This is a genomic window from Bordetella tumbae, from assembly GCF_054780995.1.
The window spans coordinates 57,672-115,342 of record NZ_BAAGVG010000025.1 but is presented as its reverse complement, the minus strand read 5'-3'; the positions used below and the strand labels follow the sequence as shown (position 1 = coordinate 115,342).

The window sequence follows — 57,671 nt, the reverse complement described above, 5'->3', positions numbered from 1 at the left end:
GTCGTAATCGAGACCGAGACGATGCTTTACCGTCACCGGAATATCGACCGCATCCTGCATCGCCTTGATGCAATCGGCAACCAGGGCGGGCTCGGCCATCAGACACGCCCCGAACGCGCCGCGTTGCACGCGCTCCGATGGGCAGCCGCAATTCAGGTTGATCTCGTCGTATCCCCATTGGCGCCCCAGCCGTGCCGCCTGCGCCAGCGCGTCAGGCTCACTGCCGCCGAGCTGCAGCGCCACAGGATGTTCGGCCTCGTCGAAATCCAGATGACGCTCCACATTGCCGTGCATCAGCGCACCGGTAGTGATCATCTCGGTATAGAGACGAGCGCGCGGCGCCAGCAGCCGGTGAAAATAACGGCAATGCCGGTCTGTCACATCGATCATGGGGGCGACACAGAGCCGCCAGTCAGAGGGGTTCAACATTACGTAACGCACAAGAGGAATGCCGTATTTTACGGCGTTCGCGAGAATCAGCCGCGTTGCCCGGCGGCTGGTCTGGCGCGTAGACTAAAATTGTCGCGCCGCTCCAGGCAGAGCCCCGTCAGGGCCCTGCCCCATGTCCACCCTTACTCGCTGATCCATGGCCGTTTTTACCTCTGTTTCCGATAACGACGCCCGCGCCCTGCTGGCGCATTTTGATCTAGGTGACCTGGTGTCGCTGCGCGGCATTACCGCCGGCATCGAAAACACCAATTATTTTCTGGTCACGACGCGTGGCGAGTATGTGTTGACGATATTCGAGGTACTGACCCAGACCCAGCTGCCCTTTTATATCGAGCTGATGCACCATTTGGCGTCGCGCGGTGTGCCGGTGCCGCAGCCTCAGACCCTGCGTGACGGCAGCCGCCTGACCACGCTGCATGGCAAACCGTGTTCCATCGTCACGCGCCTGCCCGGCGGCTATGAGCCCGCGCCGAGTGCGGCCCATTGTGCCTTGACCGGCGCCACCCTGGCTCGCGCGCATCTGGCCGCCCAGGACTTTCCCCTGCAGCAGCCCAATTTGCGCGGCCTGGCCTGGTGGACTGAGACCGCCCCGAAAGTCCTGCCGTTTCTGGATCCGGCCCAAACTCAGTTGCTGACCCAGGAATTGTCGGCTCAGCAACAGGCGGCCCAGAGCCCCGCATGGCAGAGCTTGCCCGCCGGGCCAGCCCATTGCGACCTGTTTCGCGACAATGTCTTGTTTGCGGGCACGTTTGACAGCCCGCTCATGGGCGGTTTTATCGATTTTTACTTTGCAGGCTGCGACACTTGGCTGTTCGACGTCGCCGTCAGCGTCAATGACTGGTGTATCGAGCGCGAGACGGGCATTTTCATCCCTGAGCTTGTACAAGCATGGCTGCAGGCTTATGCCGACGTACGCCCCTTCACCGACGCCGAACGGCAGGCCTGGCCGACCATGCTGCGCGCCGCCGCACTGCGTTTCTGGCTATCGCGCCTGTATGACTACTATCTGCCGCGCCCGGCCCAGACACTGAAGCCGCACGATCCGCGCCATTTCGAACGAGTGTTGCAAGCGCGCCACCGCGAAGCGCTGCCCGCCTTGCCCTAAACGAGCAGGCCCGCATAATAGAATGTAACGTGCCATCTAACGCTAATCGAGACTTATGCAAGCAGCATCCTTACCCGCATCCTATGGCTGGCAATGGGTACGAGACGGCCTGAAGCTGTTCATGAAACAACCGCTCGCGGTCTTTACCTGGGCATTGGCTATCAGTCTGCTGGTGATGTTTGCCAGTTTTACCCCGCCAGTGGGCCCATTGCTCTTTGTCGCGCTGATGCCTGTCGTGACCTTGATGACCTTGTCTGCCTGCAAGCATATCGAGGCGGGCCGCGTCATGCTGCCCTCGATGTGGCCGCAGCCGCTGATGCGGCCAGGCGTGTTTAAAAAACTGCTGATCATGGGCGCGTTGTATGCGGGGCTCAGCATTACAGCGGGCCTAGCCACATTTCTGCCCTTTTCCGCCGAGTTGACCGAAGGGCTGCGCATCGCCTCGATCGAGCAGAATTTGACGCCCTTTCTCAGCGCCATGACGATCCCGTTGACGCTGTTCGGTATCTTGTACATCATCATTGCGGCGCTGTTCTGGCACGCACCTGCGCTGGTGGCGTGGCACGGCTTGCGCTTGGGTCAGGCGCTGTTCTTTTCCGGCGTGGCGTGCTGGCGCAATAAATGGCCGTTCGTGGTGTACGGCATTACCTGGATCCTGGCATTCCTGCTCATCGATCTGTGTGCGGGAATCCTGGTCAGTATCGGGCTGTCCCCGCAGGTAGCCAGCACACTGCAAATTCCCTTCAATATTGCGGCGGGCGGCGTGCTGTACTGCAGCTTTTATCCCGTCTATACGTCGGTATTCGGGATTGAAGACACCCATGCCCATCCCGACCATCAATCGAACGACAGGCCTCAGTCGGAACCGTGAGATAAAGAGCGGCGACGCAGGCACCTGCTGCCGCTCTCGTGGCACTCGGCTTAGTAGCTCTGCGCGCCAGTGAAGTTCAAGAAGCGCGTGCTCGATCCCTGGAAGGTCAAGCGGACAGTACCGATCGGGCCGTTACGCTGCTTGCCGATGATGATCTCGGCCGTGCCTTTATCGGGCGAGTCGGGGTTGTAAACCTCATCGCGATAAATGAACAAAATCAAGTCGGCATCCTGTTCGATGGCGCCCGATTCACGCAAGTCACTCATCACGGGACGCTTGTTGGGACGCTGTTCCAGACTGCGGTTCAACTGCGACAGCGCAATCAAGGGGCAACCCAGTTCTTTTGCCAGGCCTTTAAGCGAACGGCTGATCTCTGAAATTTCGGTCGCACGGTTTTCCCCGCCGCCATTGCCTGCCATCAGCTGCATATAGTCAATGATGATGAGGCCCAGTTGCCCGCACTGGCGCGCCAAGCGGCGCGCACGGGCTCGGACTTCCATGGCGCTGAGTGCGGGAGTCTCGTCGATATAGACCTGGGCGTCCTGCATCAACTGCACGGCGTGTGTCACGCGCGGCCAGTCGTCTGCGACCAATTTCCCGGTCCGCATGCGATGCTGATCGAGCATCCCGACCGACCCCAGCATACGCATCGCCAACTGCACCGCACCCATTTCCATCGAGAACACCGCGACCGGCAGCCCCTGCTCGATCGCCACGTGCTCGCCGATGTTCATCGAAAACGAGGTTTTACCCATCGACGGGCGCCCCGCAACAATCACCAAATCGCCAGGCTGCAGGCCCGAGGTCATCTTGTCCAGGTCGGCAAAGCCCGTCGGCACCCCCGTGACGTCAGAATCTGCGTCGCGGTGATAGAGCTCATCGATACGCTCCACGACCTGGGTCAGCAGCGGCTGGATTTCCTGGAACCCGGCGGAGCCTTTTTCGCCCTCCTGGGCGATCTTGAAGACCTTGGATTCGGCCTCGTCCAGCAATTGGCGGGCTTCTTTGCCTTGTGGGTTGAACGCCGCGGCGGAAATCTCGTCAGCGATGGACACCAGCTTGCGCAACATGGAGCGCTCGCGCACGATCTCCGCATAGCGGCGGATGTTGGCCGCCGACGGCGTGTTGTGGGCCAGAGCATTCAAATAGGCCAGGCCGCCGGTGTCCTCGGCCTTGCCCGCACTGACCAGGGACTCGTTGACCGTAATCACGTCGGCAGGCCGCGCCAAGCCGATCAGGCGCGCAACGTGATGCCAAATCAGACGATGATCATGCCGATAGAAATCCTGTTCATCCAGCACATCGGCGATGCGATCCCAGGTGGTGTTATCCAGCAACAATCCACCCAAGACCGACTGCTCGGCCTCGATCGAATGTGGCGGGACGCGTAGATAATCTAGTTGGGGATCGGCAGGAGTATTCATAAGCAAGACAAGAATGCGGGGCGGCGACACATCGCGGGCAGGCGACTGATCCTCGGTATCTCAACACTCAATAGGATCGACTGCCCTGAGGCGGCGGCGAAAGACAGTGTCAATAATAAGTCACTTACGACTGGATTTCTCGCGAGAAATCACGTAGTCGCCAGCGGTACGGCTAGAACAGGGTATGCAGCGTATCCGCCACCTGAAAAAAACCCCGGATATCGCGCCCGGGCAGGCGTCCCGCCACAGGGCGCAGCATGGCCGCGCTGCCACAAATCACGCGCGCCAAGCGTTTTAAACGGGCACGGACCTCTGGAGCAGGATAGGCCTCAAAGTACGCAGCAAGCATCATTTTGCCAAGCCCTACGGGGTCTGCATCGTCCAGTTTGCGCAACCCCAGCAGAGACGACAATAATTGGTACAGATCATAGGCCTGGGCGAGCGGCAACGACAATGCGTTGCCCGTGTTTTCCTCGAAGTCGATGCGCCACATCAGGCCATCGCGCAATGTGACGTTACGAATCTGGGCTCCACCATGGCAGTGCCCCTGGGCATGAAACTGAGCCAGATCGATGGCCAGATCGCGCACCCATTGCATGCGCTGTTCGGGGCCTGCATGCCGGATCAAATTGGCGAAATCCTCGCCGACATGCTCCAGCACCAGCAACCCGGGGGCCTCCATCCACACGTCGGGGACGCGGCACCCAGCCTGGGACAACTGACGAAGGCGTTCGGCCTCGTAAGCCAGGCCATTACGCAACAAAACATTGGGGCTGGGAAACTCGCCCAGAAACACTTTGCAGCCCACTGCCAGGCCCAACGCCCGCAAATAGCGCAGACCGTAGCTCAGGCCCTGCATCACACTCGCCCGGCGGCGCTTTACTACGCACGCCACACCATCGATCTCGATTTCACGCACAGAGGGCTCGCGTGCAGCGTCGACGCTGTCCAGCCAGGCCTGCAGGCCTGCGGGTGCTTGGTGATGAGGGGACGTCGCAGATTGGTTAGGCAAAGGTCGGCTCGGAGGAACTCAGATAAATGAACACCGGCCGCGACGGATATGCCAATGCGTATACGCCATCGCGGAACAGGTCGAAAGAGATGGGACGGACATGAGATCGAGTGATCGATCAGCTGAAACCATAGGCTACCATTCTCAAGCAAAACAATATCAAGAGCCCCTACGCCGCGCCGGCCTCCGGCCCGGCAACAAAAAAGCCGGCACGGCCGGCTTTTTTGCAGGTGTGAACTGAGTGGTGCTTAGGAGATGTCGCCTTCGACCAGCACGTTCACGTCCACCAACACATCCGCGTGCAGCGCGACTTGGATGGGGTATTCGCCGACGGCCTTCAACGGACCGTTGGGCAGGCGGACTTGAGCCTTTTCGACGGCGTCAAAGCCGGCTTTCTTCAGGCCTTCGGCCACGTCGCCGTTGGTCACGGAACCGAACAAGCGACCGTCAACGCCGGCCTTTTGTTGGATCTTGAGTTGGTAGCCGTTCAGGCGGGCACCCAGTGCCTCGGCAGCAGCCAGCTTTTCAGCCTGGATTTTTTCCAGTTCGGCGCGGCGGGCTTCGAATTCCTTCAGGGCGGCGTCGGTAGCACGACGAGCCTTTTTCTGAGGGATCAGGAAGTTACGGGCGTAACCATCGCGCACGCGGACGACTTCGCCCAGGTTGCCGAGGTTGACGACTTTTTCGAGCAGGATAACTTGCATTTCAGTGCCCCGGATTAGTTGTGGTTGTCGGTGTAAGGCAACAGGGCCAGGAAGCGCGCACGCTTGATGGCGCTGTCCAGTTGGCGCTGGTAGTGAGCCTTGGTGCCGGTCAAACGAGCCGGGATGATCTTGCCGTTTTCTTGCACGAAGTCGCGCAGGGTGTCCAGATCTTTGTAATCGATCTCGTCGACGCCAGCAGCGGTGAAGCGGCAGAACTTACGACGCTTGAACAGCGGGTTCTGCTGCGTGAATTTACGTTTTTCTTTGCGTTTTCCGAAGAAAGCCATGATGTGCCTCTTAGTCTAGCTGGGCCAGGTTTTGTTTAGCCTTGCCCAAAATCTGATGTCTGAATCCGATGTTTCTGTTATGCCACCAACGGGTCATGCCCTGCACTGCCACCGACTTTACGGACCTGCTGCATATGCAGCTTGACCTTTACCGAGTCTTTGCGAGCAGCGGCCAGAAAGCCCTGTATCAGCAACTCGGTCCCCAGAGGGGTGCCGGCCAGCAGTTGTGCCAGATCGCCCAAGGCCACAGCGGTGATCGTGAGCTCGACGCGGCGCGGATGGCCTGCTTCGATGACTTCCGATTCGTGGGCCAGCAGCATTTCCAGCGCTGGCACGCCGGCGGGAGTGTGGCGCAAAGGCTCGCATTCGAGAACGCGGGCGCTGAGTTCCAGGGTATTCATCCGCCAGATCGTGGTGAAAAAACAGTATCGTCGGGTTTATTGAGCCTGAGCGGGAGCCGCAGCTTCGGCGCTGGCCTTGCGGGCCTCTTCACGCTCGACCGATTTCATCATGATCGAGGGCGTGGTCTGGGCTTTCTTGGTCTTGATGACCAGGTGGCGCAGAACAGCGTCGTTGTAGCGGAACGAGTGCTCGAGCTCATCCAGCGTGGCTTGGCCGCACTCGATGTTGATGCAGACGTAATGGGCCTTGACGAGCTTTTGAATGGGGTAAGCCAGTTGGCGACGACCCCAGTCTTCCAGGCGATGCACGGTGCCGCCTTGGCCGGTAACCAGCGCTTGGTAGCGCTCGACCATGGCGGGCACTTGCTCGCTTTGGTCCGGATGGACAATGAACACTACTTCGTAGTGACGCATAGGTAAAACTCCTTGAGGATGTCTCGGCAGAATGCGGCTGCTTTAAGCACTCAATTAAGCACACCATTCCCTGCCAAGTGGCAGCCCGCCGCCCAAAAAACATGGGCAATCGAGCAAGAAAGCCTTTGATTATTGCCGATTTTTTGCTTTGAAGCAATATGTAGCCGCCAAACCCCTACGGCATCGGGCAACGCCAGACTCATACCGAAACGAGACAAATCCGGCCCTATTTTTCGGCAGGCATCATGCCATGGCGCATTTTTTCCGCTACGGCTGCCGGGGAATTGACGAAATCGAGGAACTGCTTGACCACCTGCGACTTGCCCGAGGCAGTCATTGTCCCGGCCGAAAATACGGTCGTGGTCTGAATCGCTGCTGGCAACGGCCCCAGAATGGTGATGCCCTTTACGTGGAGCAGTTCGCTCAGTTGCTGAAAGCCGAGTTCGGCCTCGCCTTTGGCCACCAAGGCGCCCACCGGCACACCGGGAGGAGCTGGTACGACCCGAGGCTGAATATCAGCCGCTATCCCCCAACGCTCGAACAGTTTGGCCAGGTACACGCCGCTCGGCCCCGTGGAATAGCCCAACGTTCTAGCCTCGAGCACAGCTCTTTTGACGTCGTCTTCGGTGCTGATGCTTATTGAGGGGGCGCCCTCGCGCACGGCAATCGCCACTCCGGATTGCATCAGATCCACACGACTGCCGGCGCGGATCTGGCCGGACTGAATCAACGCATCGATGGCAGTGGACGCCAAAATCACGACATCGAATTTCTCGCCCGCGGCGACCCGTCTGGCCGCATCAACGCCACCGACCGACTCCAGGTCGATGCTGATTCCAGTCTGCGTCTCGAACTGTGCCGCCAGATCGCTGAGCACCTGTCGCGTCGCCATGGAGGAGATAACGTGCACGTTGAGATTATCCTGTGCCGCCACCGCGGCTATAGCCCGCAGGCCGGTTCACCACACTGACCATGACGTAGCTGATTATCATCAGGAGAAACCAGGATCCCAGCTTCGCCGGCGACACCCAATCCCAGCCATGCTGTTGATTGGGATAGCTCCAGGCCCGCGCAAAGGTGCCGATATTTTCGGCAAACCAGATAAACAGCGCCACCAGCACGAAACCCAATAGCAAAGGCATGCGCCGATGCACTCGCCAGATGCGGTAATACACCCAGGTGCGCGCAAACAGCACACCCGTCAACACGAACAGGACGACACGCAGATCAACGATGTAATGGTGCGTGAAAAAATTGGCGTAGATCAGCACCGACAACAGCAGCGTAGCGGCCAGCGGCGGGTGAGAAGTGAACTGGAAATCAAACAGGCGCCAGACCCGCGCCAGATAACTGCCCACTGCCGCGTACATAAAGCCGGTAAAGAGCGGTACCCCGCCCACACGCAGGACGCTGTCCTCTGGATAGACCCAGGATCCGACCGAGGTCTTGAACAGCTCCATGATGGTGCCGACCACATGGAACATCAGAATCACTCGAGCCTCAGCCCAGGTTTCCATGCGCAGCATCAACAAGGCGGCCTGAATGCCCAGGGCCGCCAAGGTCAGAAAATCGTAGCGCGCCAGCGCGGCATCGGGCGGATACCACCAATGCGTCGCCAGAAGCAAAGCGCACATCAGCCCGCCAAATAGGCAGGCCCAGGCTTGCTTGATGCCAAAGCGGAAAAATTCGTAGGACGCCGTACGTACCCGGCTGTGGCCAGCCCAGCGCTCGGCCAATCCGGTTTCCCAGCCTTCCAGCCGCGCGATCAGCGGCCAGTCGCGAGCAGCAGGATCGGCCGCACCAGGCTCGGGGTGCGCGGCTGCGGCCGAGCCCGTGGGGGGCCGGCCAATAGCCGGCGACGGGCCCGAGCCAGAAGCGGACGAGCCGCTCATTCGCGCACTTAGCCCTCTACGACGGCGTAAGCGGAATGGTTGTGAATGGATTCGAAGTTCTCGGCCTCGACGCGGTAGCGTGCCACGCCGGGATAGGCTGCCACGCGTGCGGCCACGTCACGCACCAGGTCTTCGACAAATTTGGGATTGTCGTAGGCGCGCTCGGTGACGTATTTCTCGTCGGGCCGCTTGAGCAGACCCCACAACTCGCAGGAGCCTTCGTCTTCGACCAGACGGATGATGCGATCCATCGCGACGTCGCCGTTCAACACGGCCGATACCGTCACGTGCGAGCGCTGATTGTGCGCGCCGTATTCGGAAATCGCCTTGGAACACGGGCACAGGCTGGTGACGGGGACCTGCACAACCAATTCGAACTCGACTTGATCGCCAGCGGCGCGCGCAATCCACTGCACCTCGTAATCGAGCAGGCTTTGCACGCCCGATACAGGAGCGGATTTGTTGATGAAATACGGGAAAGCCGCCGTAATGTCGCCACGCTCGGCGTGCAACAAGGGCAACATGTCGCGCGCCATCTCGGAAAACAGCGCCGGCGTCATCGGCACGGTGCGGTATTTTTCCAACAATGCCACGAAACGCGACATATGCGTGCCCTTTTCCTCGGCGGGCAGAGCCACCGTCAGGGTCCAGTTGGCCACCGTAGGCTGCGGACCGTCAGCCGCCGCCACCAACATGGGATGACGCACGCCACGGATGCCTACGCGCTGAATCGGGATGTGCCGCGTATCAGCCGAGCTCTGGACATCGGGCATCACGAGGGCGGAATCGATCGGAGAATTCATAGGGTTACCTGTCAGGGCACAAAAAGAAAAATCCATTGCCCTGAAATATGTCAAGGGGGCCATTATTACCGAAAACATGGCGTTAGGGCCGGGAAAACCCTCTTGCCAGTAGGTTGGCCCGCCCGACTGGCAACCCCGGAGTTTACGCCGAAGCGCTGGATCAGCGCCACGGTATAGGTGGCCAAGCGGCCGTCCGGAGGCTATGACTGCGCGGGTTACGACGCAGCAGCAGCGGCGTCTTGCTGCACAAAACGGACACGGATGGCGTGCTCGATACCCGCTGCATCCAAGCCGACGCCCGCCAGCAAGGCCGCCTGATCGCCGTGATCAATGAACTGATCTGGCAAGCCCAACTGCAATACCGGCATCTGCACGCCCTCTTGATTGAGCAACTCAGTCACCGCACTGCCCGCCCCGCCCATGATGGCGGCTTCTTCGAGTGTCACCAAGGCATCGTGGCGCGCTGCCAGATCGAGGATCAATTCGCGATCGATGGGCTTGACGAAACGCATGTCTGCCACTGTCGCATCGAGCGACTCTGCTGCGGTCAGCGCGGCGTGTAACAGCGTGCCGAACGCCAGAATGGCGATGCCCTTGCCCTCGCGCCGGATCACGCCCTTGCCCACCGGCACCGTGTCCAGGCTGGAGGTAATCTCGGCACCGCACCCAGCCCCGCGGGGATAGCGCACCGATGCGGGACCAGGATATGCATAGCAGGTCGACAGCAACAGTCGCGCCTCGTTTTCGTCCGAAGGCGTCGCGACCACCATATTGGGAACGCAACGCAGATAGGCAATATCGTAATTGCCGGCATGCGTCGCCCCGTCAGCCCCGACCAGGCCCGCGCGATCCAGCGCAAAGGTCACATCCAGATTCTGCAGCGCCACGTCATGCACGAGCTGATCGTAGCCGCGTTGCAAAAAGGTCGAGTAAATCGCCACCACAGGCTTTTGGCCCTCACAGGCCAAGCCTGCGCCAAACGTCACAGCATGCTGCTCGGCAATGCCCACGTCGAAATAACGGCGCGGAAAACGTTTCTCGAACTCGACCAGGCCACTGCCCTCGCGCATCGCAGGCGTGATGCCCACCAGGCGTTCGTCTTTCTCGGCCATGTCGCAGAGCCACTGCCCGAACACCTGAGTGAAGGTCTTGCGCGACGAAGGCTTGCCCTGCTGGATACCGACCGTCGGATCGAATTTTCCGGGGCCGTGATACAGCACCGGATCGGCTTCGGCCAGCTTGTACCCCTGCCCCTTGCGCGTGACCACGTGCACGAACTGCAAGCCTTGCAACGCCTTGAGGTTTTGCAAAGTCGGAATCAGGGCGTCCAGATCGTGGCCGTCAATAGGGCCGACATAGTTGAAGCCGAATTCTTCGAACAACGTCGCCGGCGTGACCATGCCCTTGGCATGCCCCTCGAAGCGGCGCGCCAACTCGAGCACGGGCGGCACATGTTGCAGCACTGCACGTCCGACGTTCTTGGCCGTCGCATAAAAGCGCCCGGACATCAAACGCGCCAGATAGCGATTCAATGCGCCCACCGGCGGCGAGATCGACATATCGTTGTCGTTGAGCACCACCAGCAAATTGATATCGGGCGTAACACCGGCGTTGTTCATCGCCTCAAAGGCCATCCCCGCCGACATCGCCCCATCACCAATCACGGCGATATGCTGGCGCTGGATGCCGGCGTTGCGCGACGCGACGGCCATGCCCAACGCAGCCGAAATCGAGGTGGACGAGTGCGCCGTGCCAAACGCGTCGTATTCGGACTCGCTGCGTTTGGGAAACCCGGAAATGCCGCCTGCCTGGCGCAAATGCGCCATGCCGGCGCGCCGGCCCGTCAGGATTTTGTGCGGATAAGACTGATGGCCCACGTCCCACACGATGCGATCATGCGGCGTATCAAAAACGCGATGCAGCGCCAGTGTCAGCTCGATAGTACCCAGGTTCGACGACAAATGGCCGCCCGTCTTGGATACCGATTCCAGTACAAAGCCGCGCAGCTCTTGCGCCAGAATCTTGAGCTCACGGCGATCTAGTTGGCGCAGGTCCGCCGGGGTGTGGATACGGTCCAGTATTTCTGTCGTCATGCTCGGTTCAGCGATCTCTGAGTACGATGTAGTCGGCCAGACGGCCCAACATCGAGGCGGAATCCCCTAGCGGGACCAATGCCGCATGGGCCGCAACGCGCAGCTCTTCGGCCAGCGCACGCGCGTCATCCAGTCCCAATAAAGAAACATAAGTGGGCTTGTTGCCCGCGGCGTCTTTGCCCGCGGTCTTGCCCAGGCTGGCAGTATCGGCAGTCACATCGAGAATATCATCGACCACCTGAAACGCCAGCCCAATGGCGTGGGCGTAGTCATCGAGCGCCTCGCGCGCAGCGGAACTGGCGCCGGCCACAATGCCACCCAATGCCACGCTACACGCCAGCATAGCGCCGGTTTTCATCGTATGCATAGTTTGCAGCTCGTCACGTGACAGCGAGCGGCCCACACTATCCAGGTCGATAGCCTGCCCGCCTGCCATTCCCAGACTGCCGGAAGCCTGGGCCAGCGCGCGCGTAGCCTGCACGACCAGGGCAGGCGCGATAGGCATTTCGGCCAACAGCTCAAACGCCAGAGGCTGCAGGGCGTCACCAGCCAGCATGGCCGTGGCCTCGTCAAACTGCACATGCGTCGTAGGACGGCCGCGGCGCAACACGTCGTCGTCCATGCAGGGCAAATCGTCGTGGATCAAAGAATAAGCATGAATGAGCTCGACCGCCGCAGCAGCGCGATCCATCGAGGCCTGTACGGCGACGGTACTGCCATTGACCGGACATGCCTTGCCTGCCGCATAGACGAGCGCTGCGCGCACCCGCTTGCCACCGCCCAGTACGGCATAGCGCATGGCCGCATGCAAACGTGCCGGTTGCATGTCTGCCGCTGGCAGACAGTCGTCCAGTACGGTTTCAATATGCTGTGCGCGGCTCTGCAGCCAGTCCGCGAACGCAAGATGTTGTTGAGTCATTCGGTTTTATTCTTCGTCCAGCGCATGGGGATCCAGCGGCCGCAGCAGCCCGTCCTCGAGGACTTTGACCTGCTGCTCCGCCTGCGCCAGGCGCTCTTGGCAAATACGGGTAAGCTCGACGCCGCGGCGATAGGCCGCCAACGATTGCTCTAGCGGCAACGATCCTCCCTCCATCGTGGCGACCAGCGTTTCGAGTTCGGCCAACGCCGTCTCGAAATCCTGAGGCAAAGGACGGTCGTCTTGAGGAGTATCGGTGTGCGAGGAAGTGGCCAAACGGGGCTCCGAGCGCAAAAAGAGTCATTAATTTCTGAATTGTACGAGATCGCGAACCCCGGCCGTTTGTACAGAGACGTGTGAAATAAATAAAGTGTCTATGTCGCCCTTTCGGCTTGCCGTTCGTACCAGGCGCCCTTTTCCATCCTGAGACGCTTTGTAAAAAATCACGCCAGCAAACGCCATGCCCGGGCCCTTATTTGCATTTGCATGCCACGGTTAACGGCTGGAAACACTGCCCCCCGGCGGCGCTGCTATGGTGAGAGCATGCCGCAACGTTTGAACGCTTCCTCCCCTTCCGCCGGGCCGGCCCTTTCCCTCTCTCCTCTTAACGACCGCCTGGACCGGCTTGATGCCGCACGCTGGCTGGCCGCGTTGGCCGTCGTATTGCTACATTGTGCCGCGCAGGCGGTATCGGATGCGCAGGCCTATGGCAGCAAAGATTGGCTCGCGGCCAATCTCTACGACTCGGCGGTGCGTTGGTGCGTACCGGTCTTTGTCATGATCAGCGGCGCGCTGCTGCTCAATCGCGACAGGCCCCTGGATGCCCGGCAGTTTTATGCGCGGCGCGCCGCGCGCATTTGCGCCCCCCTGATTTTCTGGACTTTGTTTTATCTGGCGTGGCGCAGCGTGCTGGACTGGTGGGACGACGGCCGCATCGATTTTTCGTTCTGGCCGCGCAAGATCGCGGAAGGCGCCCCCTATTACCACCTCTGGTATCTCTACATGATCGTCGGGTTGTATCTTTTTACCCCGATGATCCGGGCGCTCTACCATCGCAGCCAGCCTGCCGCGCGACGCCTCTGGGTGGTCGGGATTCTGGGCGTAGCGATTCTGGATGCTCTATATCGTCAGGCATTGGATGCCGGCCAAGGCTTTTTCCTGACGTGGTTCCTGCCCTACCTGGGCTATTTTGTCGCCGGCCGCATGATCTACGACGCAGAATTGCGTATTCCCCGCCCCGGCTTGATGCTGATACTGAGTGTCCTGGCCACGGCGTGGGGAGTCTTTACGCTGTCGGAGTCAGGCAAACTGAATCTGTATTTCTACGACTATTTCAGCATTACCGTGCCGTTCATGTCCCTGGCGGCTTTCCAATGGATCATGGACACTCCCCGGTTGCCGCCGCTTTCGACCTTGGCTCCGCTGACGTTCGGGGTCTATCTGATCCACCCCTTATTTCTGGACCTGGTAGACCGCACCGGTCCGGCCATCATGCCAAACGCCGCCTGGAGTTTGCCCGTGCAAACCGTCACCGTATTCGGCCTGTCGGCTGCGAGCTGCTGGCTGTTGCGCCGTCACCCCGCCACGCGGAAACTGGTGTGACAAAGTGATTTATGACACATTTTTGACGTAACCCCCTCTAATTTTTGTCATTTTTTTCTGAGTTGATTCGCATTTCGGTGTCGTTTTTACCCCCCGGACTTCCTGAATAGGGTAAACTCCAACGTTTGATCGGCCGGACCGATTTTTCTTCGCGCCAGAACGGAAACCCTGCCGTCCTGGCTTTTTTATCCGAGCGGAGGGAATCATGACCGACATTGGTCGGATGGCGCATGTTGTGCCGGCTCGCACCCAGCTACCCGTCAACGCTTATTTTGACGAAGCCCGCTTCAAGCGCGAGCAAGAACTCATTTTTAACCAGTCCTCTTTATACGTCGGCAACCAGAAATTGGTACCCGAGGTCGGCGACTGGCGTACGTTGCCCCAAGAAAACGGAGGGCGCGTGCTGGTTCGCAACCAGCAAAGCGTTGAACTCATCTCAAATGTCTGCCGTCACCGTCAGGCATTGATGCTCGGCGGCGAGGCCGGAAATGTTGCAGGCAACTGCAACACGCAAGGCAACCTGAAATCCACAGGCGGCAATATTGTCTGCCCCCTGCACCGTTGGACGTACAACAACCAAGGCGAGTTGTTGGGCGCGCCTCAGTTCGAGCAAACGCCCTGCATGAATTTGCAGAAGTACCGTTTGCGCGATTGCCATGGCCTGCTCTTCGAGGGTCCGCGGGATCCGGCGTCGGATATGGCGCCGCTGTTTTCGCGCCCCGAATTCGACTTTGGCGATTATGTGCTGGACCATGTCGAGATCCACCAGTGCAATTACAACTGGAAGACCTTTATCGAGGTCTATCTCGAGGATTATCACGTCGGACCGTTCCATCCTGGTTTGGGCCGCTTTGTGACGTGCGACGATCTGACGTGGGAATTCAACGACTGGTACAGCCTGCAGAAAGTCGGCGTACACAATGCGTTGGCGCAGCCCGGCTCGGACGTCTACAAGCAATGGCACGATCGCTTGCTGTCATTCCGCGAGGGCGATGCGCCGGATTTCGGCGCGGTGTGGGTGACGTATTTCCCGACGCACATGATCGAGCTGTACCCGCACGTGTTGGTACTGTCGACGTTGTATCCCAAGAGCCCGCAGGAAACCGTGAACGTGGTGGAGTTCTACTACCCTGAGGAGATCGCGGCTTTCGAGCGCGAGTTCGTCGAGGCGCAACGGGCGGCTTATATGGAAACGGCGGTCGAGGATGACGAGATTGCCGAACGCATGGATGCAGGGCGCAAGGCGTTGATGCTGCGTGGGGTTAATGAGACTGGGCCTTATCAATCGCCGATGGAAGATGGCATGCAGCATTTCCATGAGTGGTATCGGCGGGTGATGCAGGAAGGGTGAGCTTTCTTGCGGTGGGTCGTTATCGCGTTCTTGTTTGCAGAGGGCATCTCGATTGAGGTGCCCTTTGTTTTTGGATCGTTGTTAGATGGTAATCACTGGAGGCGTCGGTTTTAGTGTTTTTAGATCGTTGACTAACAACGGTGATCGCTATTGAGACGTCCCTGCCGGGGGCCGGGAAGCTGCACCGGGCCTATCGCACGGACTCGGCCCATGACCAGGGGCCTCGGTCCGCTACGCGGACTAAATCCGCGCTCAACGGCCCGGTGCAGCTTCCCGGCCCCCGACAGGGACTCGCAGTAGTGGCATGCGTCGAGGTGATGGAACTCGCCGTGGCGGCATTCATTGAAGCAGCGGGACTCATCGCTGCATGCGGTGGCGTGTTTGATGGCAGCGACCGATGTGGAGTGTGCGGTGGGGCTGGCCTAAGAATGGTTAAGGGTGGGCGCGGTCAAAGCGTTGTTCGGTCACGGTTGTTCCCCATTGGCTGCCCTCGGACTCTTGTGTCAATTGGAATCCGAATGACTCGTACAAGTGGCGGGCGGCGTCCAAGCCTTTGAATGTCCAGAGATAGGTGTGTTGAAAGCGCTCGTCTACGAATTGCATGGCGCGGGCCAATAATTGCCGGCCAACGCCTGTACCACGCAGCGAGTCATCAACGATGAACCAACGCAAGTGGGCGGTACCCGTGTCCAGGTCGCCGTCGATAGCCAACGATGCCAATACCCGGCCATGTTCGCGATATAGCCATAAAGCTTTCCCGTCGGCGGGCAAGGCTGCCGCAAAGCTGGCCAGTTCTGTTGCCACCTTTTTTTCGAAGAACGCGCCAAAGCCCCAATGATCTGCGTAAAAGCGCGCGTGCAGACTGGCGATGTCGCCTATGCATCCGGGCTGGTAGCCCTCTTGAATGGAAAGCATAGCCGGCTCCGCTGTATCGGGAGCGTCTGTGTTGTTCGACAAGGCATCGGCGTACAACGCCATGGTGCGCAAGAGCGTCTCTTGGTCCTCAGGCACAATGCGGCGCAGAGCGGTAGATACCTGTTTGGTCCCAAACTGATCGATACGCTCTCGCAAACGCTGCCCGTCGTCCGTCAGATATAGCGCCGACGAACGGCCATCGTCATCCGCAGTCACGCGTCTGATAAAGCCCCCACCCTCCAGTTTGGCAAGCTGCCGGCTAGTGTTGGACTTGTCCAGCCGCAACAGCTTGCCCAGATCCTTGGCATTGATGCCGGGCGACGCTCCGATTTCAATCACCGCATGCACCGCCGATGGCGCCAGATCGGTACCGGCCAGTGTAGTCCGCATGAACCCTAGTTCACGAACCAGTTTCCGAGAAAAGTCCCGCAACGCCAAAATGGTCGCATCACGTGACCGAGTAGAAGTATGGCCAATATCCATGGAATCTCACCTAGTTGCGCAACACAACCAATATAGTTGCGCAACGCAATAATGGCAAGCCAAATAAATTTGGCGCCTCCCCTAACCATGACATCGTGAGACTTCGCGAGCCGGAGGCATCGGCCCGTTGAACGCGGGGCAGTCCTCGCAGGGGACCTCGGCCCCTGCTAATGGGCCGAGCCCGCGTGATAGGGCCGGCGCCGCCTTGCCGCCGATGCCTCCGGCGCTTCAAGAACCCGAATCCATGCAGGCAGCAGCCCCCTTTCCTACATCAGCAACCCACGGTCACTCACGCGAAATCAAGCTCGATTTCCACCTCATCACCCACGCTCAATCGCCCGCTCTCCGGCACACTCACAATCGCATTCTGGCCAAAGACAACGCCGATTTCTAATTGGCGATACGTCGCCAACGTATGTCCAGGCTCGTCATAGCGCTCGCCTGTCAGTTGATCAATATTGGGCATAGGGCAACGGGTGCACGGTTTGACCAGGGCCAGGCGCACATCACCGATCGACACCAGAGCGGTGAGATCCTCGTCAAAGGCCTCCCATTCGCCCTCAATGACGATATTGGGCCGGAATCGATCCATAGGCACAGGAGACTGACCTTTGGCAATCAACCGGGCATTCAGATCATCGAGCGAAGCCTGATTGGCGATCAAGAGAGGAAAGCCGTCCGCGAATCCGAACACGTGATCGCCAGCAAAGTCCTCGGCAAACTCGGGGTGAGCCTCTCGCCAGCGATCGACCCAGTCGACCTTGGCAGGCCGTTGCGCTTGCACATCGACCTTGACGAGTACGCAGCTCAGGCCGAGCGCCTGACTGAGCCACGCGGCCGCGGCGGGGCTCTCCTCGCGGGCAAGGACGGTGTCTTTCCAGACGACCACATTGCGCACAGTGTCACGCAATTGCGAACCGTCGAGCGGAATTTGCAGGATGGGCTGACCGGGCGCCTGCAGCTCGAGATGAGTGTCAGTGAGAGCCGGCCGGATGCGCGCCATCGCAGGCCACTGGCGCTGCGTCATGAACTGACCCTCGGCAGTCAGGATCATCCAACGGCGATCACCGAGCAGGCCTGCGCGATCGATGGACGACGTCGATAAATCAATAGCGGCACAAGATTTAATGGGATAGATATGCAGGCTGAGTATGCGAGCAGTCATGAGGGATGCCAATGAGCGAGGAGGAATGCGCCAAGCTTAGCATCGGCGCGCATCTCGCAGGATGACGAGCAGGCCTGCGCCCCGCCTATTTACCTTGGCGCAACTGACGCAGCATTTCCAACGCCGTTTGCAGCGCGGCCTCCGCAGCAGCCAGGGATGCGGCGCCCTCCGGGGCCGTATCAGCCGCAGACACCGGATGTTTGGCACTATCGGGCAAGGCCGCATGAATATGCTCGCCGGCGGGCGTCACATCGACGTCGAACACCAGCTTTTCGCCGCGATGCCACGTCGTGAACCATTCGAGCGCCTGGCCATGCTGGTCGTGCCCCTGGCCTTCGAGCATGAGCAATGGACTGCCTGTCTTGACCTCTAAAGCATCGGCCAAGGCCGCATCGGCACCCACCGCGCGGATGCGATTGCGGCCGCGACCAGGATGCAGACCAAAGCGTTGTACCAGGATGCGATGCAGCGAAGCATCCTGCAAGTGATCGGCCGTCAGCCCCGGCAAGCGCGCACGTGGCAACCACGTGCGGACAAAGGCCAAGGGCTCGTCATCGACACGACGCAAACGCTCTAATAGCAATGTGTCTTCAGTGCCAAAAAACGCCGCGACCTCGGGCGGTGGCACAACGGGCTCGAACCGTAACACCCGCGTGCGCAGCGTCGTCCCGGTGCTGGCAAATTGCTCGAACAAACCCGTGGAACGCTGCACCATACGATGGTGCTCCAACGCAGGCGCCACCATAGGCGCCCGGCCGGGCTCTCGCCGGATCAATCCCTCAGTCACCAGCGCCGCCAAGGCCTGGCGCACGACACTGCGCGCCACGCCAAACTGACGGCACAACCCTGCCTCGCTCGGCAGCGCCGTCCCCGGCGCCAATTGCCGCGCCTGAATATCGTGGCGCAAGGCCTGGGCCACTTGTACATGCAGCGGGGCGCCGCTGGATCGATCTAGCGGCGCCCCGAGGTCGGCGCTCAACGCCATGAAATCAGCCTCCGGTAGTGGAGCGCGCAGTTTCCCATACTTGCGACCAACCGGGGGCCAAATGTGCGGCACGCTCGGCAGCCAAGACCAGACTGTCTTCGCGGGCGATGCCCTTGCCGGCGATATCAAAGGCCGTCCCGTGATCCACGGACACGCGCACGACGGGCAGGCCGACGGTGATGTTGACGCCATCGTCACCGTAGACCGATTTGAACGGGGCATGCCCCTGATCGTGATAGCAGGCAATCACGAACTTCCATTTGCCGCGCACCGCCTGTGGAAACAAGGCGTCGGCGGGAATGGGGCCAGCGGCGAGAATACCGGCAGCGTTGGCTTCGGCCACGGCCGGCGCCAGAATATCCGCGTCTTCCGTGCCGAAAATGCCATTCTCGCCCGCGTGCGGATTCAGGCCCGCGACGGCGACTGGCTCATCGCTGCGGCCCAAGGCCTTGGCAAACGAACCGGCCAGACGCAATACGGCGCGCATGCGCTGCGGCGTCACATCGTCGATGGCTTGGCGCAGGGACACATGTGTGGTGGCATGAAAGATATACAGATCGCCGGCGGACAACACTAGAGAAAAGGTCTTTACCCCGAACTCATGGGCCAGCAACTCGGTGTGGCCAGGCCACTTGAGGCCGGCCAAATGCATGGCAGCCTTGTTCAGCGGCGGCGTCACAATGCCGTCGATGCGGCCTTGACGGGCCAACTCGCAGGCCGTGGTCACAAAGCGCACCGACCCCGCGCCCGCGTCGGCGCTCAATTGGCCAAACGGCACATGCTCCAGCGAGGGGCCAGCCTGAATCACTTCGATGATGCCGGGCGCGTTCTGTACTTGCTCCGGCCCCTCGACCACGCGCACGCGGGACGCATCGGCGCCCAGGGCCTGGGCGGCTTTGCGCAATGCCCCAGCGTCGCCCACCACGACCAGGCGCGCACGTTGACGCAGATCGTCATGGCCCAGCAGCATTTTGGCGGTGATCTCCGGCCCAATCCCTGCAACATCACCCAGCGTGACCGCCAGGGTGGGAATACGGTTGGGGGTTGCGTCTTGCGTCATATTCAGAATCTCCGTTCGCGGACCGCACGCGCGGCCCGGATCAATACATCGTCAGTGCCAAAGCCACCGGCCTTGGTCACAATGGGCAGCCCTGCGGCCGGCCCGCCGGTCAACGTACCCAGCGGCACGCCTCCGGTGACTTCGTCTACCAATGCGATACCGCCGGCCTGCAGCGCCGCCAGCACCGCGCTGGCGCCATCGCCGCCCGTGGCGACTACACCTGCGACTTTGCCGGCACTGTTATTCGCTGCGGCAGCGATGGTCGCGTCACGGCCCAGGCGGGCTGCACTGCCCTCGGCGTGCGTGAGGGCGCCATCGCCTGCCGGATGGGCATTGCCCTCGTCCACCTGACTGACTACCGCCTCGCCCGCGCGCTTGTCTACATCGGTGCTCAAACCGCGCCGAATCAGTTGACCGGCCAATTCTCCCAGGCGAGCCGCAACGGCATCCGAATCCAGTCCCGCCAAGCGGCCCTCGGGCGCCAGTAATAATAAAGTTGCTTGTGATGACGTCGAGGCGGCGGATTGGCAAACTTCGGCAGACCACTCTGCCCACGCCGCATCATCGGCCAACTGCGCTAACGTCGGGGACCATGTGTATGCACCATCGGCCTGCAGCGCCGCGGCCTGGCGGCGCGCGGCACTGTGCTGCGACGTCACCACGACAACGACCGAACCCCGGGTTTCGGCCCCGGCCCACAGACGCGCCAGCGGCGCGGCCAAGCCGCCCGAACCGACAGGCAACGCGCGTTCACCGATCAACGCAATCGCGCGGGCCAAACGGTCCATGTCCTGCGTTGTCGCCGCATCGACCACGACCACATCCCCGGCCGCCAGAATCCGATCGGCCAATGAACGGGGCGTTTCGTCCGCTACGATCTCGACCTGTGCCCCGCCCAACAGCGTGGGGATATGGCTTTCGGTCACTGGGGTCACCGGGTCCGTCGCCGCCGAAGTCTCCGTCACGGGCTTGTCGTTCACATAAAGCACACCGCCACGCACCGTACGGCCGGTATCCGGAAACGCCGGACAGACCACGGCGATCGCATCGTCACGCCATGCCTGGCGGGCAGCATCGATCTCGGCCTTGAAGGCGCCGCGCAAGGTCGAGTCGACCTTTTTGTACAAACGTTTTACACCAGCGGCCCGCAAAGCAGCCACATCCTCGCGCACGACAGCCGCGGCCTGCTCGGCCGGCAACGCCCGGCTATGCGTCGTCACGGCGACCACCTCGGCCTGGCTGGCGGCGGGATCGGCCAGCGCCTGCTCGGCTCGGCCGACCGACAATTGCGTAGGCCAGCCGGCCCGCACAAATTGCACAGCGGTGTCGCCGGAACCGGTCAGGTCATCGGCAACGATAGCGATGAACAACGTCACGATTACACCTTTGCGTCGGCAATCGCCGGCGTGCTTTCGCCCATCATGGCCGCGACATCATCAGCGGGTTTCAATTCACCGGCACGCTTCAGGAAATACGATGCCAACAACGGCGCCAAGATCGAACTGATCAGCACACATGCCGCCACCTGCGCAGTCGCCGTCCCGACATAATGCTGCAACGACGGATCGGCCGCAGCAACGACGGCGGGAGTCGCGATCGCATTACCTGCAGTCGTACCGGCCGCAAAACCAATACCGCTCTTGCCGCCACGGCGCAGAATATAGCGATACCCCAGGTACACCAGGAACCCCGTCACCGGGCTGATCAACAGGCCCAGGATCAAGCCGGTCATCCCGCCTGACACCACCGAGCCGAGGTTGATCCCCGTTCCCAATGCGAAAGCAAAAAACGGAATCACGATATTCGGCACCGGCTTGAGCACATTACGCCATTGCACGTCCAGGTTGCCAACCACCACGCCCAGCAGGAAAGGCACCAGGGCAGCGATCAAAGCGGTAACAGGGATATCGGCCAGCCCCGAGGCGCCGAGAAACAACAGGCTGAAGAACGGGCCATCATTCACGGCGCTGGCGACGTACGCACCGCGGTCACGGCTGTCGCCATATTGCCCGGTATAGGCCAACCACAGGCCGCCATTGCTGTTATCGAAAGCCGCCAGCATGGCCAGAATCGACACCCCCCATATCCCGTCCAGCCCGACAAAACTGCCCAGCAGGATGATCAGTGAGGCGGGCACGATCGTCTTCATCAACAAGATCGTGCCCGCCGTCGCCAGAATGGGGCCACCGGTACGCATATTGACCTGGGTGCCCGTCGCGAAAATCAGCAGCGCGATCAAAGGCATGGCACTGTTCTTGAACAAGGCCGTGGTAAAGCCTCCCACCGCCAGCGCGTCAGGCGCAAACGTACCGATCAGGGAGCCAAGAATCAGGGGTAGCAGCATCAACCCGCCCGGCACCTTCATCATCGCCGAGAACATGGGGAAACGGGAAATTTCGGGGTTCATAGAGAGGCGTCTCCAACGCTTTTGTCATAGGCCGGCCCGTCCACTGTAAACCGGATGCCGGATGCGGAAAACGCGTAGTGTACAACCTATACGTACAAGATGTACGTACAGAATTTGTAAATGGATGACTCGTGAATTTGCTGCAAAACCTTGAGCCGCCTCAGGTTGTTTATGCCGAATTGAGGCCAAAAATCGATCAAAAAAATCCATTACAGCTAAAAATGGAAAAATATTTCCAACAAATCCGGGTTTATCCCAGGTATTGACAGGCGCAGAATGCAGTCATCGGGAAACAAACACGAACCACGACGGAAGACCGCCGGATTCCATCCCAAATTTAGACAAATGGAGGTCTTATCATGAAAACCCTAACTTCTGCCCTGCTAGTTTCGATGAGCCTGTTGAGCGCCGGCGCCTACGCCGCCTCGCCCAATATCGAACCTAACAACGTGCCTTTCCAAGGCGTGTATGGCCAAGTCGATGCCAACGCCCCGACCCGTGCCCAAGTCGTCGCCGACCTGGCCCAAGCCAAGGCCGCTGGCCTGGTGACCTACGGCGAAGAAGAGTACCCCGTAGAAATCGCCAGCCACTCGAACAAGAGCCGCGACCAAGTCGTTGCCGAGCTGGCTCAAGCCAAAGCCAATGGCGAATACTCCTTTGGTGAACTGGACTATCCGATTGTTCGCTAATCACGAGCAATAACGCCCCCAAAAGGAGCGTTTAAGTAAGTGGTAGTAGCAAGAAAAACCCTGCCTGTGCTGCGCGCGGCAGGGTTTTTGTCATCGCGACGCGGCAAGACGTGCACGCGCCCCATCCGGACTCACTATGTGCGTATCAAGTCGACCAACCTGGCCATGACTGCCCTGTCTCGCATCCTCGTTGCGTGCCCGAGTGCGTCCGAGAGATCAGCCCCCCAAGAAAGCAACACCAGCGCAACGTCATCACGCTTTTGTGCAAGGGCCTGCGCTAATGCCGCGGCGATATTGGTTCCCAGGGACACCAGCCATTTCGCTGCGTCGATCTCGGCATTCGAAATCGCCAGCACTACAGTTTTCCCGATGTCGACACCGGCCCCGATCAGCGCCCCCATCAAATCCCTATCGTTCTCTACCGCCGCACGGATCAACTCACGCTGCCCGTCTGTAATCGCCGGAATAAACTGCTTCAGTCTCGAGACTTCGCCACGCGCTGCCAGATATTTGAGCGTTTTAAAGACGTCGAGTCTTTCCCTCTGGATGAGGGCCTGAGCCAAACCGTTTCCTGCCGGTCTCATCAGAAGGTTCGCCAGCACAGTACTTTCATTGCTACCCGCGCGAATCAAGAAGGACAGGCGCTCGAGATTATTGTTATCGGCCGCGTCGACAATGACATGGTAGGGCTCTGCGCCCGCATCCAACAACAAACGCGCCAGCGGCAGGCAATCCAGCCTGGCTAACAGCATGAGCACCTCGCTGGCGGCAGTCCCATCGGCATCCACTAACTTGTTGATTAGCACCCAATCGACTTTCTCTAGGGCGTACAGCAGCGCGGAAACATTGCGGCGATCGTCCCCGGTATGCATTGTCATCGCTTGGATGATCGTCTTGTACTCTTTCCCTATAGGGCCGGCGATGTAGTCCTGAGCCACGATGATCTTTGATGCCAGCGTTGCATCGACGTCGCCGACGCTCGCCATCTGCTCGCCCGTCCGAGCCACCTCTTTATACGCCTGCGCCAGCGTCCGCGCCAGATCAGCACGCTCAAGCACAGGAGCGTACAAGAGTGCGTCGTCAATCGTCGCCCTGGCGGCAATCAGTATTTTGACCGCAGTTTTCCTCTGTTCCTTGGCCATGTCATACAAGGCCGGGGCAGAATCGACGTCAAGCAAAATCAACGTTCCCAGTGATTCGATCTCGTTCGGGTGATCGACGGCGCCCATCGCCAGCGTTCGCAATAGCCCCGAGACGTTTACGCCAGCGCGAATCAATACTTTCGCTTCATCTTTGTTTCCGAGCCTGAGCTGCTGGAGCAGGAAATCGTATACATACACACCTTCATCAATCAACAATCTCACGGCACCCTGACAGCCGCCAGCAGTCAAGGCCATCAGCACCTGCGTTTTGTCCAGCTTGTCACTGATCGAGGCTTCGCCGAGCATCAACCGTACGGCCGTCACATCACCGTTTTTGGCCTGATTGATCAGCGTGCCTTCGGCCTTGACGCCTGATTTCACTAACAGGACCATCGCCTGCAGATCATGAGCCTCGGCAGCGCGGATCAGCGCTGGCTCTCCTGGTGCTCCCAGCAACAGCAATGTGCGCACCGCCTCGGCGCTGTTGGCTGCGACGGCATGGTTCAACGCCGAGGATAGGTCGACACCTGCTGCAATCAGGTAGCGCACGGCTCTGACACGCGCGGCGGACAATGGGGAATGCTGTTCCAGCAACCTCATCAACACAAACGAGGCGTCCACGCCCGCATCCATCAATGCCTTTACTTTGACTGTGTCTCCCTCTTCACAAGCACGACGCAGTGCGGCATGGTGCCCGGCAAACAGCTTTTCAAAACTAAGAAGGTCAACCTTGAGCGCCCACGTATGCGCTGCGGCGACATCTCCCTTCGCCGCGAGTAATGCCACTGCATTAGCGTGCGTATCGGGCGCGACCTCACCACCGACGGAGATCGTCCCGCCCATCGCAATCAGCGCTTTGATCAGCCGCAGATTTCGGCTGTCTGTCGCCAGCTTTTCTACCGCTAGCGCCAGCGGTGTATAGCCGCTTCGGTTCTCTGCATTGATCGCAGAGCGCATGTCATTGAGTGGATTTTCCAATAGCGCGATCGCGATACCGATTTTGCCTAGCGCAATGGCCAGATGAAGAGGGGTTTGCCCCTGACTATCGACTGCCAGCATATCGAACTGGAAACGCGCCACGGCATTACGAACTGAATTCGGGCTGCCCTGCTCGATCATCGAAAACAATGCGCCAGGAGGCGGGGGCTCGTCTATTGGAGCAAGAAACCCGTAGATCTGACCCGTTTCAGAAATTCTTGGAGGATTGTATTGTTCGGCTTGCACAGCCAGGCACCTTTTTTATTGGATTTGAGGGTAATGCGCCGTCTGTTTTTTGTTTTGAAAAACCAATTGCAGAATCAGCCACTATGCTAGGTGACGGGATATCGAAAGCAGTTCCGTCCAATAGCGATCAAAGGGGTGAGGCCGCAAATCCGCAAATAAAAAATAGGACCAACCTTCGGCTTGGATCGAGTATGAATTCGATCCAAGCCGAAGGTTGGTCCTATACGCCAAACGCGCGAGCCAATTGATTATTAACGTTGACTGACTCGCGCTGCCTTTAGTCTGGAGACGGCGGCAGCATGATCGCTGCCGCCCCCGCGCATCGCGCTACGACTCCACCAGCTTCAACGCATCCAACGGCGTCACCGCTTTGAATGCCTGGCGGGTCGCAATATGCTCCGGCCGAGGATCCAAGCCATACTTCGGCGGATTCAGCGTGTTTTCCATGCTGTTGTAGACCATGAACACATTCGCACGCGGCCACGGCGAAATGTTGCTGTTCGAGCCATGCATCGTATTGCAATCGAAGAACACCACCGAGCCAGCCTTGGCCGTCATGGTACGAATGCCGCCCTGCTCCACCAGCAGCTGCAGGCTGACGGCATCGGGCACGCCATATTCCTGTTTTTTCAGCGAGTGCTTGTAGTGCTCTTTCGGCGTTTCGCCCACGCAGGAAATGAAATGGCGATGCGATCCAGGCACCAGCATGAGCGGACCATTGCATTCATTGTTGTCGCTCAACAGCACCGAGCAACTCAGTGCACGCATCGACGGCATGCCGTCCTCGACGTGCCAGGTCTCGAAATCCGAATGCCAGTAGAACTCTTTGCCCTTGAAGCCGGGCTTCATATTGGCGCGAGACTGGTGGATATACACCTCAGAGCCCAACAATTGGCGTGCAACATTGGCCAGACGCGGATCGCGGGTCAAGCGTCCCAACATGGCATTGAGCACGTGGACACGAAAGATCGAACGCACGGCATTGCTGCCCGGCTCGGTAATGGATTCCTCGCGACGCACAATCGCCGGATCGCGCGTCATGCGATCGACCTCGGCAATCAGTGCCTGGACCTCTGCCTCGGAAAACACGTTTTCCAGCAAGAGGAAACCATCGCGGTCATAGCTTTCAACTTGTTCGCTCGACAACGCGTCCGCATAAGTGCCATCGCCATACACCACAGGGTCTTGGCGGGCGATGATGGCTGAACTGCGATCCGTACGTGAGGCGTACGGATCCTGTGCAGGTGAGATCATCATTAGCCTCCTTAATTCGTTAATCACTGGGTTGATCGCTGCGCCCTCGATCACCAGCCGTAGACATCAGAGTCCTGGACTACGAGCCGGTGATCGCCGGGCGATCGATCGATTACGCTGCTTCCGCAGTCGCGGGCAATGCATACACGCCTTCGGCGTCGTGCACTTCCTGGCCCGTCAGCGGCGGATTGAACACGCAGATGACGCGCAGCGGCTCTTTGCCACCGCACAGCCAGTGCTCATCGTTTTCGTTCAGAGCGTAAACGACACCGGGGCCCAAGTCGTACTTTTTGCCGTCGGCGATGGTTTCGATAGAGCCATCACCCTCGATGCACCACACCGCTTCAAGATGGTTCTTGTAGTGGATGTGGGTCCGTCCGCCCGGAAAAATGGTGGTCTCGTGAAACGAAAACCCCATTCCGTCCTTCTTCAGCAGCACACGGCGGCTGACCCAGGTGTCGGTCCGGACTTCGTCTTGGGTTCCGATCACATCTTTCACATTGCGTACGATCATCGGCGTTTTCCTCCAAATTTCAGAACACGGGCAGATTGCCCAGACTCACCCAGTGCTTCGGCCACAGAGGCCTCGATCGTTTCGAGACCGCGCGTCAGCAGCTCGTCTTCGATCGTCAGCGCCGGCAACAGCTTCAGGACTTCGTCCTGAGCACCCGAGGTCTCGATCACGACACCCCGTTTAAAGGCTTGCTGCGCAATACGGTTGGCCAGCGCCGGCTCGGCAGTAGCGACCACGCCTTGAATCAGGCCACGGCCACGTACGGCCAGCCCCGCGTTGGGATAGCTGTGGGCCAGGTTTTCCAGCCAATCACGCACCAGACGCTCTTTGCGTTGGACTTCGCTGGCAAACGCATCGCTGGCCCAGTAGGAGTCCAGTGCCTGCGTCGCCGTGACGAACGCCAGGTTGTTGCCACGGAACGTGCCGCTATGCGCGCCGGGTTTCCAGATGTCCAGCTCAGGACGCATCAGGACCAGCGACATGGGCAAGCCAAAGCCCGACAGCGACTTCGACAACGTGATGATGTCAGGACGAATCCCGGCCGATTCAAAGCTGAAGAAGCTGCCCGTACGGCCGCAACCGACTTGAATATCATCGACGATCAACAGCATGTCATGACGGCGGCAGAGCTTTTCCAGCTCTTTCAACCAGCGCAGGGTAGCGACGTTGACACCGCCCTCGCCCTGTACCGTTTCGACAATCACGCCAGCGGGCTTATCCAAGCCGCTGCTGGGGTCATCAAGCATACGTTCGAGGTAAGCGATGGTGTCGACGTCGGGACCGAAATACCCGTCATAAGGCATGAACGTCGTATTGCCCAAGGCGTAGCCGGCCGCATCGCGGAACTTCATATTGGCGGTCGCCGCCAATGAACCGCCGCTCACGCCATGGAACCCATGGGTGAACGAAATGATGTTGGATCGGCCTTTGACCTGGCGGGCGATTTTCAGTGCCGCCTCGACCGCGTTGGTACCGGTGGGGCCGGTGAACTGCAAGGTGTACTGCCAATTGCGCGGCTTGAGCAACACGCGATCGACGGTCTCCAGAAACTGTTTCTTGGCGCTGGTGGCCATGTCCAGGCCATGCACCACGCCATCCGATTCCAGATACTCGAGCAGTTTCTCTTTGAAGACAGGGTTGTTATGCCCGTAGTTCAGCGTCCCTGCCCCGCTGAAGAAGTCGATATATTCACCGCCCTCTTCGTCGATCAGGAGCGAGCCGCGCGCCTGGCTGAATATGACCGGAAACGACCGGATGTAGCCACGCACCTCCGACTCCATCCGGTCAAAAATTTTCAAGTCCATAGAATCCTCCCTTCATCTCGTGAATTGACAGACGCAGACGCACCGATGCCATAGAGGGCATTCGGGCAACACTGCGTCCCGGTTCCAACAGACCGCAGACACGCTCCCCTATTGGGGCGGCAGCGTGAACGGGCCTATCTTCAACAACATCTCGTCGTCATGGTCTGCGCCGCCGAACAACTGCCGATCGAAGAACGGCTGCTCGGAGACGTGCGCACCCAGCTCGCCGGCCAAGCCGGTAAACGTGCGGCGCGAGGCCTGGTTATCAGGGCCTACCGTGGTTTCAAGATGACGAACATGCTTGAGCTCATCGCGTTGCAAGAGCTCTCGAAGCATGGCGCGGCCTAACCGTTGGCCACGTGCTCGGGCGTGCACGGCAACCTGCCAGACGAAAATCACGTCGGGCCGGGTTGGCGGCACATATGCGGATATGAACCCATCAATGCGGCCGCCTGCACTCTCGGCTACCACACACGTGGCGCTGAAGTGCTCGCACAGCAACAGATAGGCATATAAAGAGTTGACGTCGAGTGGCGGGCACTCGGAGACCAGACGATGCAATGCGGCACCGTCGGTGCGGCGCGGCTGCCTGAACTGCAGACGCGTGGATGAATTGGCCGGCTGAACGGCCGATGCTGGCAGAGAGGGGGTCAGGTCTTGCCCCCTCATACGACCAACCCCGACTCGGGCGGCGCACCGCCAGTGGGGACCTCGAGAATGGGCGAGGACACGTCGCCATGTACTTCGGTCACATGGCCTTCTTGTTCCATTAGATTCACTATGCGCTCCAGCGCCAGGGTAATAGTGGCCTGCTCCAGTTCGGGCAAGGCATTCAGACCGTCGGCCAGATGTTTCTGCAGCGGCGACGGCGCCCCGGCCGCGAGATCGCGGCCAGCGTCGGTCGCAGTTACGAAAACAATGCGGCGGTCTTCGCGGCCGCGTTCGCGGCGGACGAATCCCTTGTCCTCGAGGCGGTCAAGAATGCCCACCACAGTACTGGGGCTGACGTGGATTTCCCGGCTGATTGCCGTCGCCGTCATGGGGCCATTGGCAATGACCGTGCGCAGGCACATCAACTGCGGCGCAGTGATGTGGCTCACGGCGGCCAGTTGGCGCGAATGCAGCGCAATCGAGCGCGTGATGCGGCGCAAGGCACGCAGGATGCGCAGGTCGTACTGCTGTGACGGATCGGGCGTAGGTACGGTGTTCATGACTGAAAATAGTTCAGCAGGATTAATTTCTACTCAAATGATTCTACCCAGATAATATGCGGATGAGCCGACTGGGTCAACCCGTGTTATCCAGAAAAAATGAATAAATAAGCTCATATTTACAGAAGATAAAGAAAAATATGAACTTTTTTATTTTTCCAGGGGAAAAGCATTCGTACGAATCGGATGCCTTGACCCCGGCCTTCCCCTTGGCGTGATCCCCGTCCCCGGAGATACCGATCCACAATCCGCCGGAAGATCGGCAATTTGCGCATACCTCAGGAATACCCTGATTGCAAAAAAAACAAACGTTTTCTACATTTCACATCTGTTCTCATGTGTTTTTTTCGTAGCGGGCTGCCCTCCTCACATGCCTCCTCCCTCTGCTCCACCGCTGGTATTGCAGCGCCTGCAAAGTCTGTTGGATCAATTGCCGCCCGAGCTGCGGCGGGCGGCGCATTGGGTGGTGGACCATCCCGCCGAGGTCAGCCTGTGGTCGATGCGGCGCCAAGCCCAGGGCTTGGGTGTTGCGCCAGCCACGATGCTGCGTCTGGCGCGCGCGGCGGGATACGACAGTTATGAGGCCTTTCGGGCGCCATTCCAGGCAGCCCTGGCCGGCGAACGTCCCACCACACTGCGCGAACGCGCGGCAGAACTGCAGGCGACTCAAGATCAAAACAATGTGCCGGGCCATGACAGGCTGACCGAGATACAAGCCAACGCCATCGGATCTATCGTCTCGATGAACAGCCCGGCGACATTCGACGCGGCTGTCAAAACGTTACTCACCGCGCGTCACGTCGGTTTTTTGGGCACACGTTCGGCTTTTGGCATTGCGTTTCAAATGCACTATGCCTATCAACTGGTACGGCGCAACAGCATCCTGATAGACGGACTGGGCGGTTTGCAATCCGAGGCCATCGACAATCTGTGCGAAGGCGATGCGTTGATTGCCATTTCACAAGCCCCCTATCCGTCCGCCACGGTGCGTCTGGCGCGCCAGGCGGCCCAACAAGGCGTGGCCATCATTGCCTTGACCGACGCCCCGTTGTCCCCGTTGGCCACAGACGCCCGGCACGTCCTGACGTTCGATCGTGCGGATCGCGAACAGGTCGGCCAGCGGCCCGCACGACGCGGCCCCGGATCATTTTTCCATACGACAGCGGGATTGCTCGGATTGGCCGAGCACCTCATTGCCCGCCTCACTGCTCGCGGCGGTGAAGCGGTATTGAATCGACTGAGTGAAATCGAAGCGCGCATGCACGCCGACAAAGTGTTCTGGTCGGCGTCTGCCGCAGCACCGGATCGTTAACCATCACGCGACGCCGGGCATCCGGCGCCACACCCATCACGCACCCTGGCTCGGGTGCATTATTTGCCGGAACACCGGCGGTTTTCACGGGGAAAATCCTCAAAAGGAGTTTGTATGCGTCAGTTCGTCAAACCCACTTTGGACAACAAGAGAACAACGGGAACGCTGGCCGCCATGTGCGCGGCAATAGCCTTGGCGTTTGCCGCGCCATCGCCCGCCTCGGCACAGCAGAAGTTCGTCAGCATCGGCACCGGTGGCGTGACAGGGGTGTATTACGCCGCGGGCGGTTCGATCTGCCGTCTCGTCAACAAAGACCGTTCATCGCACGGCGTGCGCTGCTCTGTCGAATCCACCGGCGGGTCGGTATTCAACGTCAACACTATCAAAGCTGGTGAACTGGATCTGGGCGTCGTGCAATCCGATGTCGGCTACAACGCCTACAACGGCGTGGGCCAATTCAAAGATGCCGGCAAATTCGAAAAGCTGCGCTCGGTGTTTTCGATCCACCCCGAGCCGTTTACTGTCGTAGCTCGCAAAGAAGCCAACATCAAATCGTTTGAAGATTTCAAAGGCAAGCGCTTCAACGTCGGCAATCCGGGCTCGGGCACACGCGCCTCCATGGAAGAGCTGCTGGCCACGATGGGCTGGACGCTGAAAGATTTCTCGCTGGCCTCTGAACTGCGGCCCGACGAGCACGGTTCAGCACTGTGCGACGGCAAGATCGATGGCTTCTTCTATGGCGTCGGCCACCCGTCTGCCAACATCCAGGATCCTGCTACGACCTGCGGCGCGCAATTGGTGTCCTTGACCGGCCCCGCCGTGGACAAACTGGTCGAGAAATACGCGTATTACGCACAGGCCACCATCCCAGGCGGACTCTACCCAGGCAACCCCAATGACACCAAGACCTATGGTGTCACGGCGACCTTTGTGACCTCCGCCGACGTGCCGGAAGAAACGGTGTACGTCATCGTCAAAGCCGTCTTCGATAATCTGGAAGACTTCAAGAAACTGCACCCGGCCTTTGCCCACCTGAAGGCCGAAGACATGGCCAAGAATGGCCTGTCGGCGCCGTTGCATCCCGGCGCCGAGAAGTACTTCAAAGAAAAAGGCCTGCTGTAAATACGGATACCGTCTCGAGGCGCGTGCTCAGCGCGGCGCCCCGAGACGGCATTCAGCAACTCGCCTGGCCGCGTCCAAGACCTATCACATCGCGCATGCCTGCCAGGCCGATCAACCATGTAGGGGAATCCGATGAAAACTGAGCCGTCCACCACAACCACTGATCTAGAGCAGTTGGTTGCGGACGTCGATCGAGGCGGACGCCAAGCAGGCGGCATCGCCGGCGCCACATTGGCGATAGGTGCGCTGATATGGTCGCTGTTCCAGCTCTGGTATGCCTCACCACTGCCGTTCTCGCTGCGCTGGGGCATTTTCAATGACACCGAGGCGCGCGCACTGCACCTGGGTATCGCGATGTTTTTGGGCTACTTGGCCTATCCCGCACGCAAGAGCTCGCCGCGCGATCGCATGCCGTGGCACGACTGGATACTCGCTATCGTCGCAGCCTTTTGCGGCGCCTATCTATTCCTGTTTTACAAAGAACTAGCGGGCCGCCCTGGCCAGCCCACCACGATGGATGTGGCCACCGCCGCCATCGGCCTGGTGCTGCTGCTGGAGGTCACACGCCGCTCGCTCGGTCTGCCCATGACGGTGCTCGGCGCCGTGTTCGTGCTGTACGTGCTGGCGGGCCCCTGGCTGCCCGACGTGCTCGCGCACCGTGGCGCCTCGATTGAGCGACTCGCCTCGCATATGTGGCTGACGACAGAAGGCGTCTACGGCGTCGCGCTGGGCGTGTCTGTCTCGTACATTTTTATATTTGTCTTGCTGGGTTCGCTGCTGGACAAATGCGGTGCGGGCAACTACATGATGCAAGTCTCGTTCGCGCTGCTGGGTCACTTGCGTGGCGGTCCCGCCAAAGTCGCCGTCGTCTCATCCGCCGTCAACGGGCTGGTCTCTGCCTCATCGGTCGCCAACGTCGTCACAGGCGGGATTTTCACCATCCCCTTGATGAAAAAAGCCGGCTATGGCGGTATTCGTGCAGGGGCAATCGAAACCGCATCATCGGTCAATGGACAGATCATGCCCCCAGTCATGGGTGCAGCAGCGTTCCTGATGATTGAATATGTGGGCATCCCCTACACCGATATCATCCGCCACGCGATTCTGCCGGCCTCGATCTCGTACATCGCCCTGTTCTACATCGTCCATCTGGAAGCTCTCAAACTCGGCATCCAGCCCATGATGTCCGGCGGCAAACCCCGTACGCCACTGCAAAAACTTGCGGGCTGGGGCATGGGGATTTGCGGCACGCTGATCGTCATGGGATTGGTGTACTGGATCGGCATGGGCGTCAAAGCCGTAGCAGGCGCCTCTGCGGTCTGGATACTGCTGGCGCTGCTGGTGATCCTGAACGTCTGGCTGCTGCGCATCGCGGCACGCTATCCGGATCTATCCGAGGAAATCAACGTCAAAAATCCGGTGCGTCCCGAACCCTGGCCGACCGTACGAGCCGGCCTGCATTTCCTGATCCCCATCGGTATTCTCGTATGGTGCCTGAGCATCGAAGAACTCTCTGCCGGCTTGTCCGCATTCTGGGCGGCCGTCGCGATGCTAGTGCAGATGATCACGCAACGCCCTCTCACCGCGTGGTTCCGGCAACAAGCGGTCGCGCCTGCTTTGCAGCGCGGCTGGCGTGAGGCCATCGGCGGGTTGGAAGACGGCGCCCGCAACATGATCGGCATTGCCATCGCCTGCGGTACTGCGGGGTTGATCGTGGGCGCCATTACGCTCACCGGCCTGGGCTTGCGCATGACTGCGTTCGTCGAATTGGTTTCGATGGGCAACGTGCTGCTGATGCTGATCTTTACCGCCATCGTGTGCCTGATTCTGGGCCTGGGCATGCCGACCACCGCCAACTACATTTTGATGGCCACCTTGATGGCCCCGGTCGTGGTCGAACTCGGCGCTCAGAACGGTCTCGTGATTCCGCTCATCGCCGTGCACATGTTCGTGTTCTATTACGGAATCATGGCCGATATCACACCGCCAGTGGGGTTGGCCACTTTCGCTGCGGCGGCTATTTCAGGGGAGGATCCCATCAAGACCGGCATCAAAGGTACGACTTACGCGTTGCGCACAGCCGTGCTGCCCTTTATGTTTGTCTTCAATCCGCTGTTGCTGCTGATCGATGTGCACGGATGGTGGGAGCTGCTGTTGGTGATCTCCGGCGCGACCCTGGCGTCCCTGACCTTTGCAGCAGCGACACTGGGTTGGTTCCGTGTGCGCTGCTCAGTCGTCGAGATCGCTGTTCTGCTGCTGGTGACGTTCATGCTGTTCCGGCCGGACTGGTTCATGAACCATCTCTATGGCAAATACGAAAGCTTGCCGGCGTCCCAGATAAATCAGGTCGCATCCGAACTGCCTGACAGCGGTCGACTCGTCGCGGTCTTGCATGGCATGAACATCGAGGGCGATGAGCTCACGAAAACCGTTGCAGTAACGCTATCGCCGTTACCCGAAGGCGATACCAGCACCGGTGTCGCGGCAGGACGCAAACGGCTCAGCGACGCGGGTCTCATGATCACAGCCTTGGGTGACCAGGTTCAAATCGGCGCTGTGCAATTCGGCAGCCGCGCGCGCAAAGCGGGATGGGAGCAAGGATGGGATGTGGTCAGCGTCCAGATTCCGAATCCGCATCGGCCGTCGGAGTTCTGGGTGTATATCCCGGCGTTGGCGCTGTTGGCCGCGGTGTGGGGATTGCAGGGACGTCGGCAGCGTAGGGGGTTAACGCCTTCTGTGGCGTAGTTGATGAGTTGATCGTCTGCTTGCGCGGACGTTCTCTGTGAACACGTTCCTGTCGGGGGCAAAACGCCGCGCCGGCCTAATCGCAACGGCTCGGCGCAACACCAGGCGCCGAGGTCCCCTTCGGGGACTACCCGTCGCTCAAAAGGCCGGCGCGGCGTTTTGCCCCCGACAGGAACTCACAGTAGAGATGAACCACGAATGCTGATGACGTGTCGAGCATGCAGATGTTGAACGCGGCCGTGAATAAGAGAGTCTGCGAGCCAGGCCTCGCCGTGTAAAAGCGGCGCCGGGCCGTTGAGCGCGGATTTAGTCCGCGAAGCGGACCGAGGCCCCTGGTCATGGGCCGAGTCCGTGCGATAGGCCCGGCGCCGCTTTTACACGGCGAGGCCTGGCGCCAAAAGAACCCTTATCCTCACCAGCAAACAACACCCTATCCCAAACGCCCTCCAACAGTCCGTTCCCCAATCGCCAACCCCACCGTCATCCCCACCCCCGAATGCATCACCGCAACGGTGGTAGCCTCATCAACCGGCATCACGGAAAACGGCGCTGGCCCATGCGCCCCATACACCCCTTGCCAACGCTCCACCACCCGTAGCCGCGCCCCCAACGCCTGCGAGGCCAGCTCGAGCATTGCGTTATCCACCGCCTCGTCATTGAACGGCGGCGCATCCTGCCCATAGCGATGCGAGTCACCGATGATCAATTCGCCATAAGGCGTAGGACTGATCAAAAGGTGAATCCCATTCTCGAGCAAATATGGCGAACGCTCCTGAATGATGTCGCGCAACACCTGCGCCGAGGGCAAATCAGAAAACGCCCCATAGTGCACACATGACAGCCCCGTCAACACCGGACGATCCAACTGCTCGATAGGATTGGACTCGAATACGGCACGCAACATTTGCAGCCGCGTCACCTCCAGATCCATCGGCGCGAACAACTCTGGCATCAACGTCAGATAATCATGCCCCGGGCACACAAACACGTGTCCGCCCTGAAAATCCCCCACCGTAGTACTGACAAGACCGCCCTCCACTGCACGCGCCAATGTGCCGGTGATGAACGTCACCCCCAACGACTCCGCCAGATAGCGTGTGATGGCTGGCAATGCTTCGCGCGAATAGATCTGCAGATCGTCGTGCCCTTGTATCGCGGCGCAATGATGTGCGAGCCTGCCGCCATATAGACGGGCGACCTCGCGGCTGGACAATAGCTGTGCACGATAGCCTTCCTGGTGCAATCGCGTATCCGCAAATTCCTGCAGTACGTCCGCCTCATCGGCGTTACGCGCCAGCACGAGCGCGCCGTTGGCACGCACATGAAATCCGGCCTTTGCAGCGAGTTCCAGCCAGAGTTCGCGCGCCTGCTGCGCATGCGACAACATCATGCCGGGCGACTGCCCCGTGACGATGACCTGGCCAAAATTGCGGACGGTGGCCCCGTGCGCCTGACGGCTGCGCTCGATGACGGCCACAGACAGGCCGCGCTTGGCCGCGGCCCAGGCGTGAGCGACACCGAGCATGCCGGCGCCGACCACGATGACGTCGAAGTTTTTCATTTCCAAATAAACCTGATTTATTTCTTCTTGGCTTCGGACTTGCCGTCGTAGCGCTTGGTCCACTCCGCGATGATGCGGTCACGATTGGTGGCGGCCCACGTGAAATCGTTCTTGATCATGCGCGAGCTCAAGTCTGCCGGCAGATTGGGATTCGCCGTTGCAATGGACGGAATCGCCAGCACGGCAAAGTTCGCTTTGTACAACTCGTTGGCTTCGCGGCTGGCCGAGAAATCCGCCAGTTTTTTCGCAGCGTCCAGATTCTTGGTTCCCTTGACGATCGCGGTCGCCTCGACTTCCCAGCCCAGGCCTTCCGAGGGAAATACGGCCTCGACGGGCGCGCCATCGGCTTTCAACTTGGCCGCGCGATAGTCAAACGAGATGCCGATCGGAAACTCGCCGGCAGCCGCCATGTTGCAAGGCTTGGAGCCCGAGTGCGTGTACGAGCCGATGTTTTTGTGCAAGGCATCCATGAACGCCCAGCCTTTTTCTTCGCCAAACATCTGCAGCCACGCACTCACATCCAAGAAGCCCGTACCCGACGAGGCCGGATTCGGCATCACGATCTTGCCGGCGTATTCGGGCTTGGTCAGGTCTTGCCATGACGCGGGCTTGGGCAGTTTCTGCTTTTCGGCTTCGATGGTGTTAAAGCAGATCGCGGCAGCGAAACCATCCATGCCGACCCAGCTCGGCTCGGCCTTGGCATCGCGCATGTTGGCGGCGATCTGATCCAACCCCTTGGGCGCGTAAGGCTGCAACATGCCTTCGCTGTCCATCAAACCCAGCGACGTGCCTGCCAAGCCCCAGACTACATCTGCTTTCGGATTGGCTTTCTCCGCCAACAATTTGGCGGTGATGATGCCGGTGGAGTCCCGCACCCATTGAATCTTGATGTCGGGATTGGCCTTTTCGAACGCGGCTTGGTAGGCCTTGATCTGATCGGCTTCCAGCGCGGTATAAACGGTCAGCGTAGTAGCAGCCGAGGCGGCACCCATGACGCCGGTCAGTGCGGCGGCCAGGGCGAGTAGCGTGTAGTGTTTCATCTTTTACTCCGATAGATTCCGGCATCGCCGGGCAGGAAAAGGGGGCAGCCGAATGGCTGCTGGATTGATCAGATTCGGGGAATGCTTTATCGAGTCAGTACAGACGTCGCTCAGAGGCTCAGGGACGCTGGCCAGCAGCCAGGCGTGACTCGATGTCGATAATGACGGCCGGCAAATCGGCCACGGTATCGATCAGAAAATGCGGGGCAGCGCCAGACAGCTCTTGGTTGGCGCGCGTGCGCGCGGTATCACGGCCCGCTGCATCCAACTGCTGATATTCGTCTAACGTCAAACCGGCGGCGTTACCCGACAGCAACAGGCCAACCGTCCACATTCCTGCGCGACGCCCTTCTTCGATACCCGGCGCGGTATCGTCGACCTTGACGCAACCGGCCACGTCCGCGAGGCCTAATTCCACGACATTTTTCAAGGCCATCGCGGGCGCCGGACGGGCACGCGGCACTTCGTCGCTGGCAACAACATATTCCGGTCCGATGCCTTCGGTGGCGGCACGCTCGATGACGCGATCCATCACACTGCGGGGATAACCCGAGCACGAGCCGATTTTCAAACCTCGGTCACGCAAAGTGTTCAACACCTCGACGGCTCCGGGAATGGCGGCGGAATACTGTGCCACTTTTTCCAACTGCATCGGCAAGAAACGTTCGTAGATCGCCGTCACGTCATCGTCGGTGGGCAGATGGCCGAACTTTGCCTCGTATTGACTCGCAATCGCCGGCTCGTCGCACAGCGTGCGAATGTGATCCCATTTGCCCATCCCCATCGGGCCACGGGCCTGCTCTAGCGAAACCTCCACGCCGAACTGCGCGAACGCCTCGACAAAGACTTTGGTCGGCGCAAAGGAGCCGAAATCGACCAGGGTGCCGGCCCAGTCAAAAATCACCGCCTCCAGGCGGACGGGCAATGACGGTACTGTCATGATAGGTATTCCAGAAAAATTAGACGGAGACAGGGCGGCGCCACGCTTGCGTACGTGCCACCAGCGCGCGGCTGGCCACATGCATCAGCAGAGCCGCAACAGCGGAACTGGCCATGATCACCGTGCACATCGCCGCAGCGGGCCCAATGAATCCGGCATCGTCCATGTTCAACACCGCCACGGCTGCCAGCACCGTAGACGGGCTATACAAAAACACCACCGCAGAGACGGTCGTCATCGACGACACGAACAGATAGCGAGCGATATCCAGCGCCGCGGGCAAACACATCGGCAAGGTCACCCGCAAAAAGGTGGTGACGCGCGGCACTTTCAGCGAGGCAGAGGCCGCTTCAAATTCGGGATCCAATGCGTTCAGCGCCGTAGCCGCAGTCAGGTGAGCGCTGGTATAAAAATGCACCACTGTGCACAGCACCAATAACGGCATCGTCCCGTACAACACATTCAACGGATTCGATGGGCTATTGAAAAAGAAGATATAACCCAGCCCCAACACCAATCCCGGTACCGCCATCGGCATCAGCGCCAGCATGCCGACCAAGCCACGCAAACCGCGCGCCGCCACACCACGGACGGGGACTTTTTCCATCATCCACGCGCCGACGAAAACCACCATGGTGCCGACCACTGCAGTGCAGAACGCCAGCTGCAGACTATTGCGCCATGCCAGCCAACCGCCCCCGTCCATATTGTCGAAATCATACGAACGCAGTGACATGGACAAGTTATATGGCCACATCTTGACGAACGACGCCCAGACCGCCACACCGATCATCAACAGCAGGAACGCCGCCACGATGCTGGCCAATGTCAGGAATACCGCGTCACGCTTGCGATTGATTTCTGCCACGTACGGCTGTGCCCGGCCACTCACCTGCGCGCCTTGACGAGCACGCAGACGGCGATCCAGCACAAAGGTCAGGATCGCAGGCACCAACAGCATGATGCCGATGGCCGCGCCCTTGGGAAAATTCTGCTGACCGACGACCGCCTTATAGGCCTCCATGGCCAGGACGTTGTAGTCGCCGCCGACGACCTTGGGCACGCCAAAGTCCGTCACCGTCAAGGTAAAAACCACGCAGCAGGCGGAAAACACCGCATAACGCGTCCCGGGCAACGTGACCGTCCAGAATGTACGCAATGCGCCAGCGCCCATCGCACGAGTCGCGTCATAGAGCCGGCCGTCGGCCAGAGCCAGGCCGGTCAGCAGAATCATGAGCGCATGAGGGAACGTATAGAACGCCTCGCCGAGGACAATGCCCCAGAACCCGTAAATCGTGACGCCGCCCAGCAACTCTTTCAGCAAACCCTGGTTGCCCAGGAGGTACACCAGCGCGATCCCCGGCAACAGCGAAGGCGCCAACAACGGCAACAGCGCGATCGTACGCAGCAGGCTTTTGCCCACGATACGCGTGCGAGTCAGCGCATAGGCAAACGCGTACGCGCAGGGCACGACCACTGCCATCGTCACCACGCCAACGGTCAAACTGCGCGCCACCATCGCAAGGAAACCGTCGGCCCCGATGATGCCCGCCAATACCGACAATCCCGCCCAATTGCCGTCACTGTCCATGACAGACTTGGCCAGAATTCCCAGCAGCGGCAGCGCCAGGAAAATCAGCAGGCCGAGCACCAACGCACCCTGCCCCGCGTTCAGGCCCCACGTACCAATCCAGGCGGGCATGGGACGTCTGCCCAACGATGGCACGGCACCCGCCGCAGCGCCCCGTGTTCCCATTGACAACGTATTTCCAGACGGCTCCATCATCGCAGACTCAAGCGTAGGCGCGTATCGCATAGCGAGGCAGCTCCACCCAGCAACGGCTGGCAGCGTGAGGACCCAGCAGGGCATCTCCGATTTCAGGGGAAACGATGGAATGCAACGTCGTACCGGGCACACCGTCCAGACGCAGCGCCAGACGATAGCTGCGGCCCAGGAACACACCGTCCAGCACCTCGGCCAACACGGCGTTGGGCTCGTCGGGACGAACCGTACTGACACGCACTGCCTCCGGGCGCACAAAGAGTTTGCCGGCATCGAGGTCCAGCGCCGACTCCACGGCCAGCTCCTGACGCCCTACCCGCGCACGATGCGCATCCACACGCTGGAACGGCAGCCAGTTGGCCTCGCCCACGAAATCGGCGATAAATGCCGAACCGGGCTGGCGATACAGTTCGCGGGGCGTTCCATACTGCTCGATCACACCGCCATTCATGACCGCAATACGATCCGCCATGACCATGGCTTCCTCCTGGTCATGGGTCACCATCAGCGTGGTAATCGACAAACGTTTTTGCAACGCGCGCAGTTCAACGCGCAAATGCTCGCGCACCCGAGCATCCAGCGCGGACATGGGCTCATCCAGCAGCAATAACGACGGCGACGGCGCCAAGGCACGGGCCATCGCGACCCGCTGCTGTTGTCCGCCGGAAATCTGCCCCGGATATTTCTTTGCCGCTCCCTCCAGTCCGACCAGCGCCAGCATCTCCTCGACACGATGCTCTACGTGCTTGCGATGCGCGCGCTTGCCACTGAGGCCATAGGCCACGTTCTGGGCGACGGTCAGATTGGGAAACAGGGCATACGACTGAAACAGGATGCCGTAATCGCGCTCCTGGGGCGGAGCCTGGGAAATATCACGCCCCGACAACACGATCGTGCCACTGTCCTGCCGCTCCAGGCCTGCGATGGCGCGCAGCAAGGTAGTTTTGCCGCAGCCCGACGGCCCCAGCAGGCAGACCAGCTCGCCCGCACGGATATCGAGCGACACATCGGCCAACGCCGTATGCACGCCGAATCGCTTGACGACATGCCTGACAGAAAGAAATGCTTGGCCGGGTTGGGGCATAGTGCCTCCACGTAAAAGATGGAGGCAGTATGAGAACCGCGTATTGTGTGTTTATGACACTACGCAAAAATGTCGTAATAGAAATATCAAATAATTTTGGTTTACTTAGGGGTTGGCCTCACGTCCCTATTTAGGGCCACGGGATCTGCCCCTGTGCGGGACAGCGCTCCTGGCCCAACGTGCGGGCTTTTGCCTCATTGAAATTCAGAACACTGTGCTCGTTGCCGAACTCAAATCTTTTTACGCCGTCGCCCGCTGGGGCACTGTCACCAAGGCCGCCGCGCAGTTGGGGATCAGCCAGCCTACTGTCACCGGCCAGCTGCGCCAACTGGAGTCCCGCTACGGCATCGAGCTGTTTTATCGCCATGGGCGCAGCATGCACCTGTCCGATGCCGGCCAGCGCCTGATGCCGCTGGCAGAAAAACTGGTCCAGCAGGAAACCGAGATCGATTTTTGGCTGCGCGATGCCAGCGACCTGCGTGAGGGCCACCTGCGTGTCGGCGCCACCGGGCCGTTTTACATCATGGATACGGTGCAGCGGTACAGCCAGCGGTATCCGGGAATTGACCTGACGCTCACCATCGGCAACTCGCAGGCCATGTTGCAGGCCCTGCAGGATTACCGTATCGAGGTTGCGACCTCATCGTATCTGAGCGACGAAAAACATTTTTATCGCCGGATGATTGCCGCCGACCCGCTGCGCATCGTGACGCACCGCGAGCATCCCCTAGCCCGCCGCAGCCAGGTCCAGTTATCCGATCTGTCACGTTACGCCCTGCTGCTGCGCGAACCGGGCTCGATGACCCGGAAATTGACCGAAACCGCGCTCGAGGCCGCGGGAGTCACCGTCGCCCGCATCCTGGAGATCGGCAGCCGCGAATCGATACGCCAGGCCATTCTGTGCGACCTGGGTGTCAGCCTGATTCCCTCACGCGAGGCCCCGACGCATCCCGACCTGGTCACGCTGGCAATTACCGACGCGACCATCGTGATGAATGAATACCTCTATTGCCTGCGCGAACGCCAACCCGTGCAATTGATTGCACGGTTCCTGGAAATGGCACCCACGGCGGGCTAAGAAGACCGCACCGACGTCTCAATCGTCACACGTCGCGCGCGACGGGACGGGCCGAATCACTGCACCACTCGCTCCATGAGCCGGGGTACAGGCGTGAGCCAGCCAATCCCGCGACCTCCATGGCCAGCAGATTGTGGCAGGCCGTGATCCCCGAGCCGCACTGATGCACGATCGTGGCGGGATCGCGCTCGCCTAAAAGTGCCGAGAATTCGGCGCGCAACTGCGCCGCATCCTTGAATCGCCCATCTGCCTGCAGGTTTTCGCCATTGGGGCGATTCAATGCGCCCGGAATATGGCCCGCCACGGGATCCATCGGTTCAACCTCGCCACGATAGCGATTCGCTGCGCGGGCATCCAGCACAGTAAAAGCCGGCGCGGCCAGATTTGCCAGTACTGCGTCAGCATCGACGGTATCGGCCAATGGCTGGCCCAACAGTGAGGCATTTTCGGTCTGCTCGGCATGGGACACTGCCGTGCTAGCGTTGGTGGGGCTCTCCGTGCTCGTGGGCAAGCCCGCCGCCGTCCATCCCTGCCAGCCGCCATCCAGTACGGCCACACGTTCGTGCCCCAGCCAGCGCAGCATCCACCACAGATGAGCAGCAAACATACCGCCGCTGGCGTCATAGGCCACGACAAGGGTATCCGGCCCCACGCCATGTGCGGTCAGCAATGCGGCCAGTGCCTCGCGCGTAGGCAGAGGATGGCGGCCGTTTTTTCCCGTGCGCGGTGCGGCGAGCTCGGCTTCATGATCCAGATAGCGCGCCCCAGGGATATGCCCCTGCTCATACGCACGCCGCCCCGCGGCATGGTCCATCAGGTCATGCCGCACATCGAACACCCGCAGATCGGAAGAACCCAGACGAGCAGCAAGTTCGGTCGCGGAAATCAAGGTCGTAGTCATCCGTTGTCCCTCCAGCAAATCAAAAAAAGCCCCCACGCCGCGCCTTCGGCTTGCTGCCCCCCAAGGGGGCGTTTTTGCCTTGGGGCGGCCCTGCGCCAAAAAAAGCCCCCACGCCGCCTCACGAACCGGCGGGCATGCGCATCGTCCGCCACACTGACAACAGCCCCGCGGCGATGATGAGGCCCATCCCCGCCCAGGCCAGGCCGTCGGGCTGATCGCCCCAGAACCCCATGCCCAGCAAGGCGGCAAAAATGATCGTGGTGTATTGCAAGGCGGCCGTCAACAACGCCGAGCCGACACCAAAGGCCCGCGTCATGGTCAACTGCCCGAACAGGCCCGCCACCCCGATGCCGATCAGCGATGCGTATCCCTGCCAGCCGACCTGTCCCCAGCCCTCGATAGTCAGGCCCAGCGCGCTGCTCAGGCACACGGCCAGCGAGAAAAACAGGACCGTCCGCCATTCTGGTTCGCCGACACGGCCGAGCTGGCGGATCTGCATCATTGCCACGGCGGACGTCGCCCCAGCGCACAAGCCAAACAACGCCGCCATCCATTGGTCGGGATTGATGCTGGGGCGCAATATGGAAATGACCCCGGCAAACCCCAACACCACGGCCAGTATCCGCACGGGGTCGCGCTGCGCTCCGCCCCATCCCAGCATCCAGCAGGCAATAAATAGCGGCGCGGTGTAATTCAGACTGGTCGCAGTCGCCAGCGGCAAATGCGAAATCGCAAAAAAACCCAGCCACATGGACGACACCCCGGCCACGTTGCGCCACACGTGCAGGCGCCAACTGGTCGGCACAATAGACTGACGCCCGGCACGAGCCCAGATCAAGAGCAACACAACCGACGGGAATCCACGGAAAAGGACGATCTGGGGCAACGACGCACCATACTCCGTGGCCATTTTCACAAACGACCCCATGAGGGCAAACATGGCCGACGCCACCAACATCCAAAGAGCCTGCATGGGGGCTACGCGATGAAAATGAAGAAAAACGGGGGAAAGCGCTACTATACTCCGGGTCCGGAAAATCAACGTTGGCCAGACGGGAACTGCCCTGCTTTTTCCCAGTCCAAAAAGGCCCTCATCGCTCGCAGAGGAATACCCAAAGCATGAAACGCATTTTTCTGTTTATCATCACCAACTTGGCCGTCATGGTGGTGCTATCGGCTACGCTCCGCATTCTGGGCGTAGACCGCATGATCACGGCCCAAGGCATCAACATCCAGGCGCTGCTGATCTTTTCGGTGGTGGTAGGCTTTACGGGCGCCATCATCTCGCTGCTGATGAGCAAGCCCATGGCCAAATGGAGCACGGGCGCTCAGGTGATCGACCCGAATGCGCCCCGAGGCGCCCGCGAGGCCTGGCTGCTCGACACGGTGCACCAACTCGCCGACCGCGCCGGCATCGGCCGCCCCGAGGTCGCCATCTACGAGGGCGCGCCCAACGCTTTTGCGACGGGCGCCTTTAAAAACGACTCGCTCGTGGCCGTGTCCACCGGCCTGCTCGACAGCATGACCGAAGAAGAAATCGCCGCCGTCCTCGGCCACGAAGTGGCGCACGTAGCCAACGGCGACATGATCACGCTGACCCTGATCCAAGGCGTGGTCAACACCTTCGTCGTATTCCTGGCGCGTCTGGTCGGCTATTTCATCGACCGCGTGGTGTTCAAGAACGAACGCGGCATTGGCATCGGCTATTACGTCACCGTCATCGTCTGTGAAATCGTCTTCGGCATTCTGGCCTCGATCATCGTGGCCTGGTTCTCGCGCCAACGCGAATACCGTGCCGATGCCGGTTCCGCTCAACTGATGGGCTCGCGTGAACCCATGATGCGCGCCCTGGCCCGTTTGGGCGGCCTGGAGGCGGGCGAGTTGCCCAAGAGCTTCGAGGCCTCGGGTATCGCCGGCAAAGGCGGCCTGGCCGCGATTTTTGCCTCGCACCCGCCCATTCAGTCCCGTATCGCTGCCTTGCAGCAAATGCGCGTCGCCTGAAACGACTCACCAAGGTGATCAGCAACGCCCGCTGATTACCCGTAAAAAACCCGGCTTGACGTATGAATCGTCAAGCCGGGTTTTTTGTCTATAGGGCACTCCAAGGCCCAAGCGCGCCTGCGACGCACCGCAGGCGCTGCCGCGAGGGCCTGTTACTGCCCTGCCCTTAATCCAAGGTCAGGACAGTCGCACCAGTCGTCTTGCGCGAGGCCAACGCCGTCTGCGCCTCGCCCGCGTCTTCCAGGCGATAGCGCTGGTCGATGCGCACCTTGATTTTTTTCTTCAGGACCAGGTCGAACATTTCCTTGGCCGCGGCATTCAGTTTCTCGTGCGTATTGACGTGCAACCCCAGCGACGGACGCGTCACATACAGGCAGCCTTTTTGATTCAGCGTCGCCAGATTCACGCCCGACACGGGGCCCGACGCATTGCCAAAGCTGACCATCAGCCCGCGCGGCTCGATGCAGTCCAGCGACGTTTCCCAGGTATCCTTGCCCACGCCGTCATACACCACGGGGACTTTCTTGCCATTGGTCAGTTCCAGCACGCGCTCGGCCACGTTTTCACGCGAATAATCAATGGTTTCCCATGCGCCATTGGCGCGAGCCAATTCGGCTTTCTCCGGGCTGGACACGGTGCCGATCAGCTTGACGCCCAGCGCCTTGGCCCATTGGCAAGCGATCAAACCCACGCCGCCCGCTGCCGCGTGGAACAAAATGGTTTCATTACCCTGCAGGCGGTAGGTCTGGCGAAACAGGTACTGCACGGTCAGGCCCTTGAGCATCAGCGCAGCCGCATCGTCGAACTCAACGCCCTTAGGCAGCTTGACGACCTGCGCCGCCGGCACATTGCGCGCCTGCGCATAGGCGCCGATCGGGCTCTGGCCATAGGCCACGCGGTCGCCGACTTTCAGGTGCTTGACCTCTGCGCCTACCGCCTCGACCACGCCCGCGGCCTCAAAACCCAGGCCATGCGGCAAGGGATGCGGATACAACCCCGTGCGGTAATAGATATCGATGAAATTCAATCCAACCGCATGCTGGCGGATCGTGATCTCGTTGGCCGCAGGCGGCGGGACCTCGACATCCACGAGTTTCAGGACTTCGGGTCCACCGTGTTGCTCAATACGGATTGCCTTGACGACATTGCTGGTCATACCAGCCTCCTATGTTGTGATGAATATCCAAACTGCCCTGCGGCGACATACCGCGTCATTGCTTTGGCTCCGGACGGCGGCCGCCCATGAGTACCAATATCCCACATAACACCAGCGCGGTCCCCCCTAGCTGCCACAGCGTAATGGGCTCATCCAGCAGCCACGCAGCCAGAAACAAGACCGACACCGGTCCCACCATACCCAACAGCGACGCGGTCGGCGCGCCAATCAGTGCGACCGCCCACATCAGCATGAACACCGGCATCACCGTGTTGAACGTGGCGTGCACAAACGAATAGCCATACACGCCCAACGGCTGAATCAACTCGGACGGGGGATGCACGACAAAGAACTGCACGATACAGGCGATGCACGATACCGTCATGGCATAAGCCACCAGCCGCGTTGCCCCCACGCGCTTGACGAGTTCGCCCGAACAAATCAAGTACACAGCATAGCTGAGCGCCGAGCCAAAAATAAACAAAGCCCCAAGCGCCACATGGGAACCGGTGCCGTGCCCCAGATCTTGCGCGAACACCAGGATCACGCCCAGATACGAAACCACCATGGCCACCCATTGCCGAGGCGAAATCGGACGCTTGAGCCACCAGGCCGACAACAGCACCACCAGCGTGGGAGACAAAAACAAGATCAAACGCTCCAGGCTGGCCGTCACATACTGCAAGCCCAGAAAATCCAGAAAGCTGGATAAGTAATACCCCAGCAATCCCAGCAAACACAGCACGACCCGCTCTCTTCCGGTCAAGACGGCCAGCTCGCCGCGAGCGGCCCTGCGGGACTCGCGCCACGCCACTGCGGCAAAAAACGGCAAGGAAAACAGCATGCGAAAGGCAATCAAGGTAACCGCGTCGATGCCATAGCGATAGGTCAATTTCACGACGATGGCCTTGGCGGCAAACAGTACAGCCCCCACCGTCGCCAGGAAAAAACCAAGGACACGAGGAGAAACAATCGTAGTGAAGCGCAATTGAGAAGGAAGATTCATCAAGGACTTTAAGAAACCAGGGGATTCCGGCGAAAACGAAAAAAACCCTATGCGATGCCCTGCAGCAAAACGGCTAAAGTCACACCGCTATAATCATCAGATCCTAGGAACGGCGACAACCAAGCCAATCCGGTTCCCCGCTCCTCACGACTCACGCATGACCCGTCAACGCGCCCTAGTTTATATCCACATTGCCGCTGTGCTGTTCGGCCTGACAGGAGTTTTTGGCGAACTCATCCAGGCCAGCGCTGCCCTCATTACGCTGGGCCGCGCCGTGTTTGCGGTCGTCGCGTTGCTTGGCTTTTCGCGGCTGCAACGCAAGCCCCTGTTCACATCGCTGACCCCCGCGCAATTATTCATGTTGATTGTCGCCGGCTGCCTGCTGGCGGGCCACTGGGTGACGTTCTTCATCTCGGTCAAGGTCGGCGGCATCGCGGTCGCCACGCTAGGGTTTGCCAGTTTTCCGGCGTTCATCACGCTGTTCGAGGGCCTACTGTTTCGCGAAAAGGTACGCCTGGCGGAATGGCTGGTGCTGGGACTGGTCACCCTGGGGCTGATCCTCGTGACACCGTCGTTCGATCTCGCGGATCAGGGTACGGTAGGGTTGGCCTGGGGCATTCTGTCCGGTCTGTCGTTCGCACTACTGGCGCTGAGCAACCGGCGATCCACTGTCGGCCTGGATGCCATGCAAGTCGCCTGCGGCCAGAACATCGTCGTGGTGCTCGCCATGCTGCCTTTTGCTGCCAGCCAATTGCCGCAGCTCGCCGGCATAGATCTGTTCTGGATTGTCCTGCTGGGCGTTTTCTGCACGGGCCTGTCGCACTATTTGTTCGTGTCCAGCCTGACAAAACTCAATGCACGTACCGCGGGCCTGGTGATAGCACTGGAGCCGGTGTACGCGATCGCCTTTGCCTGGGTATTGTTCTCGCAACAACCCAGCCTGCGCATGATCGCCGGCGCCGTGCTGATCGTAACGGCCATCGTGTGGTCGGGGCTGCGCAAGACGGCACACTAAACATCCACGGGTCGGATTTGTTAACCCGCCAGTACTCGGCGCCCCATCAGTACCTGCATTGACAATTATTGCCTAGGCAATAAAATACCCCTCATGAACGCCCCCCGCTCCGTTACCGACGACGACACTCATGTGCACTACCGCGCCACGTCACGCTGTACTGCCGAGGACAATGTCGGCTTCATGATCAAACAGGTCTATCACTCGCTGACCCGCCTGCTGGACGTGGAAACCGCTCCGTTGGGGTTGACAGCCATCCAATGGCGCCCCATCGCCCTGATTGCGCGCGGCACTGCCGACACGCCGGCCGAGCTGGCACGCTTGAATGGTGTCGATACCGGCGCGATGACTCGCACTCTCGATCGCCTCGAAAGCAAGGGCCTGCTGCGGCGTATACGCAGCCACGAGGATCGCCGCGTCGTCAAAATTGAGCTCACCGAATTGGGCCACGAAAAGGCCAAGGCCATTCCTTCCTGTATTGCCCGCGTGTTGAATCATCACCTGCGCGGATTTTCCAACGAGGAGCACTCGCAATTGCGGCACTTGCTCGGCCGAATGCTGGCCAACGGCTCGGACGGCAAATCCCCCGAGCCCTGATTTCACCATCTCCAAAACCCTGGATCCAAATGGGGATATTCCCCTCGCCAGGGATGTTTTACGCCATAATATTTGCCTAGGCAAATACAGTTTAATCAACAATATTCAGCAAAACGTCAGATTGACTACCCCCCGACGACTGATGAAACCTCTGCTCCCCGTGGCGCTGCTGTTGGTCCTGGCAGGCTGCGCATCAATGGACCCGACGACCGAGCCCGTGGCGCCACTCGAGGCCACACAACTCGGATTGCAGAACGCGTCTGTATCCTGGCCCGACACGCAGTGGTGGCGCCGCTATGGCGACACACAATTGAATACGCTGGTCGATGAGGCCTTGGCCAACAGCCCGTCCATGACGTCGGCTCAAGCCCGACTGGCTCAGGCAAATGCAGCCGTGCGCGGCGCACGCGCGCCGTTGATGCCGCGCGTCGATGCGAACTATTCCCTCAGCCGCGAACACTTGCCCGAAAAATACATTTACCAACCGCCCATGGCGGGGTCTGTAGTCTCGGATAACCGGCTTGCGCTGGACTTCACCTACGAGCTGGATTTCTGGGGCAAGAACCGCGCCCGGCTCAATGCCGCGATTTCACAACGTGCCGCCGCCGAGGCCGACACACAGGCAGCGCGCAACGTGCTGGCTCGCGCCATGGTGCGCAGCTATTTGAATTTGCAGAATGCGTTTGCGCAGCGGCAAGTCCTGCAACGCATCCTGGAGCAACGTACCGATGTCCTGCAACTGACGCGTGATCGTCAACGCGCGGGCCTGGACACACAAGTCGAAGTCAAGCAGGCCGAATCGTCGGTCGCCGCGGCCAAGGTCGACCTGACGCAGACAGAAACCAATCTGGCCCAACTGCGCAACCAGGTCGCCGCGCTGGCAGGGGCTGGTCCCATACGCGGCCAGTCCTTGCAGCCCGTCGTCCTGTCGGCCCGTGCGGGCGTCATACCCGAGAACGTGCCGCTCGAATTGCTGGGCCATCGCCCCGATATCACCGCTGCACGCTGGCGTGCCGAGGCGGCCCAGCGCCAGATCGAGGCCGCCCGTGCCGAGTTCTATCCCAACATCAATCTGGTGGCCTTTGCTGGATTTCAGGCCATCGGGACTGGCAATCTGCTGGACGCCGGCAGCCGCACCGCCGGCATTGGACCCGCTATCACGTTGCCGATTTTTCATGGCGGCGAACTCAATGCCAATCTGGCAGGCCGCAAGGCGGACGCGGACGTAGCAGTCTCGGATTACAACCAGACCGTGCTGGACGCCGTGCATCAGACCGCCGACGCGATCGATGGCCTGCGCCTGATCGACCGCGAAATCGACCAGCAACACCAAGCCCGCGAAGCCATCGACGCCGCCTATGACCTGGCCGTGCAGCGCTACCGGGCAGGCATGGGCAACTACCTCACAGTGCTTGTCGCCCAGACCGGCGTACTGACCCAGACCCGGCTGGATACCGACGTGCGCTTTCGCGCCTACCAGCTCGATGCCGACCTGGCCTATGCCCTGGGTGGCGGCTATGCGCCCGCCGCCGACACGCCGGCAGCCTCTTCTTCTCATTGACCGACCCGGACCCCGACGTCATGACCGCAACTCCTGTAACTCATCCTGCCCGCAAACGCCTGCTCTTGATTGCCGCTGGCGTGTTCATCGTGCTGGCCGTTTTGTATGCCATCTGGTGGGTCTTGTTTGGCTCTCATGTAGAAAGCACCGACGATGCCTACGTGCACGGCAACCTGGTGCAAATCACCCCACAGGTTCCCGGCACCGTGATCGCCATCGAAGCGGGCGACACCGAGCATGTATCGGCCGGCCAAGCCGTGATCCGGCTGGACCCGGCCGATGCCGAAATCGCTCTGCAACAGGCCCAAGCCCAGCTGGCCCAGACCGTGCGCCAAGTCCGCACCCTGTACGTGCAAAACGACTCCCTGGCCGCGGATGTCAACGTTCAACGCGCCAACATCGACCGCGCACAAGCTGACCTGAAACGCGCGCAAAGCGATCTGCAGCGGCGCCAGACGCTGGCCAAATCCGGCGGCGTCAGCGGCGAAGAACTGCTGCACGCACAAACCGAGCTGAAATCCGCACAATCCGGCCTGGCACAAGCTCAGGCCACACTGGCCGCCGCTCAGGCCCGGCTGGCCACCAATCAGGCGCTGACCAACGGCACGACCGTCACCGATCATCCCGACGTCCGGCAAGCCGCTGCCAAACTGCGTGATGCATGGCTCGCCCACACCCGCACGGTCCTGCCCGCCCCCGTCGACGGCCTGATCGCCCGCCGCAGCGTCCAGGTCGGCCAACGCGTCGCCCCCGGCAATACCCTGATGAACGTCGTCCCGCTCGATCAAGTCTGGGTCGAGGCCAACTTCAAAGAAGGTCAATTACGCCGCATGCATCCGGGCCAAAGCGCCACGCTGGTTTCCGACCTGTACGGTGACGACGTCGTCTATCACGGCACCATCGTCGGTCTGGACGCCGGCACGGGCAGCGCGTTCTCGCTGCTGCCCGCACAGAACGCCACGGGCAACTGGATCAAAGTCGTGCAACGCGTACCGGTGCGTATCGAACTCGATCCCGAGGAACTCAAAGCCCACCCTCTGCGCGTCGGACTATCGATGGACGTAGAGGTGGACATCAGCCAGAAAGAGACCTCATCCGGCACACAAGCCAAGCCGCGCCACGAACCCGCCTGGTCGACCCATGTGTTCACCGATACCCAGGCTGGCGCAGATGCGTTGATCGACAAAATCATCAAGGCCAATCTACAACCATGAGCGCTCCCCGTTCCTCTGGACAGCCCAGCGCGCCGCCGCCTTTGGAGGGGGCCACCCGCATCATTGGCTCCATCGCGCTGTCGACTGCGGTGTTCATGAACGTGCTGGACACCTCGATCGCCAACGTCTCGATCCCGACGATTTCCGGGGATCTGGGGGTCAGTTCCAGCCAGGGCACGTGGGTCATTACCTCGTTCGCAGTCGCCAATGCCATCACGGTGCCACTCACAGGTTGGTTGACGCAGCGGTTCGGCCAAGTCCGCCTATTCATCATTTCCACCTTGCTGTTCGTGCTATCGTCATGGCTGTGCGGGTTCTCGCCATCACTGGAGGCGTTGATCGCCTTTCGCGTACTGCAAGGCGCGGTCGCCGGCCCCATGATCCCGCTGTCGCAAGCGCTGATGCTGTCCAGTTTCCCGAAATCCAAAGCCGGCATGGCGTTGGCCATCTGGTCTATGACCACCCTCGTCGCCCCTGTCGCGGGGCCGCTGTTGGGCGGCTGGATCTCGGATAACTACACCTGGCCGTGGATTTTCTACATCAACGTTCCCGTGGGGTTGCTGGCCGCATGGATCAGTTGGCGGATATACCGCGACCGCGAATCCCCCACGAGAAAACTCCCCATCGACAAGCTCGGCCTGGTGTTGCTGGTGATCTGGGTGGGATCCCTGCAAATCATGCTGGACAAGGGCAAAGAGCTCGATTGGTTTGCCAGTCAGACCATCCAGTTGCTTGCCTTGGTGGCGGTTGTCGCATTCGTCTTCTTTTTGATCTGGGAGCTCACCGACGCGCACCCCATTGTCGATTTACGCTTGTTCAAAGAACGCAACTTCACCGTCGGAGCGGTGACGCTGGCGGTGGCCTATGGCGTGTTCTTTGGCAATGTCGTGCTGTTGCCGCTCTGGCTGCAAAGCAATATGGGCTACACCGCGACCTACGCGGGCCTGGTGACTGCTCCCGTCGGCATTCTGGCGATTTTACTGACGCCATTCGTGGGCAAAATGCTGGCGACCCGGGATGCTCGGCTCATCGTCACCGTTGCGTTCATCGTATTCGCGCTCGTGTGCTTCATGCGCTCGAACTTCAACACCGATGTCGACATACGCACCTTGATGATTCCGACTGTCATCCAGGGCGCCGCGATGGCTGCGTTCTTTGTGCCATTGACCTCGATTACCTTGTCGGGTCTGGAGCCATGGCGCATTCCTGCCGCATCGGGGCTATCGAATTTCGCCCGGCTGACAGCCGGCGCATTCGGCACGTCGATTGCCACGACGCTATGGGAAAATCGCGCCACGCAACACCACGCCCGTTTGACCGAAATCGCCAGCCCCGGGCATCAGCCCTTTGACCAGGCCCTCGATACATTGCAAAACGGTGTTGGGATGTCCCACCAGGCCGCCCTCGCCCGGCTGGACGGCCTGATCAACACGCAGGCCTTTACCATGTCCGCAATAGATGTGTTCTATGCCTCGGGGGTGATCTTTATCCTGCTGACGGGGTTGGTATGGTTTGCACACGGCCGGAAGAAAACCGCAGCAGGCGGCGACGGCGGGGCTGCCGAAGCGGCAGCAGGCGCTCACTGAGCCCCAAACGACACACGAACGCGCTGACAGCGATAAACTGCCATCTTTGTGTGCGTAAAACGCGGAACACAACGGCGGGACCAGAAGCCTCTGGTCCCCTGTAGACGCCCGCTCGCACACCTCATCAGTCGAACAACATCTGGAGAACAGTGGTGGCAGGAACCAAGCACAAAATCGCAGTCATCGCCGGCGACGGCATCGGCAAAGAAGTCGTTCCCGAGGGATTGCGTGTCCTGGACGCGGTGGCAACGCGCTTTGGCATTGATTTTCAGTGGGATCATTTCGACTGGAGCTGCGACTACTACGCCAAGCACGGCAAAATGATGCCTGACGACTGGGCGACCCAGATCGGCAGCCACGAAGCGATTTTCTTTGGCGCCATCGGCTGGCCCGCAACCGTGCCCGATCACGAGGCGCTGTGGGGCTCGTTGTTCCAGTTCCGCCGCCATTTCGACCAATACATCAACCTGCGCCCCGTGCGCCTGATGCCTGGCGTGCCCTCGCCCCTGGCCAATCGCAAGCCCGGCGATATTGATTTCTTTATCGTCCGCGAAAACACCGAAGGCGAATACTCCAATAGCGGCGGCCGCCTGTTTGCCGGCACCGAGCGCGAAGTCGTCATCCAGGAAAGCGTCTTTACCCGCATCGGCGCCGATCGCGTCTTGAAATTCGCCTTTGACCTGGCGCAAAAACGCGGCAAACACCTGACCGCGGCCACCAAATCCAACGGCATCTCGATTTCCATGCCCTGGTGGGACGAGCGCGTCGCCGACATCGCTACCCAGTACCCTGACGTGCGTTGGGACAAATATCACATCGACATCCTGTGCGCGCACTTCGTGCAGCATCCGGACTGGTTCGACGTGGTCGTCGCATCGAATCTGTTTGGCGATATCCTGTCTGACCTGGGCCCGGCTTGCACCGGCACCATCGGCATCGCACCGTCGGCGAACCTGAACCCGGAACGCAAATTTCCGTCCCTGTTCGAGCCCGTGCACGGTTCGGCCCCCGACATCTACGGCAAAGGCATCGCCAACCCGATCGGCCAGATCTGGAGCGGCGCGCTGATGCTGGATTTCCTGGGCTACCCGGACGCGTCCAAGGCTGTCGTCAGCGCCATTGAGACCGTACTCGCCGAAGGCCCGCGCACCCGCGACATGCAGGGCACGGCCTCGACCGAAGAAGTCGGCAAAGCCATCGCCGAGATCATCGCGGCTGGTAAATAAACCGCATCAGGCCGGATATCCGGCCATGCGTACGCCTCGGGCACGTGGATAAAACATCTCGCAGAAATTGGAATGACGTTCAATTTTTGAAAGACATCTCATCCACGTGCCCGAGGTGTTTCATCGCCCTCGTCCCTGCTTCCAATCGACACCGCCCAATCGCGATCACGAAGGGATCACGAAGGGCACAACCGTACGAATAGAGCGCACGCCGTCACGGTTCTACAGTCAATAGCCACGCTCTCGCGCGATCACACCCGTCAACGGCTGGCCGTTGAAGAAACGCTCGATCTTGTCGACCACCTGCGCAAGCGTCTCATGCTGCAAGGTGATGGCAGAAACATGCGGCGTCACGGTGACTGCAGGATGCGTCCAGAACGGATGACCGGCAGGCAAAGGCTCTTGGCGAAACACATCCAGCGTCGCTCCCTGCACGTGCCCCGTATTCAGCAGTGCAATCAAATCCTCTTCCACGAGGTGATCGCCTCGCCCCATATTGACGATATGCGCCTGCGGCAACAATTGCTGTAGCGTCTCGCGCCGCAAGATATCGCGCGTATCGGGCGTCAGCGGCAAGGTATTGATCAACACCCGCGTACGCGCCAGAAAGGCCGGCAATTGCTCCGTTCCCGCAAAACTTTCTACTCCGGCAGGCACTTTGCCGCTGCGCGACCATCCTGCCACGGGATAGTCCAACGCTGCCAGCGTCTGCGCGACCTTGGTGCCCATGACACCGGTGCCCAGCACGCCAATCGGCCATGCTTCACGTCGCAACTCGGGCAATGGCTGCCACACGCCCCCACGTTGCTGGGCGACATAATCATCGAATTGCCGGCTCGCCCGGGTCACCGCCCAGACGGCATACTCGGCCATCTGCACGGCCATGCCGGCGTCTTCCAGGCGAACGATAGGCAGATCGGCGGGCAACGACGGCAGCTTCAGCAGCCCATCAACGCCCGCGCCCAGATTGAACGCCACCCGCAGTTTGCGCTCACGCTCGAAAAACTCGGCCGGCGGCGACCACACCACCGCGACATCGGCGTCCTGTGGCGGCAAATCAGCGTGCCACAGCGCCACCTCGGCATCCGGCATTGCCGCCGCTAGTGGTTCGACCCATTTTTCCTGTGCGGCACTATTTGTCGAAACAACCAGAATTTTCATTGCAAGGCCCTCGTGTCAGCATCAACCCTCTATGCTGCCATAGTCTTGCAATACGACCCGGCTGAGCGTGAATCCTCTCGCAGACGAATCCTGGCCGCGCAGAGCGGGGATCCCCGCGCAGGCAAGCCTTGGCCGCGAGTACAAATCACGCGGCGCCACGCGTCAGCGCAGCGCGCAGCACCCGGCAATCAGCGCCGCTTCGATCCCAGCAACGACCCCAGCACCCCACGCACCAACTGCCGGGCCATCGAACGTGCCGTGCTCTTGACGACAGACTGCACCACGCCGTCGCGCTTGCCGCCACGCGGGCCGGTAGAACCAAACAGCAGATCGTTCAAGCCGTCCATCACGCCGCCGGACTCGCTCTGATCAGCCGACCCTTTCTGAGCGCCAGCAGCCTTGCCCGCGGCAGATCCTGCCGTAGCATCTGCCACATCGGTGCTGGCCCGGGCCGTCAAGACCTCGTATGCCGACTCGCGATCAACCGCCTTCGCATACTTGGCCGACATGGTGGGATCCTGACGCAGTGCCTGGCGCTCCGCATCCGTAGCCGGGCCGATACGGCTGCCCGGCGGCATGATCCACGCGCGCTGCGTGGGTTCGGGACGGCCCTTGGCATCGAGCAGCGACACCAGCGCCTCACCCACGCCCAATTCGGTAATGGCCGCCTCGATATCCAGCCCCGGATTCGGACGCATCGTCTCTGCGGCAGTTTTTACGGCCTTCTGATCGCGCGGTGTAAACGCCCGCAGCGCGTGCTGCACACGATTGCCCAACTGCCCCAATACCGTATCCGGAATATCCAAGGGATTCTGCGTCACAAAATACACGCCGACCCCTTTGGACCGCACCAACCGCACAACCTGTTCGATCTTGTCCAGCAGGGCCTTGGGCGCATCGTTAAACAGCAGATGCGCCTCATCAAAGAAAAACACCAGCTTCGGTTGTTCAACATCACCGACCTCGGGCAGTTTTTCGTACAGGTCCGCCAGCATCCACAACAGGAATACGCTATACAGACGCGGAGCCTGCATCAATTTGTCGGCCGCCAGGATGTTGATAATGCCGCGTCCCTGCGCGTCGGTGCGCATCAGATCGGCGACCTCCAGCATCGGTTCGCCAAAGAACTGCTCGGCGCCTTGCGATTCCAGTGTCAGCAGACTGCGCTGAATCGCGCCCACCGATGCCGAGGACACATTGCCGTATTTGGTCTTCAACTCCGCGGCCCGATCGGCCACGTTTTGCAGCATGGCGCGCAAATCCTTCAGGTCCAGCAGCAACTGCCCTTCGTCGTCGGCCACGCGGAACACCAGGGTCAACACCCCTTCTTGGGTGTCGTTCAACTCGAGCATGCGCGATAACAGCAAGGGCCCCATGTCAGAGATCGTGGCGCGCACAGGCAACCCCTGCTCGCCGAACACATCCCATAGCACAGCCGGGTTCGCCCCCCAGACCGGCTCAGGCAACCCGTTGTTTTTCAAGCGTTCCTGCAGTTTGGGTGACGGCGTCCCTGCCTGGGAAACGCCCGTCAAATCGCCCTTGATGTCGGCCAGGAACACCGGTGTACCCATACGGGAAAATGCCTCGGCCAGCACCTGCAAGGTGACCGTCTTGCCCGTTCCCGTCGCCCCCGTAATACAGCCGTGGCGATTCGCCAACGCCGGCAACAACGCCAATTGAGTCTCGTTATTTTTTGCAATGACAATGGGATCAGGCATCAGTACTCTCCGACAGGCAAAATCGTGTCGCAAGTGTAGAACGTAAGCCGCGCTTTGTGCGGGCTTCGGGGACGGGAAAACGGCAGGAATTGTCAATGCCGGGCTATGCAATTGCCCGGCATGGGTAAAGAAGGCACATCCGGCCACTCGTCTGTCCGTCAACCACGGTAAAATGCTGGTTTTGCC

52 protein-coding genes (1 of these 52 only partly in view) are annotated in these 57,671 nt (G+C 60.2%); 16 read left to right on the top strand and 36 right to left on the bottom strand.

Annotated features, from left to right (window positions below):
* On the bottom strand, positions 1-426 hold the start of the coding sequence (gene dusA, locus ACYVI2_RS27240) for a tRNA dihydrouridine(20/20a) synthase DusA (protein ID WP_415819692.1). Its footprint begins 582 nt before the window's first position; 426 of the gene's 1,008 nt are visible here — the first part of the coding sequence; the start codon lies at positions 424-426; its stop codon lies off the left edge, out of view.
* A 160-nt stretch (positions 427-586) separates the two neighbouring features.
* Between dusA and ACYVI2_RS27235 the strand changes: the two genes are divergently transcribed.
* Positions 587-1,555 (top strand): homoserine kinase, encoded by a 969-nt coding sequence (locus ACYVI2_RS27235; protein WP_415819610.1) that lies wholly within the window; start codon positions 587-589, stop codon positions 1,553-1,555.
* A 55-nt stretch (positions 1,556-1,610) separates the two neighbouring features.
* Entirely contained in the window at positions 1,611-2,426 is an 816-nt protein-coding gene (locus ACYVI2_RS27230; RefSeq protein ID WP_415819609.1) for a BPSS1780 family membrane protein, read from the top strand.
* 50 nt (positions 2,427-2,476) lie between these two features.
* On the opposite strand, the gene ACYVI2_RS27225 is transcribed toward ACYVI2_RS27230, so the two are convergent.
* The 12 genes from ACYVI2_RS27225 to ACYVI2_RS27170 form a co-directional block, all read right to left on the bottom strand.
* Positions 2,477-3,850 (bottom strand): replicative DNA helicase, encoded by a 1,374-nt coding sequence (locus ACYVI2_RS27225; RefSeq protein ID WP_415819608.1) that lies wholly within the window; start codon positions 3,848-3,850, stop codon positions 2,477-2,479.
* Between the two features lie 172 nt (positions 3,851-4,022).
* The gene (locus ACYVI2_RS27220) at positions 4,023-4,862 is read right to left on the bottom strand and encodes a BUD32 family EKC/KEOPS complex subunit (RefSeq protein ID WP_415819607.1); all 840 of its coding nucleotides are present in this window, start codon (positions 4,860-4,862) and stop codon (positions 4,023-4,025) included.
* A 248-nt stretch (positions 4,863-5,110) separates the two neighbouring features.
* A complete protein-coding gene (rplI, locus tag ACYVI2_RS27215) occupies positions 5,111-5,566 on the bottom strand; it encodes a 50S ribosomal protein L9 (RefSeq protein ID WP_415819606.1) in 456 nt (151 codons plus the stop codon).
* A gap of 14 nt (positions 5,567-5,580) precedes the next feature.
* Entirely contained in the window at positions 5,581-5,853 is a 273-nt protein-coding gene (gene rpsR, locus ACYVI2_RS27210) for a 30S ribosomal protein S18 (protein WP_415819605.1), read from the bottom strand.
* Between the two features lie 77 nt (positions 5,854-5,930).
* Complete coding sequence (priB, locus tag ACYVI2_RS27205) at positions 5,931-6,254, bottom strand: primosomal replication protein N (protein WP_415806007.1); 324 nt, start codon at positions 6,252-6,254, stop codon at positions 5,931-5,933.
* 36 nt (positions 6,255-6,290) lie between these two features.
* Positions 6,291-6,668 (bottom strand): 30S ribosomal protein S6, encoded by a 378-nt coding sequence (rpsF, locus tag ACYVI2_RS27200; RefSeq protein WP_094822015.1) that lies wholly within the window; start codon positions 6,666-6,668, stop codon positions 6,291-6,293.
* Between the two features lie 226 nt (positions 6,669-6,894).
* Entirely contained in the window at positions 6,895-7,578 is a 684-nt protein-coding gene (locus ACYVI2_RS27195) for a substrate-binding domain-containing protein (protein WP_415819604.1), read from the bottom strand.
* Between the two features lie 7 nt (positions 7,579-7,585).
* Positions 7,586-8,560 carry a DUF817 domain-containing protein gene (locus tag ACYVI2_RS27190; protein WP_415819603.1) on the bottom strand — a complete coding sequence of 325 codons (975 nt, stop codon included), beginning with the start codon at positions 8,558-8,560 and terminating at the stop codon, positions 7,586-7,588.
* Between the two features lie 8 nt (positions 8,561-8,568).
* A complete protein-coding gene (gene folE2 / locus ACYVI2_RS27185) occupies positions 8,569-9,363 on the bottom strand; it encodes a GTP cyclohydrolase FolE2 (RefSeq protein WP_094822016.1) in 795 nt (264 codons plus the stop codon).
* 215 nt (positions 9,364-9,578) lie between these two features.
* Complete coding sequence (dxs, locus tag ACYVI2_RS27180) at positions 9,579-11,456, bottom strand: 1-deoxy-D-xylulose-5-phosphate synthase (protein ID WP_415819602.1); 1,878 nt, start codon at positions 11,454-11,456, stop codon at positions 9,579-9,581.
* Positions 11,457-11,463: 7 nt separating this feature from the next.
* Positions 11,464-12,375: a polyprenyl synthetase family protein gene (locus ACYVI2_RS27175; protein WP_415819601.1), complete on the bottom strand. Its 912-nt coding sequence runs from the start codon at positions 12,373-12,375 to the stop codon at positions 11,464-11,466.
* Positions 12,376-12,381: 6 nt separating this feature from the next.
* Entirely contained in the window at positions 12,382-12,648 is a 267-nt protein-coding gene (locus ACYVI2_RS27170) for an exodeoxyribonuclease VII small subunit (RefSeq protein ID WP_254924127.1), read from the bottom strand.
* A 267-nt stretch (positions 12,649-12,915) separates the two neighbouring features.
* Here ACYVI2_RS27170 and ACYVI2_RS27165 point away from each other — a divergent pair, with 267 nt between their 5' ends.
* Entirely contained in the window at positions 12,916-13,974 is a 1,059-nt protein-coding gene (locus ACYVI2_RS27165; RefSeq protein ID WP_415819600.1) for an acyltransferase, read from the top strand.
* 205 nt (positions 13,975-14,179) lie between these two features.
* Positions 14,180-15,325 (top strand): aromatic ring-hydroxylating oxygenase subunit alpha, encoded by a 1,146-nt coding sequence (locus ACYVI2_RS27160; RefSeq protein WP_415819599.1) that lies wholly within the window; start codon positions 14,180-14,182, stop codon positions 15,323-15,325.
* A 432-nt stretch (positions 15,326-15,757) separates the two neighbouring features.
* Here ACYVI2_RS27160 and ACYVI2_RS27155 read toward each other — a convergent pair whose 3' ends face one another.
* The 6 genes from ACYVI2_RS27155 to ACYVI2_RS27130 all read right to left on the bottom strand — a co-directional run bounded on the left by ACYVI2_RS27155 (position 15,758) and on the right by ACYVI2_RS27130 (position 22,340).
* Positions 15,758-16,723 carry a bifunctional helix-turn-helix transcriptional regulator/GNAT family N-acetyltransferase gene (locus ACYVI2_RS27155; protein ID WP_415819598.1) on the bottom strand — a complete coding sequence of 322 codons (966 nt, stop codon included), beginning with the start codon at positions 16,721-16,723 and terminating at the stop codon, positions 15,758-15,760.
* Between the two features lie 289 nt (positions 16,724-17,012).
* Complete coding sequence (locus ACYVI2_RS27150; protein WP_415819597.1) at positions 17,013-17,888, bottom strand: MOSC domain-containing protein; 876 nt, start codon at positions 17,886-17,888, stop codon at positions 17,013-17,015.
* Between the two features lie 85 nt (positions 17,889-17,973).
* Positions 17,974-18,873 (bottom strand): GntR family transcriptional regulator, encoded by a 900-nt coding sequence (locus ACYVI2_RS27145; protein ID WP_415819596.1) that lies wholly within the window; start codon positions 18,871-18,873, stop codon positions 17,974-17,976.
* Positions 18,874-18,877: 4 nt separating this feature from the next.
* Positions 18,878-19,933 (bottom strand): 4-hydroxythreonine-4-phosphate dehydrogenase PdxA, encoded by a 1,056-nt coding sequence (gene pdxA / locus ACYVI2_RS27140; protein WP_415819595.1) that lies wholly within the window; start codon positions 19,931-19,933, stop codon positions 18,878-18,880.
* A gap of 2 nt (positions 19,934-19,935) precedes the next feature.
* Complete coding sequence (locus tag ACYVI2_RS27135; RefSeq protein WP_415819594.1) at positions 19,936-21,309, bottom strand: four-carbon acid sugar kinase family protein; 1,374 nt, start codon at positions 21,307-21,309, stop codon at positions 19,936-19,938.
* 2 nt (positions 21,310-21,311) lie between these two features.
* Complete coding sequence (locus ACYVI2_RS27130; RefSeq protein WP_415819593.1) at positions 21,312-22,340, bottom strand: 2-keto-3-deoxygluconate permease; 1,029 nt, start codon at positions 22,338-22,340, stop codon at positions 21,312-21,314.
* Positions 22,341-22,699: 359 nt separating this feature from the next.
* On the opposite strand from ACYVI2_RS27130, the gene ACYVI2_RS27125 reads away from it, so the two are divergent.
* Positions 22,700-23,029, top strand: a complete 330-nt coding sequence (locus ACYVI2_RS27125; protein ID WP_415819592.1) for a DUF4148 domain-containing protein — start codon at positions 22,700-22,702, stop codon at positions 23,027-23,029.
* Between the two features lie 134 nt (positions 23,030-23,163).
* Here ACYVI2_RS27125 and ACYVI2_RS27120 read toward each other — a convergent pair whose 3' ends face one another.
* The 6 genes from ACYVI2_RS27120 to ACYVI2_RS27095 all read right to left on the bottom strand — a co-directional run bounded on the left by ACYVI2_RS27120 (position 23,164) and on the right by ACYVI2_RS27095 (position 29,678).
* Positions 23,164-25,290: an ankyrin repeat domain-containing protein gene (locus ACYVI2_RS27120; RefSeq protein ID WP_415819591.1), complete on the bottom strand. Its 2,127-nt coding sequence runs from the start codon at positions 25,288-25,290 to the stop codon at positions 23,164-23,166.
* 432 nt (positions 25,291-25,722) lie between these two features.
* Positions 25,723-26,649: an ectoine hydroxylase gene (gene thpD, locus ACYVI2_RS27115; protein ID WP_415819691.1), complete on the bottom strand. Its 927-nt coding sequence runs from the start codon at positions 26,647-26,649 to the stop codon at positions 25,723-25,725.
* Positions 26,650-26,761: 112 nt separating this feature from the next.
* Positions 26,762-27,163, bottom strand: coding sequence for an ectoine synthase (locus tag ACYVI2_RS27110; protein ID WP_415806023.1), 402 nt, complete (start codon positions 27,161-27,163; stop codon positions 26,762-26,764).
* Positions 27,160-28,467 (bottom strand): diaminobutyrate--2-oxoglutarate transaminase, encoded by a 1,308-nt coding sequence (ectB, locus tag ACYVI2_RS27105; RefSeq protein ID WP_415819590.1) that lies wholly within the window; start codon positions 28,465-28,467, stop codon positions 27,160-27,162. The genes ACYVI2_RS27110 and ectB overlap by 4 nt, the downstream gene beginning before the upstream one ends.
* A gap of 108 nt (positions 28,468-28,575) precedes the next feature.
* Positions 28,576-29,136: a diaminobutyrate acetyltransferase gene (ectA, locus tag ACYVI2_RS27100; protein WP_415819589.1), complete on the bottom strand. Its 561-nt coding sequence runs from the start codon at positions 29,134-29,136 to the stop codon at positions 28,576-28,578.
* A complete protein-coding gene (locus ACYVI2_RS27095; RefSeq protein ID WP_415819588.1) occupies positions 29,133-29,678 on the bottom strand; it encodes a MarR family winged helix-turn-helix transcriptional regulator in 546 nt (181 codons plus the stop codon). Before ACYVI2_RS27095 ends, ectA begins: the two co-directional genes overlap by 4 nt.
* A 370-nt stretch (positions 29,679-30,048) precedes the next feature.
* On the opposite strand from ACYVI2_RS27095, the gene ACYVI2_RS27090 reads away from it, so the two are divergent.
* The 3 genes from ACYVI2_RS27090 (at position 30,049) to ACYVI2_RS27080 (ending at position 34,857) form a co-directional block, all read left to right on the top strand.
* Positions 30,049-30,990, top strand: coding sequence for a MurR/RpiR family transcriptional regulator (locus tag ACYVI2_RS27090; RefSeq protein WP_415819587.1), 942 nt, complete (start codon positions 30,049-30,051; stop codon positions 30,988-30,990).
* A gap of 114 nt (positions 30,991-31,104) precedes the next feature.
* Positions 31,105-32,112 (top strand): TAXI family TRAP transporter solute-binding subunit, encoded by a 1,008-nt coding sequence (locus tag ACYVI2_RS27085; RefSeq protein ID WP_415819586.1) that lies wholly within the window; start codon positions 31,105-31,107, stop codon positions 32,110-32,112.
* 132 nt (positions 32,113-32,244) lie between these two features.
* Positions 32,245-34,857, top strand: a complete 2,613-nt coding sequence (locus ACYVI2_RS27080) for a TRAP transporter permease (protein ID WP_415819585.1) — start codon at positions 32,245-32,247, stop codon at positions 34,855-34,857.
* Positions 34,858-35,287: 430 nt separating this feature from the next.
* Here the strand turns inward: ACYVI2_RS27080 and ACYVI2_RS27075 are convergent, their stop codons facing one another.
* The 5 genes from ACYVI2_RS27075 to ACYVI2_RS27055 all read right to left on the bottom strand — a co-directional run bounded on the left by ACYVI2_RS27075 (position 35,288) and on the right by ACYVI2_RS27055 (position 41,265).
* Positions 35,288-36,418, bottom strand: a complete 1,131-nt coding sequence (locus tag ACYVI2_RS27075; protein ID WP_415821025.1) for a TIGR03364 family FAD-dependent oxidoreductase — start codon at positions 36,416-36,418, stop codon at positions 35,288-35,290.
* 17 nt (positions 36,419-36,435) lie between these two features.
* Entirely contained in the window at positions 36,436-37,458 is a 1,023-nt protein-coding gene (locus ACYVI2_RS27070) for a putative 2-aminoethylphosphonate ABC transporter substrate-binding protein (RefSeq protein WP_415821024.1), read from the bottom strand.
* A gap of 118 nt (positions 37,459-37,576) precedes the next feature.
* A complete protein-coding gene (gene phnX, locus ACYVI2_RS27065) occupies positions 37,577-38,398 on the bottom strand; it encodes a phosphonoacetaldehyde hydrolase (protein ID WP_415821023.1) in 822 nt (273 codons plus the stop codon).
* Between the two features lie 19 nt (positions 38,399-38,417).
* Positions 38,418-40,154 (bottom strand): putative 2-aminoethylphosphonate ABC transporter permease subunit, encoded by a 1,737-nt coding sequence (locus ACYVI2_RS27060; RefSeq protein ID WP_415821028.1) that lies wholly within the window; start codon positions 40,152-40,154, stop codon positions 38,418-38,420.
* 37 nt (positions 40,155-40,191) lie between these two features.
* Positions 40,192-41,265, bottom strand: coding sequence for a putative 2-aminoethylphosphonate ABC transporter ATP-binding protein (locus tag ACYVI2_RS27055; RefSeq protein WP_415821022.1), 1,074 nt, complete (start codon positions 41,263-41,265; stop codon positions 40,192-40,194).
* Between the two features lie 214 nt (positions 41,266-41,479).
* Between ACYVI2_RS27055 and ACYVI2_RS27050 the strand changes: the two genes are divergently transcribed.
* Complete coding sequence (locus ACYVI2_RS27050; RefSeq protein WP_415821021.1) at positions 41,480-42,343, top strand: LysR family transcriptional regulator; 864 nt, start codon at positions 41,480-41,482, stop codon at positions 42,341-42,343.
* A gap of 25 nt (positions 42,344-42,368) precedes the next feature.
* Here ACYVI2_RS27050 and ACYVI2_RS27045 read toward each other — a convergent pair whose 3' ends face one another.
* Positions 42,369-43,244, bottom strand: coding sequence for a sulfurtransferase (locus ACYVI2_RS27045; RefSeq protein WP_415821027.1), 876 nt, complete (start codon positions 43,242-43,244; stop codon positions 42,369-42,371).
* Positions 43,245-43,362: 118 nt separating this feature from the next.
* Positions 43,363-44,217 carry a DMT family transporter gene (locus ACYVI2_RS27040; RefSeq protein WP_415821020.1) on the bottom strand — a complete coding sequence of 285 codons (855 nt, stop codon included), beginning with the start codon at positions 44,215-44,217 and terminating at the stop codon, positions 43,363-43,365.
* A gap of 146 nt (positions 44,218-44,363) precedes the next feature.
* Between ACYVI2_RS27040 and htpX the strand changes: the two genes are divergently transcribed.
* The gene (htpX, locus tag ACYVI2_RS27035) at positions 44,364-45,245 is read left to right on the top strand and encodes a protease HtpX (RefSeq protein ID WP_415821019.1); all 882 of its coding nucleotides are present in this window, start codon (positions 44,364-44,366) and stop codon (positions 45,243-45,245) included.
* 166 nt (positions 45,246-45,411) lie between these two features.
* On the opposite strand, the gene ACYVI2_RS27030 is transcribed toward htpX, so the two are convergent.
* Together ACYVI2_RS27030 and ACYVI2_RS27025 are read right to left on the bottom strand one after the other, a co-directional pair.
* Complete coding sequence (locus tag ACYVI2_RS27030) at positions 45,412-46,401, bottom strand: quinone oxidoreductase family protein (protein WP_415821018.1); 990 nt, start codon at positions 46,399-46,401, stop codon at positions 45,412-45,414.
* Between the two features lie 55 nt (positions 46,402-46,456).
* Entirely contained in the window at positions 46,457-47,407 is a 951-nt protein-coding gene (locus ACYVI2_RS27025) for a DMT family transporter (RefSeq protein WP_415821017.1), read from the bottom strand.
* Between the two features lie 157 nt (positions 47,408-47,564).
* On the opposite strand from ACYVI2_RS27025, the gene ACYVI2_RS27020 reads away from it, so the two are divergent.
* The 6 genes from ACYVI2_RS27020 to ACYVI2_RS26995 all read left to right on the top strand — a co-directional run bounded on the left by ACYVI2_RS27020 (position 47,565) and on the right by ACYVI2_RS26995 (position 54,606).
* A complete protein-coding gene (locus ACYVI2_RS27020) occupies positions 47,565-48,422 on the top strand; it encodes a DMT family transporter (RefSeq protein WP_415821016.1) in 858 nt (285 codons plus the stop codon).
* A 93-nt stretch (positions 48,423-48,515) separates the two neighbouring features.
* Positions 48,516-49,019, top strand: coding sequence for a MarR family winged helix-turn-helix transcriptional regulator (locus tag ACYVI2_RS27015; RefSeq protein WP_415821015.1), 504 nt, complete (start codon positions 48,516-48,518; stop codon positions 49,017-49,019).
* Positions 49,020-49,161: 142 nt separating this feature from the next.
* Complete coding sequence (locus ACYVI2_RS27010) at positions 49,162-50,580, top strand: efflux transporter outer membrane subunit (RefSeq protein ID WP_415821014.1); 1,419 nt, start codon at positions 49,162-49,164, stop codon at positions 50,578-50,580.
* Positions 50,581-50,600: 20 nt separating this feature from the next.
* Positions 50,601-51,794, top strand: coding sequence for an HlyD family secretion protein (locus tag ACYVI2_RS27005; protein WP_415821013.1), 1,194 nt, complete (start codon positions 50,601-50,603; stop codon positions 51,792-51,794).
* Positions 51,791-53,380: a DHA2 family efflux MFS transporter permease subunit gene (locus ACYVI2_RS27000; protein ID WP_415821012.1), complete on the top strand. Its 1,590-nt coding sequence runs from the start codon at positions 51,791-51,793 to the stop codon at positions 53,378-53,380. The genes ACYVI2_RS27005 and ACYVI2_RS27000 overlap by 4 nt, the downstream gene beginning before the upstream one ends.
* A 152-nt stretch (positions 53,381-53,532) precedes the next feature.
* A complete protein-coding gene (locus ACYVI2_RS26995) occupies positions 53,533-54,606 on the top strand; it encodes a tartrate dehydrogenase (protein ID WP_415821011.1) in 1,074 nt (357 codons plus the stop codon).
* A 228-nt stretch (positions 54,607-54,834) separates the two neighbouring features.
* Here the strand turns inward: ACYVI2_RS26995 and ACYVI2_RS26990 are convergent, their stop codons facing one another.
* A complete protein-coding gene (locus ACYVI2_RS26990; RefSeq protein WP_415821010.1) occupies positions 54,835-55,767 on the bottom strand; it encodes a 2-hydroxyacid dehydrogenase in 933 nt (310 codons plus the stop codon).
* Between the two features lie 188 nt (positions 55,768-55,955).
* Positions 55,956-57,485, bottom strand: coding sequence for a helicase HerA-like C-terminal domain-containing protein (locus ACYVI2_RS26985; protein WP_415821009.1), 1,530 nt, complete (start codon positions 57,483-57,485; stop codon positions 55,956-55,958).
* Positions 57,486-57,671 lie beyond the last annotated feature (186 nt).

What these genes read in the sequence shown, in the direction of transcription:
- ACYVI2_RS27235 (WP_415819610.1), top strand. Translation starts at nt 587, where the DNA reads ATGGCCGTTTTTACCTCTGTTTCCGATAACGACGCCCGCGCCCTGCTG.
- ACYVI2_RS27230 (WP_415819609.1), top strand. Translation starts at nt 1,611, where the DNA reads ATGCAAGCAGCATCCTTACCCGCATCCTATGGCTGGCAATGGGTACGA.
- ACYVI2_RS27225 (WP_415819608.1), bottom strand. Translation starts at nt 3,850, where the DNA reads ATGAATACTCCTGCCGATCCCCAACTAGATTATCTACGCGTCCCGCCA.
- rplI (WP_415819606.1), bottom strand. Translation starts at nt 5,566, where the DNA reads ATGCAAGTTATCCTGCTCGAAAAAGTCGTCAACCTCGGCAACCTGGGC.
- rpsR (WP_415819605.1), bottom strand. Translation starts at nt 5,853, where the DNA reads ATGGCTTTCTTCGGAAAACGCAAAGAAAAACGTAAATTCACGCAGCAG.
- priB (WP_415806007.1), bottom strand. Translation starts at nt 6,254, where the DNA reads ATGAATACCCTGGAACTCAGCGCCCGCGTTCTCGAATGCGAGCCTTTG.
- rpsF (WP_094822015.1), bottom strand. Translation starts at nt 6,668, where the DNA reads ATGCGTCACTACGAAGTAGTGTTCATTGTCCATCCGGACCAAAGCGAG.
- ACYVI2_RS27190 (WP_415819603.1), bottom strand. Translation starts at nt 8,560, where the DNA reads ATGAGCGGCTCGTCCGCTTCTGGCTCGGGCCCGTCGCCGGCTATTGGC.
- folE2 (WP_094822016.1), bottom strand. Translation starts at nt 9,363, where the DNA reads ATGAATTCTCCGATCGATTCCGCCCTCGTGATGCCCGATGTCCAGAGC.
- dxs (WP_415819602.1), bottom strand. Translation starts at nt 11,456, where the DNA reads ATGACGACAGAAATACTGGACCGTATCCACACCCCGGCGGACCTGCGC.
- ACYVI2_RS27175 (WP_415819601.1), bottom strand. Translation starts at nt 12,375, where the DNA reads ATGACTCAACAACATCTTGCGTTCGCGGACTGGCTGCAGAGCCGCGCA.
- ACYVI2_RS27165 (WP_415819600.1), top strand. Translation starts at nt 12,916, where the DNA reads ATGCCGCAACGTTTGAACGCTTCCTCCCCTTCCGCCGGGCCGGCCCTT.
- ACYVI2_RS27160 (WP_415819599.1), top strand. Translation starts at nt 14,180, where the DNA reads ATGACCGACATTGGTCGGATGGCGCATGTTGTGCCGGCTCGCACCCAG.
- ACYVI2_RS27155 (WP_415819598.1), bottom strand. Translation starts at nt 16,723, where the DNA reads ATGGATATTGGCCATACTTCTACTCGGTCACGTGATGCGACCATTTTG.
- ACYVI2_RS27150 (WP_415819597.1), bottom strand. Translation starts at nt 17,888, where the DNA reads ATGACTGCTCGCATACTCAGCCTGCATATCTATCCCATTAAATCTTGT.
- ACYVI2_RS27145 (WP_415819596.1), bottom strand. Translation starts at nt 18,873, where the DNA reads ATGGCGTTGAGCGCCGACCTCGGGGCGCCGCTAGATCGATCCAGCGGC.
- pdxA (WP_415819595.1), bottom strand. Translation starts at nt 19,933, where the DNA reads ATGACGCAAGACGCAACCCCCAACCGTATTCCCACCCTGGCGGTCACG.
- ACYVI2_RS27130 (WP_415819593.1), bottom strand. Translation starts at nt 22,340, where the DNA reads ATGAACCCCGAAATTTCCCGTTTCCCCATGTTCTCGGCGATGATGAAG.
- ACYVI2_RS27125 (WP_415819592.1), top strand. Translation starts at nt 22,700, where the DNA reads ATGAAAACCCTAACTTCTGCCCTGCTAGTTTCGATGAGCCTGTTGAGC.
- ACYVI2_RS27120 (WP_415819591.1), bottom strand. Translation starts at nt 25,290, where the DNA reads ATGATCGAGCAGGGCAGCCCGAATTCAGTTCGTAATGCCGTGGCGCGT.
- thpD (WP_415819691.1), bottom strand. Translation starts at nt 26,649, where the DNA reads ATGATCTCACCTGCACAGGATCCGTACGCCTCACGTACGGATCGCAGT.
- ACYVI2_RS27110 (WP_415806023.1), bottom strand. Translation starts at nt 27,163, where the DNA reads ATGATCGTACGCAATGTGAAAGATGTGATCGGAACCCAAGACGAAGTC.
- ectB (WP_415819590.1), bottom strand. Translation starts at nt 28,467, where the DNA reads ATGGACTTGAAAATTTTTGACCGGATGGAGTCGGAGGTGCGTGGCTAC.
- ectA (WP_415819589.1), bottom strand. Translation starts at nt 29,136, where the DNA reads ATGAGGGGGCAAGACCTGACCCCCTCTCTGCCAGCATCGGCCGTTCAG.
- ACYVI2_RS27095 (WP_415819588.1), bottom strand. Translation starts at nt 29,678, where the DNA reads ATGAACACCGTACCTACGCCCGATCCGTCACAGCAGTACGACCTGCGC.
- ACYVI2_RS27090 (WP_415819587.1), top strand. Translation starts at nt 30,049, where the DNA reads ATGCCTCCTCCCTCTGCTCCACCGCTGGTATTGCAGCGCCTGCAAAGT.
- ACYVI2_RS27085 (WP_415819586.1), top strand. Translation starts at nt 31,105, where the DNA reads ATGCGTCAGTTCGTCAAACCCACTTTGGACAACAAGAGAACAACGGGA.
- ACYVI2_RS27080 (WP_415819585.1), top strand. Translation starts at nt 32,245, where the DNA reads ATGAAAACTGAGCCGTCCACCACAACCACTGATCTAGAGCAGTTGGTT.
- ACYVI2_RS27075 (WP_415821025.1), bottom strand. Translation starts at nt 36,418, where the DNA reads ATGAAAAACTTCGACGTCATCGTGGTCGGCGCCGGCATGCTCGGTGTC.
- ACYVI2_RS27070 (WP_415821024.1), bottom strand. Translation starts at nt 37,458, where the DNA reads ATGAAACACTACACGCTACTCGCCCTGGCCGCCGCACTGACCGGCGTC.
- phnX (WP_415821023.1), bottom strand. Translation starts at nt 38,398, where the DNA reads ATGACAGTACCGTCATTGCCCGTCCGCCTGGAGGCGGTGATTTTTGAC.
- ACYVI2_RS27060 (WP_415821028.1), bottom strand. Translation starts at nt 40,154, where the DNA reads ATGGGAACACGGGGCGCTGCGGCGGGTGCCGTGCCATCGTTGGGCAGA.
- ACYVI2_RS27055 (WP_415821022.1), bottom strand. Translation starts at nt 41,265, where the DNA reads ATGCCCCAACCCGGCCAAGCATTTCTTTCTGTCAGGCATGTCGTCAAG.
- ACYVI2_RS27045 (WP_415821027.1), bottom strand. Translation starts at nt 43,244, where the DNA reads ATGACTACGACCTTGATTTCCGCGACCGAACTTGCTGCTCGTCTGGGT.
- ACYVI2_RS27040 (WP_415821020.1), bottom strand. Translation starts at nt 44,217, where the DNA reads ATGCAGGCTCTTTGGATGTTGGTGGCGTCGGCCATGTTTGCCCTCATG.
- htpX (WP_415821019.1), top strand. Translation starts at nt 44,364, where the DNA reads ATGAAACGCATTTTTCTGTTTATCATCACCAACTTGGCCGTCATGGTG.
- ACYVI2_RS27030 (WP_415821018.1), bottom strand. Translation starts at nt 46,401, where the DNA reads ATGACCAGCAATGTCGTCAAGGCAATCCGTATTGAGCAACACGGTGGA.
- ACYVI2_RS27025 (WP_415821017.1), bottom strand. Translation starts at nt 47,407, where the DNA reads ATGAATCTTCCTTCTCAATTGCGCTTCACTACGATTGTTTCTCCTCGT.
- ACYVI2_RS27020 (WP_415821016.1), top strand. Translation starts at nt 47,565, where the DNA reads ATGACCCGTCAACGCGCCCTAGTTTATATCCACATTGCCGCTGTGCTG.
- ACYVI2_RS27015 (WP_415821015.1), top strand. Translation starts at nt 48,516, where the DNA reads ATGAACGCCCCCCGCTCCGTTACCGACGACGACACTCATGTGCACTAC.
- ACYVI2_RS27010 (WP_415821014.1), top strand. Translation starts at nt 49,162, where the DNA reads ATGAAACCTCTGCTCCCCGTGGCGCTGCTGTTGGTCCTGGCAGGCTGC.
- ACYVI2_RS27005 (WP_415821013.1), top strand. Translation starts at nt 50,601, where the DNA reads ATGACCGCAACTCCTGTAACTCATCCTGCCCGCAAACGCCTGCTCTTG.
- ACYVI2_RS27000 (WP_415821012.1), top strand. Translation starts at nt 51,791, where the DNA reads ATGAGCGCTCCCCGTTCCTCTGGACAGCCCAGCGCGCCGCCGCCTTTG.
- ACYVI2_RS26990 (WP_415821010.1), bottom strand. Translation starts at nt 55,767, where the DNA reads ATGAAAATTCTGGTTGTTTCGACAAATAGTGCCGCACAGGAAAAATGG.
- ACYVI2_RS26985 (WP_415821009.1), bottom strand. Translation starts at nt 57,485, where the DNA reads ATGCCTGATCCCATTGTCATTGCAAAAAATAACGAGACTCAATTGGCG.